This is a genomic window from Bacillus cereus (assembly GCF_002567495.1).
In the GTDB taxonomy this organism is placed as follows: domain Bacteria; phylum Bacillota; class Bacilli; order Bacillales; family Bacillaceae_G; genus Bacillus_A; species Bacillus_A cereus_AQ.
In genome coordinates, this window is sequence record NZ_NVAP01000018.1 from 1 (window position 1) to 51,983 (window position 51,983).

The following is a 51,983-nucleotide window of genomic DNA, read 5'->3' on the forward strand; positions in this document are numbered from 1 at the left end:
AAAGTTTCGGGCAAGAAAGTCCCTTATAAGATCACAGAGCGTCGCCCAGGTGATGTGGCAGTATGTTTTGCTGATGCATCGAAAGCAAAGCGTGAATTAGGCTGGGAGGCAACACGAGGGTTAGAAGAGATGTGTACAGATTCTTGGAGATGGCAGTCTGAAAATAAGACTGGTTATCAAAAAGTTAGTAACTAGAGAATTGGTTATAGGTTGCTAAACCTTCCATTGAGTTATCAATATAATTTGGCTTAAAAATAGAATTACATGTATAATATATTTTATATTTTGTAGTTATAATAATTTGATAGCGGTACCTGAAGAAAGAAGGTTAAAAGCATGAAAAAGAAAATCCTATTTTGGATATTAGGAATCATAGGAGTACTAATTATAGGTGGAGGAGTTTACGCTTATAATATATATTCTTCTGTTTCAAAAACATTAGATGAAGTTCATAAACCATTAAAACGCGATCAAGGTAATAAACAAGAAGAAAAAATCAATAAATCTGAACCGGTTTCAATTTTACTATTAGGTGCAGATGAGCGTGGTGGAGATAAAGGACGTTCAGATTCTTTAATGGTCATTACATTAAACCCTAAAAATAATTCAATGAAAACAGTAAGTATCCCTCGTGATACATATACAGAAATTGTTGGAAAAGGTAAAAGTGATAAAATCAATCATGCGTATGCATTCGGTGGCGTAGATATGTCTGTCGCAACTGTAGAAAAGTTCTTAAATGTTCCTATTAATTATTATATTGAAGTGAACATGGAAGGATTTAAAGATATCGTAGATGCAGTCGGTGGTGTAGATGTAAATAATGATTTAGAATTTACGCAAGATAAGCATCATTTTACTAAAGGGAATATTCATTTAACAGGTGACCAAGCCCTAGCATTCACACGTATGCGTAAAGAAGATCCACGAGGTGACTTCGGTCGTCAAATGCGTCAACGCCAAGTAATGCAGGCTGTTATTAAGAAGGGTGCAAGCTTCTCTTCTTTATCAAGCTATGGTGATGTATTAACAGCAATTCAAAAGAACGTGAAAACAAACTTAACGCAGGATCAAATGTTTGATATGCAAAAGAATTATAAAGATTGTCTGCAGAATAGTGAAGATATCCAAATCTCAGGTGACGGTCACATAGCAGCTGATGGTATTTGGTACTACTATGTTCCAGAGGCAGCAAAACAAGATTTAACGAATAAGTTAAGAGCGCATCTTGAAGTGACTAAATAATATGTATTAACCCAACTCCCTTGGAAGGAGTTGGGTTTATTTTTGCATGAATTTATATTAGTATTATATATTGTGAGATTAATAGATGAGGTGAATCGATGAATAAGAAAGCGGTACTTGTTCTTGTTATTTTTGTATTGTTTGTCGCTTCGATTGTGAGCGGTAAATTGTACTGGAATAAGAAGATTGCGAATGCAACAGGGCAAACGAGTGAAGTAACGAAAACAAAGGCTGAAGTGAAAGATAGCGGGGCAAAGAAAGAAGAGAAAAAGGAAGAGAAAAAACAAGATGCGAAGTCATCTTTTAATGAAGCATACGCGAAGAACTTGCCAGATGCAGTGAAAGAGAAGTTAAAGAAAGCTGCTGAGGATAAAAAGGCAGTAAATCTTGTTATTGTTGGTGATGAAGCTTCTTCATCTGAAAACGGTGCTTGGGCAGCTAAGTTAACGGCTAATTTAGAAACTGCTTACGGTAAAGGTTTATGGAATGTGACTGTAAAGGAATATAAGGGTGAAAGCACAGAAGAGTTAATTACGAATAAACGTGATAAAGAGATTGCGAAAGAAAATCCAGATGTGATTTTATTTGAACCACCATTTATTACTGATAACGGTAAAACTGGTAATGGAAACTCTGTAGTAAATACACAGAAGTTCGTTCAAGCACTTTCTACTAGTGCAAAGGGCGCTACGATTATGATTCAACCATCAAATCCAGTGTATGGTGCGAAAAATTATCCGAAAGCGATTGAAGCATTAAAACAATTTGCGACGCAAAATAATTATACATATATTGATCATTGGGGAGCATGGCCGGATGCAACAACAAAGGCTATCCTACCATACTTAAAAGAAGAGTTTGGTTTCCCAACTGCTAAAGGTCATGAAGTTTGGGCACAATATGTAACGGATTATTTTGTAGCTAAATAATAAAAGAGAAGAGGGTATCGTCGACAAAATATGTTCGACAATACCCTCTCTTTTTTTATAGGATTTTTGCTATACTAAACTGTACTATAATACAGGATGGAAGGAGGAGAATGATGAAAATACTTGTGGTTGATGATGAATCGAGTATTCGTAATTTGATTCGGATGCAGTTGGAGATGGAAGGTTATGAAGTATTAGCAGCGGCTGATGGGAGAGAAGCTTTAGAGCGATGGAATGAAGGGCCGGATGTATTGATTTTGGATGTTATGCTTCCGGATACAGATGGGTATGAGTTGCTTCGTTTGTTCCGTGAGAGGGATAGGGATATTCCGGTGCTTATGTTAACGGCAAAGAGTCAGATGAATGATAAGTTGCTTGGCTTGCAGCTTGGTGCTGATGATTATGTGACGAAGCCGTTTAATTATGCGGAGCTTATTCTTCGGGTTAAGAATATGGCGCGGCGTGTAAAGAAGACGGAGGCTGCTGTAAGTCATGAGGTAATTGAGGCTGGAGAGATAGTGATTTGTCCTAAGGAAAGAAAGGTACATGTGAGTGGACAAGAGATTCAGTTAACGTACCGAGAGTTTAATTTATGTCAGTTGTTTGTTTCAAATCCACAGCGTGTGTTTATGAGGGATGAGTTGCTTGAGAAAGTATGGGGGTTTGAGTATATCGGAAATACGAGAGCAGTTGATATTATGGTGCAGAGACTTCGAAAGAAGCTTGGTACGAGCGGAGAATATATTAAGACAATTTATGGCGTTGGCTATAAACTGGATTGTTAAGTGGTGATGGTATGTCTTTAAAGCGAAATATGGTGTTTGGAATAGTTGGGCTGTTGATTCCGATTTTTGTTCTTTTATATGCAGTTGTTTATATTACGTTAGAGAAGAATATGTATCATAACGCAGCAGATTCTTTAGAAAAGTTAAGTGTAGAAGCACAAATTTATACGATGAATTATTTAGAGAAGGAAGCAGAAGTGGATACGCTTGATCCTAATTCACTTTTAATTGCGTCGTATTTAGCGAAGCGTATGGATGTCCGTGTGCAGATGATTGGGAAGAATGGCGATGTTGTTGCAGATACACAAAAAGGGGCATTGCTTCACCGTAATATCGACATTGAGAGTTCCTTGAAGGGAAAGAAGTCTTATGTTTTCGAGGAGGGGGATCCCGCTCCTATTCTTTTGTTTTCAAGCCCAGTTTATTATGGAAACGATGTCATTGGAAGTATTCGTTTTATAAATGAGTTAACGGGTGAGAAGGAAGTTTTAACAAATGTGAGCTGGACGTTCTTAATGACATCTCTTTGTTTAGTAGCTGCGGGTATTTTCTTTGCGATTCGTTTGGCGAAGTCTCTTCATAAACCAATTGATCAGTTGAGACAAATGGCACAGCGGCTCGCGAATGGTGATTATAAGAGTAAGATTGAGTTAAATGAGTACGTGGAAATTGCTCAGCTTTCAGCATCTTTTAACGCGATGGCTGATGGAATTGAACTGCATATTAAGCAATTGCAGGAGGAGAAAGAGAAGCAGAAAGATTTCTTAGATCGCATTACGCATGAGCTAAAAACACCGCTAACGGCGATTATCGGGTATGTTGATTTAATTCCGAAGTTACAATCGAAAGAAGATGTACAGGAAAGTCTTCGTTATGTGACGGTGGAAAGTGAGCGTTTATTATCACTTGTAGAAGAGTTGCTTAAGTCTTCGAAATATGGGAAGAGTACGTTTGAAGTGTCTCCTACAGTTGTGAACATAAAGGAATTGGCAGAAGAAGCCGTTTCAATTGTGAAACCTCGCCTAAATCAATTTGAAATTGAAGTGATAAATGAGTTAACGGATGTGCATGTTGTTGCGGATTTCGATAAGACGAAGCAAATTTTCTTAAATGTACTTGATAATGCAATTAAGTATAGTGATGCTTCGCACATTCGTATGAATGTAATTGTGAATGAGTATGAGGCGAAGGTTTTTGTTCATGATGATGGTATCGGTATAGATGAAGGGGTACTTGCAGAGTGGAGTGAGTCTCCGAAAGGAAAGGCACTTCCTTCTAGCTACGGGAATGGTTATGGTTTGTATATTTGTCAGGAGATTATGAATAAGCAGGGCGGAAGTATGCGGATTGAGAGTAGTGAAGAAATAGGTACGACAATATTCATTACATTTTTGCTTCCGAGAAGGATGGAAGATATAAAAAACTTGAAAGCGGTTAAATGATACATTTATGAAACAATTATGCGGTATTTTCGAAACAACGTTTTTTTATCTTGGAGGTAGGCAGAAATGAAAAGGCTATCATTTCAAATTCTTATGTTTATCAGTTGTATGATTGTTTCTCTTGTTTTGTTTTATGTTATGGAGAAGCAAATATATAATCGAATCACTATTGTAAATGACAAACAAGCCGTTTTACAAAGGGTGAATGAATCTCTTCCAATTGAATTGAAAGTAAGACATGAAAAGTGGGGAGAAATTGTTGTAACGGATGAAGTTCGTTTGCATACGATTGTTTCATTCTTTGACCGAATTCGAATAGAGCCAGGGGACGTTAAGAGCCAAGAACAAGTATTTACTGGAGAAGTAACGTACTTGAATGGACATAAGCGTACTTTTGCAGTAGGTGACTTGTTCCAGTATGGGGAAAATGTATACGGAAAGAATGGCATGGATCCGATGATTTCAGCACTTCAAACGTATTTATTAAGCCTGTATTACACGCCAGAGCGTATTAGTGATTTCTTTGCTTCAGCAAAGGATGTCGTAGTACGTCAAGGTGATGTGGTACGTACTATCAATCTTACGCACATACTTGATTCTATTCGATACGCAAAGCAAATTACAGATTACGGAGAAATTCAGAAGTTATTACAATCGCAGAATGAACCGATTGCTTATATTACAGCTTATAAAACAGGTAAGCGTGTAAAGAATAATCGTGAAGATATTCTTACGATTTCTGTGTATCCATCGTACTTTGTTGTGCAATATCTCGGTGATAATAACGGGAATGTCATGTATATGAAAAGCTCTCTAGCAGAGTTATTCGTAAAGGAGAATGCGTCATGAGAAAGATAGCCTTTTTCTTCTTTTTGCTAGTAATTGGAGGAGCGATGTCTAGTTGCTCTCGAGATACAACCTCTATTAAATATAGTAAAAATGGTCTCCCTATTTTGGATGATCGTCATATCGTTGCGTATGTAGCGGCTCGTGAGGAAGTTGGTGAAGCGTTACTTTCATCATTTTGTAAACCGCGCGGATGTACGTATGAATTTATTCGTCTTTCAACAGAAGAACTTCTTCGGAGAGTGGAAGAAGAAGCTGGAAATCCGAAGGCGGATATTATTATTGGCGGTACAGTAGATGCGCATCAAATGATGAAGCAAAAAAATCTTTCTATTCCTGTGATAAGCCAACATGCGAATCGTATTTCAAAGACTGTTAAAGATAAAGACGGCTACTGGTACGGTTATGAAGTGGAGAAGCTGGCAATTGCGATTAATAAAGAGCGGTGGAGCGAGGAAATAGCGCCGCTCGGTCTCTCGTATCCATTAAGGTGGAAAGATTTATTGAATCCAGTATATAAGGGAAAGATTGTCATGCCCGATCCAAATGTTTCAGGTACAGCATATACGTTTTTTCAATCACTTATTGAGACGTTAGGTGAAGAGGAAGCGAAGGAATATGTAAAGAATCTTGCAGGACAAGTTGGGGAAGTAACAGTGAACGGTTATATGCCAGCAGAACTTGTTGCGAGCGGTGAATATATGATAGGCATCAACTTTATGGGAGATCAGAGAATGCTTCAAAAACAAGGCTTTCCTATTTTAAGTAACGAACCTGAGCAAACAGGGTTATCTGTTAATGCGATTTCGAAACTAAAACGTGCACCGAGTGGTATTATTGCGGATTTATTTATTGATTATTGTTTATCAGAAGAATCAGGTCACATTTTAGAAAAAGTGTCGTTTGGCGTACCGACGATGTTTGCAAAGAATGAGAAGGAAATAGAAGGACAGCCGGTTAGAAGGACGAATCAAAATATATCAAATAGCGGAATAATCGAGATATGGAATAGACAGCGTCTCTCTCTGAAGTGAGAAAAGGAGACGGAAATATATGTTTAAATGGCTCAAGCCAGCACCTGCAATTGAGAGATTGCCAGCGGATATGATCGACCGTGTATATCGATTACTACGTATTCGTGTGTTAATCGGGATTTCAGTTGGATATGCTGCTTATTATTTAGTTCGTAGTAACTTTAATTTATCTACTACGTATTTAGTAGATGAGTTCGGATTTAGCACTACACAAATCGGATTATTAGGTGCAGTAATGGCTGTTGTTTACGGACTTAGTAAATTCTTTATGGGTAATTTATCGGATAAGGCATTTGCTCAACGATTTATTGCAGTAGGTTTATTTTTATCTGGGCTTGTTAATATTTGTTTCGGTTATGCATCTTCCTTTGGGATGATTTTAACATTACTTGTTCTAAACGGTATTGTACAAGGTATGGGAGCACCACCTTGTAGTATTGTTATGACGAAATGGTTTTCAAAGAAAGAACGTGGGACGAAAACAGGTCTTTGGAATATTTCACATAACGTCGGTGGATTACTTGTTCCACCATTCATTGGAATTGGTGTAGGTATCTTCGGTGAAAGTCATTGGCAAGGTGGCGTATTTATTTTCCCAGCGATTATCGCAATGGTAATTGCAGTTCTTGTTTGGATTAATGCGAAAGATACGCCAGAATCTGAAGGTCTTCCGCCAATTGATGAGTATCGTAATGACTATGAAAATCTTGAAAAAGCAGATAATGCTAACAAGATGTCTCCAAAAGAAATTTTAATGAAATATGTAGTGAAAAATAAATTTGTTTGGTTCTTATGTATTGCAAATGCATTTGTTTATTTAATTCGTTTCGGTGTTATTAACTGGGTACCGATTTACTTAACCACAGTTAAAGGTTTTACGAAAACAGAAGCACATGCAGCATATTCAATATTTGAAGCAGCAGCGATTCCAAGTTCTTTAATTGTCGGTTTTTTAAGTGATAAATTATTCAAAGGAAAACGTATGCCATTATGTGTTATTAGTATGGCTGGAGTTGTTGTTGGTACAATTGTATATTGGCAAGCAACTAGTATACTTGTTGTAAGTATTGCAGTTTCTGTAATTGGTTGTTTAATTTATGTACCACAGTTCTTAATCGGTTTAAGTGCAATGGAATTAGTACCGAAATTTGCAGTAGGTACAACAGTTGGTATGTGTGGTCTGTTCGGTTATGTTGGAGGTAGTTTCGTAGCAAACGCAGCAATTGGTATTATTGTTGATCGTTCTGGCTGGGATGGTTGCTTCATGTTACTGTTAGCAGGCGGCATATTAGCAACGATATTCTTACTGATTGTTCAAATGGGACATGAGAGAAAAGCTTCTAAGGTAGCATAATATTTTATTTGAAAAGGCTATCCAATTGTGCGTGATTGGATAGCTTTTATATTAGAAAAAACAAACAGTATGTAAAATTGCAGTTTAATCTATAAATGATTTTTGTTAATTAATATAATTTTTTTAGATTTAATAAACCAATTACGTACATAGTTAGACCGAAAAATCCGCCAGCGCAACCCCAAAGCACAACATCAAATAAAGAAATAGAGATTTCTTCTGAACCTACATAGGGAAGGATATAATTCATAAAAACAAACATTTGAAAGCCCCAAAGCACACCTGCTTTTAAGCCAGCTTTTCTTAATTTTTTCTTGTGTTGTAAATATTCTTCTTTTGTTGCACATTCAGTATCACTTAAACCTTTTTTCTTGAATTTAAAGGCTAAGTAATTAGCGTAAATCATATTAGATAGAAAAACGAATATTGTCCCTATAGATATTGTGTGATTCATAGTATCAACAAGTAACATAATAAGCATTACCAACATATTTAACCACCACAAACCAATTCCAGCTACAGATAACTCTTTATTGATTTCTTGTTTTTGGTATTCATCTCTCTCACTTAGTGTTCCAACAAAACTATTATAAACTCTTTCTTTCCATTCAATTTTCATCATTTAATCTCCCTCCCAAAATAGACTGTTTAAATCTGTTTTTAGTGCTTTTGCTAATTCGATACATAAGGCTAAAGAGGGATTATATTTATTGTTTTCAATTAAGTTTATTGTCTGTCTTGCCACGTTAACTTTTTTAGCTAATTCTAGCTGTGATAGCCCTTCAGATTTTCGATATTGTTTAACGTTATTCAAATATAACCCTCCCATTGATGGTTGTAGACCTTGTGTACCTAAATGTCATATATATATGACATTTTATAATTGAATAGATGAAATGTCAAATATATATGACAAAATGGCGATGGTGCAATTAGGAAAATGATTTTAATGATTCATTTTGGTAAGAAGTATGTTAATAAAGAATGGCTTCCATTCAATTAAAATTGCTCTTTTTCCTTTCCTTAAATCTATCTTAAAAGACATAATGTCATATTTCTAATCATTGGAATTTTTGTTACAATATAAATGAATGTGTAAAACTTTGTAAAAAGATTGTAATAATATACAATTTGTTTTCAGAAAGTTTTATACAATTATGGTATTTATTAAACTATTAATTTATAAAGGGAGAGAGACTATGTTACCAAATACGGTTCGTACTCCAAACAAGAAGAAGAAATGGATTATTATTGGGGTTATTGCACTAATTGTTATTGTAGCAGCAGTTAATATTTTTGTTATGCAAGGGAAGAAGAAGGGTGCATCAACAAATGCTGATGCTGTAAGTTTTGAGAAAGTAACAGAGCGTAAGCTGAATAATACGAAGTTAATTTCTGGTCAGGTGAAGCCTGGTAATATTGAAAGCTTTTATGCAGATCCTGCCAAAGGGAAAGTGAAAGATATTGAGGTAAAAGAAGGGCAAGAGGTAGAGAAAGGCACGAAGTTATTCTCTTATGATAATGAAGAGATTAATCTTCAAATGAAGCAAGCTGAACTTGATCAGAAGATGGCGGATATGCGTTATGATCAAGGGAAAAAGAAGATTGATTCGTTAAAGAAAGAGATTAAGAAGGCGAAAGATAGCGGAGCTGGGAAAGAAGTAACGGATCCGATGGACGAGCAAGTAAGTGAGTTAGAGATTGCTCAAAAGACAACGGATCTTGAGAAAGAAAAAGGGAAGTTGCAGAAAGAAGAGTTAAGTAAAAAGCAGAAAGAGCTTACGATTTATAGTAATTTCGCTGGTGTTGTTCAAAAGTTAGATAAAGATGCGGCGCAAAGTTCATCTCAAGCGTTAGGTGGTCAAGGAAAAGCGTTTTTACAAGTAGCTTCTAAAGATCCGTTCCAAGTTCAAGGGACGTTAACTGAGCTTCAGAAGTCACAAATTCAAAAGGATCAAACATTCACTGTAACGGCGAAAGCGAATAGCAAGAAGAAGTGGACAGGTAAGGTTACAGAGGTAAGTGAATTCCCAACGAGCGCAGAGATGGCGCAAGCTGGTGGTGTAGGTGAAGCAACTCAAAATATGTCTCAGTATACATATAAAGCAAGTCTTGATAGTCAAGATGGTTTATCTCCAGGTTATCACGTTTCTCTGCAAGTAAACTTAGAGAATAAGACGATGATTGCTGTTCCAAGTAAGAGCATTGTAGAAAAAGGCGAGGATGCATTTGTTTATGTTGAGGATAAAGGGAAGCTTCGTAAACAAAATGTGAAAAAAGGTTCTACTGATGGAGACTGGACAGAGGTTGTAGAAGGCGTAACAGTGGGGCAAAAGGTGGTTAAAAATCCTTCCGACGATGTGTATGACGGAATGGAAGTGAAAGAGAAATGATTACGTTAAATAATATTGCTAAAACGTATTATCAAGGAAAATTGGCGGTGCCGATTTTGCATGGTATTAGTTTAATGATTCAGAGCGGTGAGTTCGTTTCGATTATGGGACCGTCTGGTTCTGGTAAGTCAACGCTTATGAATATCATCGGTTGTTTAGATCGTCCAACAGAAGGTGAATATATGCTGAATGACGTGAATATCTTAACAGCAGACGAGTCAAAGCTTGCTTTAATTCGTAATGAATATATTGGCTTTGTATTCCAGCACTTTAATTTACTGCCTCGTCTTTCCGCAGTGGAAAATGTTGAACTTCCGCTCGTATATGGTGGCGTGAAGAAAGCAGAGCGCCGCAAGCGTGCTCTAGAGGCACTAGGTAAAGTTGGATTAGCAGACCGCGTGCATCATTTACCAAATGAGTTATCAGGGGGACAGAAACAGCGTGTAGCGATTGCAAGAGCGATTGCGAATAACCCAACGTTCATTATGGCCGATGAGCCGACTGGTGCACTTGATACGAAGTCTGGTGAGCAAGTTATGGATATTTTCACGAAGCTTAATGCAGAAGGTACGACGATTGTTATGGTTACGCATGAAGAAGAAGTAGCAGCGTATTCTTCCCGCCGCATTGTACTGCGAGACGGGAAAGTTACAGAAGATAGAAGGTGTGCGGTATGAGTTTACTAGATAGTATAAAAATTGCCCTATCTTCTATTTTAGCTCATAAACTGCGTTCAGCTCTTACGATGCTCGGTATTATTATCGGGGTAGGTTCAATTATTACTGTCGTTGCAATTGGGCAAGGCGGAGAAGCGATGCTGAAGTCGAAATTCGCAGGTTCTGGTGGTAATAACCTTATGCCAATTCAATTTAAACCAGATATTAATGATGAGTTTGCTATAGGTGGATTTGAAATGCCGAAGTTAACGGAAGAGGATATTTTGGAAGTAAAACAAGTGAAAGATGTTTCACATGTTATTACGACAAACCAGAATTCAGAGGTGCTTGATGTAAATGATAAAAAAGCAAATTTGAATGTTATTGGTCTTGATAATGAATATTTTGCGGTTAATAAAGTAAAGGTCGTAAAGGGACGGACTTTAAATGAATCAGATATTTCTCATGCAAATAACGTCGTGATGATTAGTACAAAAACAGAAGAGACGTTATTTAAGGGCGTAAATCCAGTCGGACAAATTATTGAGATGAAAGGACAACCGATGCAAATTGTCGGTGTGTATACATCTGATAATGAATTTATGGGATTTGAAATGGAAGAAGCGTTAATCCCTCTTACGTTATGGCCTGTTTTATACGGAACAGATGAAATTCAAAGTATCGCAATTCAAGCTAAAAATGTAGACGATTTAGAAGCAGCAGGGAAACAAGCTGTTGATGTATTAAATAGTCGTAAGCCAAGTGAAATTCCGGGTAAATATGAACTGGTTAATTTAAAAGAATTCCAAGAAAATGTTTCTAAAGTTACTAACATTATGACGATGATCATCGGTGGTATCGCTGGTATTTCATTAGTCGTTGGTGGTATTGGTGTTATGAACATAATGCTTGTATCTGTAACGGAGCGTACGCGTGAAATTGGTGTACGTAAAGCACTTGGAGCAACGCGTAGTAAAATTTTATTACAGTTTTTAATTGAAGCCGTTATGTTAACACTTCTAGGTGGTTTAATTGGAATTGGTCTTGGGTATGGCGGGGCATATATCGTTTCTACATTCGCAAAATGGCCACCACTCGTTTCATGGGAAGTTGTCGTTGGAGGCGTACTATTCTCGATGACACTCGGTATTATTTTCGGATTAATTCCAGCAAATAAAGCTGCAAAATTAGATCCAATTGAAGCATTGCGTTATGAGTAATTAATAGTGTAGTAGAACTACACATTACCGTTCTAGTGGGCGGTTCGTAGCCTCTTGCGTGGAGGAAGTGAACCGCCCGTTAGAACGGGTTATATAAATAAAAGGAGGCGTTTTAATGGAAGCGAATATTAATACGCAAGATGTAGGTACGAAGAAGCCATCGTTATTAGGAATGATTACTTCTCCAGGTGAGCAGTTTGAGAGAATGAAGACGAAAAGTCCAGTATGGGGGGCATTTTTCCTTTTCATTATATTAACAGCTGCAATTGCAGGGATTGGCATGTATCAAGTAGTAAATCATCCTGGTGTAATGGGTGAGGTGCCTGACGCCGAAGCGGCTAAAGTTGTTGGTTACTTCGGAATAGGAGCAGGTATTGTTGGTGGGCTATTTGGTACTGCGATTTGGTTCTTTATTGCGGCAGCTATTTATAAAGTGATTATGATGTTTATGAGTAATGATACTTCATACATGAAATTATTATCTATTTATGTCTACACATATACGATTTCAATTTTAGGTGCAATTGTGAACTTTATCATTAGAATGATTATTGGTGGAGATATTGAAACTTCTTATACAAGTTTAGCAACTTTATTTGAGCCAGGTACAGTTGCTCATGGTGCTGCTTCATCATTCGAAGTTTTCAATATTTGGGCATTAGTTGTAATGGGATTAGGATTACATATTACGGCTGGATTAAGTAAAAAACAAGCAACGATTTTAATTGTTATTTTCTTTATTCTTTCAGTTGGATTTAGTAGTTTAAGTGGTCTAGCTCCAAAATTTGGTGCATAATTTGTTTTTTTAGAAAAAGGTGACTCTTCAAGGGAGTCACCTTTTTTATTTTTACCCTTACTTCAAATACCACCAACAGAATTTCAAATTCTACATAGTGTAATTTCAAATTCCGTCGGTAGTATTTGAAATTACTCACAGTGAAATCTTTTCTTTATTTTTATATTGTGAAGGTACCGCGGAATACTAGAAAGGTATACCTTTTAGAAACGGGTACTGTGTGAAGCCAGCGACTTTTAAAGAGGCAGTTGTTTTGTATGAAGGGATGATTGTGAATCAAATAAAGAAGCTAGGTATTTATCAAGAGCATGAAGAGTATTATCAATGTGGTTTAATTGGTCTTTGGCATGCGTATGAAAGATTTGATGCGGAGAAGGGGTATTTCCCTGCATATGCACTTGTAACGGTGCGTGGTTATATATTAGAAAGATTGAAGAAAGAATCTACTGTACAAGAAAGATATGTATGTGTAGGTGAGTATGAGGATATTTTTCATTTTGAAGATGTTGAAATAAGAGTGAAAGATTTTATGAGTGTGTTAGATGAGAAGGAGAAGTATATTATTTTTGAACGTTTTTTTGCAGGAAAGACGATGGGGGAAATCGCTTTAGAGATGGAAATGACATATTATCAAGTAAGATGGATGTATCGGCAAGCACTCGAGAAAATGCGAGATAGTGTAAGAGGATAAAAATAGCAAATAGAATGGAAGGTAAGGAAATACTACCTTCCATTCTATTTGTTATTAAGGTGATGAATCTTGCATGTTCATTTGGGATAATACATATCCAGCTTTCCATAATTGCTGACTTAACTTATGGGAACTAATTTGTATCGTTACGGTAGCTCCGTTTGAAAAATGAATTTTAGCTTGTTTAGCTTTTTGGAAAAACTCTATTGTATGAACATGTTTGAAGAAAAGCCAAATACAATTTGGAGAAGCAGGAGATTCTGTTGGGAAAGCACAAATATATTCTCTATGGTTGATCGGAATTGGAACGTTTTGTTTAAATTTAAATTTTGTTTTTACGGCATTACGTCTCCCTTGATAAGTAGAATGAATATTTGTTAGACAAGATTTCTGTATAAGTTGGAGAGCAGTTTGACAAGAGTAAAGATGGTTCCCGCTACTGTCGATAATTTTTGTACGGTAATAAGGGTGTTTACATGGTTCAAGCATCATTGTAGAACTAGAAATAAAAATGTTGTTTTCATTATCCATAATTCTATATCCTCCCTTATAATTTTCATTCTGAATATAATTATATATAAATTAAGTAAATTGATTGTTAATATTCTATTTCATATTGTAAATTTTGGCTATTCGTTTACAATCAATAGGTGATAGTCTTTCTAATTTGCATCGCTTGTACATATATATGAAAATAGAAAAGAGTAGGCGGTGATATAGTATGAAGAAAAAGTATATTATTATGGCTTTAGTTGTCATTCTCCTAGTATATTTAGCAAACAGTAATCCGAGTAAAGGAGAATATACAGACTGGGCAGCGAAGCAGTTTATGAAACGTAATGATGTGAGTAAGAAGCTAGATGAGGTTCAAAAAGAAAATGACGAGGGTCTCCTTGGCGACTTAGCATCGGCTGGTAAGAAGTTAGCGAAAAAGTATGTTGAGCCACAGGTTGGATTATTAATTGATCATTATACGAAGCGAAATGATTATATATTCTTCTCAACATATACGACTGAGTTTGATATAGGCGAAGAGCATTATAAGTATGTATGTGTCGGTTTTTCAAAAATCTTTATTCCGATTGAAATGCCGGAGAAAAAAGACGAATCTGCAAAATGATGCAGATTCGTCTTTTTCATTTATCTCGTAATTTGTGAGGTAATGACCAGTAGGGGAGGAACCCCCCTACTGATTTAAGTTTCACTTTATAGAGTAATTGGAACTTCAGATACACTTTTTTCTACAAGGCGAGCTCCCTTTTTTCGTGTATTTTCATCAATGGATGAAAATACAGATGAGGCAAGGATTGTATCCATTACTTGATTTACGACTTGTGCATCGATCGGTGTGATGGGCGTATCAATAGAAAAAACGACTGTTTTTCCATCTTCTTTCGCAAAAATTAACTCTAGTACTTGCATGTGTTATTTCCTCCTTTTTATTTATCCCGCTATTTAGGGGATTCGGGTCTGCCCGTTAAATTATGGGCTAATAATCAGTGGGGATGAATAAAAGCCCCACTGATTTGGATTTTACTTTATAGTTTAGAAAGATCTGATGTGCTTACAAGTTGTACAGAGTGAAGTGGTGATGCTTGTAAGGAAGCAAGAGCGTGAGCTACATTGTGTACTTGATCTAAGTTCGCATTTGTTTTAACACGTTTAAATTGTTTGTTCTTGAAAACTGTTTTACCGTTCTTATCTAATCCGTTGTTTAATACTAGGCGTAAAGTTAAATCCATTACGATTGTTTCAATTGCCATGTGTATCACCTCCTTTCACTTTATAAATAGGTTGCAAATGTCATGTTTTGGCGTGAAATTTTTTCTTTTTTTTGGTACCCTTAAAAGATTAAGAGAGGAGATTTCTGGATAATGAATCGTAAATTGTTATTTTGGATTCCTGTATTACTTTGGATGGGGCTGATTTTCTACTCTTCGGCACAGCCATATAAAAAGCAGGATATGCGCTCAGATATTGAGCAATATGTAAATGTTGAGTTTGTGAAAGAGCATTTTTCATGGGTATCTATCGATTATGGTGGAGGTACACCTGTTAGTATTGCGAATAAAGGTGTAGGCGGATTTATTGAGTTTTTCCTTCGTAAAGGTGCTCATTTTATGGTGTTCTTTATGCTAGGTTCATTGATTTATTACGCTTTTCATCGATCGGGTTATCCGAGGAAAAGATGTTTTATATATGCCCTTCTTTTCGTTGCGGGTTATGCAACATTTGATGAAATTCACCAATGGTTTACGGGAGACCGTACACCAATGTGGCAAGATTCCTTGCTTGATACGTGCGGCGGATTAACGGGAATTATAATAAGTAATTGGTTTTGGAATAGAAAAAAGCGCTAATCTCATTTCGAGATTAGCGCTTTTTGTTTTATGTTTATACACCAAGTAATTCTTTTAGTTCGTCTGTTGATAGTTCAGTCATCCAACTATCGCTTGTAATGACTGCGTTGTTTAGAGATTGTTTTCTTTCTAGCATTTCATCAATTTTTTCTTCTAATGTTCCTGTTGTAATGAGTTTGTGAACATGAACAAATCGTTTTTGACCGATACGATATGCGCGGTCTGTTGCTTGATTTTCTACAGCTGGATTCCACCAACGATCATAGTGAATGACATGGTTGGCAGCGGTTAAGTTTAACCCTGTTCCACCAGCTTTTAAGGATAAGATGAAAATGTCATACGTTCCGTTTTGGAACTCCTCAATCATCTTGTCACGATCTTTCTTCGGTACGCTACCGTTTAAGAAGAGGACGCGTTGGCCGAATTTTTCTTCTAGCACACGTTTTAGCATGTTCCCCATGCCGATGTATTGAGTGAAGATTAGACAACTTTCATTTTGGTCTTTTATATTTTCGATAAGCTCCATTAACGTTTTTGTTTTCATAGAGCGTTCAACGACATTTTGTGGCTCTTCTTCTTTTAAATAAAGAGCTGGATGATTACAAATTTGTTTTAACTTGTTCAGCATAAGCAATATAAAGCCGCGTCTTTCAATTCCGCTTAATCCTTCTACATTTTGTAATGTATCTTGAACAAGTTGTTCATATAAGGAAGCTTGTTCACCGGAAAGAGGGCAGTAAGCTTTTTGCTCTTGTTTATCTGGTAAATTTAATGCGACTGTTTGATCTTTCTTCGTTCGGCGCAGTAAAAATGGTGAGATAAACCGTTGAACTTGCTGGATTTTTCCTTCATCACGATCTTTCTCAATCGGTGTGACGAAGCGGCGCTGGAATTGTCCTAAGCTTCCGAGATATCCATGATTAATAAAATCGAAAATGGACCAAAGCTCAGCGAGGCGGTTTTCCATCGGTGTACCAGTTAAAGCGATTTTGTGATTTGCTTGCAAGTTGCGTACTGCTTTCGACTGTTTCGTATGTGGGTTCTTAATATTTTGTGCTTCATCCAAAATAACAGCGTCCCAGCATAATGAAGTCAGTTCTTCTTCATCGAGTTGAGCTAGTGCATAAGATGTTAATACAACATCTGCTGATTGAAGGAAACCTTCGAATGAACCGCCCTTATCTCTGTTACTGCCGTAGTGTAATTGAACACGTAAATTCGGTGCGAAACGCTCAAATTCTTTTTGCCAATTTCCAAGAACAGATGTCGGCGCTACGATTAATGCAGGGCCTGTTTTGAGATTGTTTTCTTTTATATATAGTAAGTAAGTGATTGTTTGAATACTTTTCCCGAGTCCCATATCGTCAGCTAGCAATGCCCCAAATCCAAGTTTTCGTAAATATAATAACCATTCAATGCCGTGTTGCTGATACGGACGAAGTGTTGCGTTTAGTGAAGCAGGGACATCTACTTTTGGAATATCTCCAATATGGAGTAACTTTTGGAATAGCTCTTCATAATATCCGTCTAGTTCGATTTCAATATCGGTAAACGGACTATCCTCTTCTACAATTTCTGTTTCAGCAGTGTTTGATAAATGTTGCTGGAGGACATCTTTCATTTCTAGTCCGTATTTATCAGCACGGTTCATTAGTTTTCTTACTTCTTCAATAAATGCTGGATCCAGTCGCATCCATTGACCATTTATATTGAATAATCGTTTGTTTTGTTCAATGAGTTCGAAAAATTCGCTTTCTGATAAATCAATGCCGTTCGTTGAAATGCGCCAATCAAAATTAACGAGCGTATTCATGCCGAAGAAAGATTGTGTTTGTGCTGTACTTTGCTTCAGCTGTACACGTAGCTTCGGTTTTGCTGCCTTTAAATTTTGCCACCATGATGGTAATAAAATTGTAATACCAGCTGCAAGTAACTCGTCACTTGCTTCTGTTAAGAAATTCCACGCTTCCGTTTCAAACAGTTCTTTTCTGAACGTATCCTCTTCTTTTAGCCACGGCACGAGCTTACTAAAGCCTTCTTGCGTTTCTGTAATACGTTCTTCGTAATCGTGCCATCTTTTCGGTAAGGAATCGATGTTTTCATATACATATATGCGATGTGCTCCGCGCTTTGGCGTCACAATCGTTTCAAGCTTCCACATTTCAAATTCTTCTTGTGGTTCTTGCAGTCTCAGTCCAATTGTAAATGGAAGGTCATCTTCAATGTAACCGATTTTTCGAAGCCAATCTTCTTCATGTAGCGCTGTTTCCAGCTGTCTTTTCGTAAAGTCGTAATGTTCGTATAGTCTCTTTGCATCTTCCCATCCGTCATTTGATCGGTTATCTTGCAATATACTTTCATTTACCGAGGTTGAGAAAAGAGTTGCTAATGTGTCATCTTCAATTGGTGTATTTTGAACTTTCCAAGATGGTTGTTTGGGCCAACGTTCCATATCAGGTACGAAGCTACCGCTTACGAAGGCGTCCCATAATTCATTTGCATCTTTCGTAAGTGCTGTAATAGGATCGTTCATTTGAATATGTGCAAAGGAGTTCATCGGTTTGTTTGCGATGTATTCAAATGCTTGTGCGTTTGTTAGCATAACACCTTGTTTCCCTTCGAAGGTTGCTTCTTTTAGAAACGTACCGTAGAAAGAAGTGGAGTGCCATGTGAATGCATTTCGTTTCCAGCTTGTTACGGATAATGGAGTACCGCTGTCATCTTCTCCCCAAAGGAACCAACCTTGACTAACATGCTGGAGCCTAATTGTTACTTCAGTTTGATTGATCATCGATTAATTTTCCTTTCCGTAATTCCTCTTGTAGTGCACGCAGACGTGAATGGAGATTGGCGATGTGAATAATGAAAGCATCCCATTCATCGGTGCGTTTTAATCGTTTATATAATGTACGTAATTTCTTTAAGTAACGAACTGCGCGTTTATATGATTTACGATTGCGTTCTTCAATTGCCTCTACAGCAGCAAGATGGTAAAGAGGAAGTGCCGCTTCTGGCGCTTCTTTTTCAATATCTTTCAGTGGCTCTTTTAACAGTTCAATTGCTTCAAATCCATATAGGAGATGAAGTTCTGCCCATGTGCGATACTGTTTTTTCGCGAGTACGTACTGTTCATAGTTTGTGAAACTATACGGTAATAGTTCTTGTAAGATCATTTCGAAACCAGCTTGTTCATTTGTATGTGTTGCATATGTTTCATACATGATTACAAATAGCCGAACGACATCTTTTATAAAAATCGTATTTTCGTGATCTTGGATCGTTTTCTTTACTTGTTTATACGTAAAGGAAAGCCAGTTTTTCGCACGATCCCACTGCATGGCACTTAATAGTTCTTCTAACCAATAGAAGTATAGACTCACAACAGAAGCAGGCTGTTTTTTTAGTAAGTCCATCGCTAGTAGATCTTCGTCATTCAAAAAGAGAAGATGGGAAGACGCTAACGCTCTGGATAGTGGATTGATTTTCGTATCGATTCGTTTTTCTTCTTCTTGTATTTTCTCTTTATTGTTTAAAAGTTCACTCCATATGTGACGATAAATGAAAAATCGCTCTTGCGTATAAGCGTCGGTAGAGAAGAATACTTCATGAACGAGACGAGCTGTTTCTTGCAAAATTATTTCAGACTCTGAAGGAATCGCTTCTGATTGTAAGTCCCGAACGATGGATTCCACTTTGTCTACAAATAGGCGAATGACATTAACAGGTTGGTGATAAGAATACGTTTTGTTTGCTTCAAATGCCTGAATTTCTTCTAATAATTTTTGAAAGCAGTAAAGTGCTGCGTGTATCCTGAATAATTCATGTATCGCAATGACACGCGGAGCTTTCCGCTCAAGTTTCGTATAGAAATCTGTAAAGATACTCATAAGAAAATACATTTGTTTATAAGTAAGGCGAGCTTGTTCTTTTTTAAATGATTCATATTCTTTTTCAAAATACGATTGCCAACTTTTATAATCAGTTTCTTCAAAAGCTGATGATTGCAATACTTGTCTTGCAGTTCGAATAGGAGGAAGGGAAGGTTTCGTATTGTTTTTAAATAAAGTTAATACATCTCCTACTTGCCCGAAACTAGACGCTGCAGATAGTAATACAGCGAGCATATGCTCACATTGTGTTGGTGCGAAGCAATCACAATAACTTTCAGCGACATTACGAATCGGAATATGAACGCTATATACGTTGCCTTCCGCATCTACAGTTCCTGATAGTGTATAACCATCAAAGTCAACATTGTAGACAACACCACTACGATATAGGTGCCGAGCTGTAGCGACATGTTCCTGATCAGCTGTTTGCTGTGGATCTAGTCCTTGAACGAACTCATTCGCAATCATCATAATTTCATCTTTCGTAATTGAGTGTTGCAGCATAATATTCCTCCGTACACATATTTCTTTCCTTTACCATTATAAACAAAAAATGCTCAAAACAGAAAAAATGAAATTTGGATTACATAATTTGAAAATCATGGTAATATATAAAATGTTAATTTTATATATGAATATATACGTATAGGAGGAGAAATGATTTGTCAGATTTACAGACGAAGTTAGGCAGTGGAATGAATAAGTTACAAGAAGGAATAGAACAAGGGAAAATGAAGTTGCAAGTTGCACAAGAAATTGCTCAATTGAAAAAGGGGATGCAAGTGCAAATGCAGAAAAAAGCAGAGGTTCTATTAGAGGTTGGACAGCAAGTGTACGTTCAATTAAGGGGAAATGGAGTAAATGAAGCTAGCTTAAAAGAAATGATTGCTCCAGTTCAAGAATTTGATGTAGCTATTTATCAAGCAAGAAAGCGTATTGTTGAATTGCAAAAACAACAAGGTGAAAAAGCTACATGTGAATGTGGTGGACCTTTATCAATAAATGATAAGTTTTGTGGTTCGTGTGGAAAGCCTAACCCGATGTTAGCAGTAGAAAATGAAGGTGAAACGGTAAATTGTATTTCATGTAATGAGCACATCGATAAAAACTCTACTTACTGTCCAGTTTGTGGAATTAAGCAAAGTGGGGAGTGAATTAGATGTATTGTCGCACATGTGGAAAACAACATGGTGAAGAAGTAAATTATTGCCCGAATGAAGGTAGTATGGAGATTGCAGGAGCTATAGATGCAGTAACGTTAGAAAAAGATACTGCAAAATACTGCAAAGGTTGTGGCAGTGAAAATGCTCAAAAAAATTTATATTGTCAAAAGTGTGGGCATTCTTTATTTGTTGTGAAGAAAAAAGAACAATCTTTAAAATTACCTGCAATGGATGGCGCTCCTAAAGTTGAATTTAAAGCAGATAAAGCCATTTTACAAAAAGGTTTTATTGGTGGGGCTGTTGCAAGTATTCTCATGTTAATTGCTGGTTGGATTGGTAGTTTATTATTTGCTTCTATAATAAGTGAGATGTTTAGCAAATTTGCGAAAGAATTAGATATGTTGCCAAGTTTTTATTCGAGTGCAACTTCTACGATGTTAAGTTATCATTTACTTGGTTTTACAGCTAATGACGATAGTGGATTGATATTTTCTTTATCTTGGCATACTCCATTTACATTACTACTAATCATTCCATTTATTATTTTCGCTGGTACAGGAATTTGGTTAGGGAAACAGCATGTTGCGAAAACGATTAAAGATCAAATCTTTATGGCATCAACAGTTGGTATTATTTATGGCATCTTTTTATTCATTATAAGTTTTATAGCATCACAATCTTTTGCAATTCCATTCTCAGAAGCAGGTAAGATTACGGTTGGCTATTCAGCGATTAAGAGTTTATTGAGTGGTTTTGTATGTGGGACATTATTTACTTTATTAGGATTCATTGCTCATACAAGCAAAAACAATATGGCAGCAGCATTTCAAGAGTTAATGCCATATGGAGCGTCTGTTTATTACGGTATTTCAGCTATGATAAAAGGACTTTTAGTAACAGCAGTAGCGGTTTGTATTATGGCGTTAGTAAGTAAGGAAGACGGTATTGAACCATTAAAAGAAATAACAACTTTAAAATCTGAAAGTACATTATTAGCATTAGAATTAACACCTCAATTATGGAGTATGGCTCATTTTGCGCCGTTAGAAGTATCAAGTCCAGCACTTAGTAAGGAATTTACTGGAATTGGTAAGAGGTCGGAAATATCTGAGAGCACATTATCGTTTTCATTTATATCAGGTGTCTCTGTAAATGGTGTAGAGCTTAGAGAGATATTGATTTCAAAAGGAGCAAATGAGGAAAGCCTTGCAGAATTTGATAAAGTGAATAATGTATTCCATTACGGTTTATTACTGCTTATTATTCCATTGTTCCTTATGTTTAGAGCGGGAAGAAAGTTAGCTAAATTACCGACTGCCAATATATATATTACATTAGCAGTATGCAGTGGTTCTTACACAATTATGATGATTGTAATGAATATGATTTCTAAGTTCCAAATTAATGTTTCAGGAACTGTAACAAGTTTATTTGGAACAAGTGGAACGGTACTATCTATGCAAAATTCATTTGTATATTTAACTTTGTTTAGTTTTATTGTGACATACGTAGCGGCATTTGCTGGAATGAAATTAGCTAAAAAATAGGAGGAGAGCACGTTGAAGTTTTGTGGAACATGTAAAAAGAACGTTGCAGACCATTTGAACTTTTGTCCTGAGTGTGGGAGTAAAGTAGAGGTAATCATTGATAACACTGCTGCTTCATATACAGAATTACAAAGCGAGACAAAACCAGTGACAAGTAAGAAAAATTTATTTTTAATCATTGGTTTTGCCATTATTGCTGCATTATTATTTGGGGCATATAAATTTGGAGCATATAAGTTTTCAAAAGAAAAGCAAATAAATGTAATGATTGAAGCACTCCAAAAGAAAGATATTGATGCAATTGATGAGTTCGTGAAAGCAAATGATTCAAGCTTAAAGATTAAGACAGAGGATATGAAAGCGTACATGCGTTATTTAAAAGAGAACCCTTCTTACAACAAACAATTGTTGTCTTATTTACAGAAAGAGACAGTAGATCAAAAGTTAACAAAAGATAAATCTTCATTTAAAGACGGGGAAATAGTAGAAGAGGGAAAAGAGTGGTTCTTATATCCAAAGTATAAGTTCAGCATGAAATCTTATTATATGAGCATTAGTACAACTGCAAAGAATGCAGAAGTATATGTGAATGATAAAAAAGAAGCAGAACTTTCTAGTGATAAAACTTCGAAAGAGTTGGGGCCATACTTCCCAGGTACATATGTTGTAAAGGCAACGGCGAAGACAGAACTTACTGAATTAGAAACAGAGAAAGAAGTAGAGTTAGCGGATGAACAGAGCGAGAAAGTGAAAGTGGATTTATCGCTTGAAGGCAAGTATGTAAGTATTTCTTCTGATGAAAGTGATGCAACTGTATTTGTGAACGGAAAAAAACGCGGAAAATTAAGTTATGGAAGTTATAAGCTTGGTCCTGTATCCACAGATGAAACGGTAGAAGTACATTTAGAGAAAACTACTGATTTTGGTGTGATGAAATCTGAAAGTGTTAAAATTGGAGACCAAAGCACGTATTACTTAAAATTCCCGAAAGAAACATCAAATTCAGCAGTGGGCGACTTTGTAAAAAATCATATTTATGATAATGTACGTGCAATTTCATTAAATGATTTTAGTTTAATTGAAAATAATTATGATAAGAGCGGGAAATCGTATAAGGAAGACCGTGATTATATACAGTATTTACACAAAAAAGGAATTACAGAAGACTTATTAACGATGGAAGTTCGTAATGTAGAGCGTCAAAGTGATACGAAATATAAAGTAACGGCATATGAAGAGTACCATATTCGTTACGGTGATGGATCTGTGAAGTTCAAAAGTTTTAATAACGAACATATTGTAACTGTGAATGGAAATGGAAAGATGCTGTATCATTCTCTTGGTGCAAATAATACGTTGAAATCAGAAGATGTATCTAGTCCAACTCGTTAATATGAGAGAGGCTGTTCATTTAGAACAGTCTCTTTTTTAGATAGTATATCATCGATATTCTGTGTCAATTCATTGGTCTAGTTTTCATTCACTAAGGAGAATTAGAAAAGGATGTCACCTAGTCAAATTTTTTTACTAGGTGACATCCTTTTTAGTAATTAGAAGCGAGATTCTTTTAATATCGCTTGTACATATGGATCATGTAATATTTGTTCTATAATTGGCAACATATTTTGTTCAAATGGAATGTCGATAGGGAATGGCTTTTGAGAGCCTGGTTTGATTCCATATTGCACAATTTTGTAATGTGTATTATTTTCGGACTTGAGCACAATTAACTTATAGCGATTGTCATCATTTGTGAGTGAAAAATCAATAGAAGTAGCGTCATATGTTACTTCATCTTTATATATGTACGGTTTTGGTGTACCAATCCAGTCTACTTTTGCTTGTACATTCATGGGCATAGCCTCCTTATATGTATTATAAATAAATAAAAGCCAGCTCTCAATAAAGAGAACCGGCTTGTAATTTAGCAGTCATTGGTTATTTTAAAATTTTCACTTTAACAGTTTTGCGTCCCCATTTTTGGGCAGCACTGTCTGATCCAAGTAAGATATCGATACGGTTACCTTTAATTGCACCACCAGTATCTCCAGCGATAGCTTCTCCGTAACCTTCTACCCATACTTTAGATCCTAATGGGATTACTTTCGGGTCAACAGCGATCATTTTCATGTTTGGATTCGCAGTTAAATCATGACCCATTGCAGTTAATACACGGCCGCCATATGTGCCACCGTTTTCGCTCGGGTGAGCTGTATATGCTGTAGCTACAACTGTTAACTCACGACCACCAGATGGTTCGCTAGTTTCAGCAGCTTTCACAGCAGGCTTAGCAGCTGGTTTTGCTTGTGCTGCAGTTGTTTGAGCCTTAGCTGGTGCTTCAGCTTTAGCAGGAGCAACTGTTTCTTGTTTCTCAATTACAGGTGCTGTACCTGTTAAGAAAGGAACGTGAACATAAGCTGTTTTCCCGTTATATTCAAATTGTAACCACTCATTCTGTACTTGGTTTGTTGTTTCGATTACATCGTCTTTCTTTAACTTTCCAAGAACTTCTGAGTTTGTGTTCGCTTCAGCACGTACGTTTAATACGTTAGCTGTTACGTAGTAGATGCTTTTTGTGAACTCTGCACTTACGAATGCGTCTTTACCATCTAAAGTGATTTTTGACCATCCGTTCTCTGTATTAAGAACATCTATTTTATTACTGTTTAGTAATTTACCGACAACTTTTGATTCCGTAGTAGGGTTTTCGCGTACGTTTAGTACGTCTGTTGTTACAACAGTTTCTGCATTAGCAGATGATGTGAAAATCCCAAGACCAAAAACTGCTGCTGTTGCTATACCAATTAATTTTTTCATGATAGCCTCCATTGCGTTTGTTTTCGTGTCCTCATTATAGCAACAGATTTTTTCGGATTTGGGGAAAACACACAATTACAAACCATTCGTAATGAGTCGTTAACATCCTGTAATATAACAAAAAATATAGGAAAGCGTTTTTCATTCTATATGACTCAAAGGTTTCTAGTTATATTCAAAATATTTAATACAACATGTTTTTTTCGGCGTAAATAAGAATGTTACAGGAATGTTACATGATGTTTACTAAACGATTACATTCCTTGAGTATTTTACCGTTTTATGGGTAATATAGTTATATAAACATAAACATTTTGTTTGTGAAGCTATAAACACGTGCAATATACTAGCAAAAAAACCGCATAATTGTTACAAAACGAAAGGGTTGCAAGGAAGAAATTTGCCCTTTTTTACATATGTAACACATCCTTTTTTGGGAAAATACATTCCCATCCGCATTTTTCTCACACAATTTGACAGCAGTATTTCTAACTTGTAGCTCTTGCAGAGTGAAAAGGTTATACGGAAGGTAAGGCTGTCCATAAGAATTCTAATTGGTGAAAGTGAAAGTAAGAAAATCACCGCAAAATTATAGTTTTCTATCCGATTTTACATATCGGAATTTATGTTATTTACAAAAGTGAAACCTACGAAGGGGGATTTGATGAGGAAACTAACAAAAACATTCATCGTTTCATTAACATTATGTATTGCATTTACACTTTGGGGGATTATTCCCGAATCTATTATTGGAAAAGGTAGCCTAGGAAATGTAACAACTGCAATTCAAACTGCATTAGTTAGTAAGTTTGGATGGTTTTATATTATTTCCGTTTCTATTGTTTTAGGTGTGTCTATCTTTTTAATTGTTTCGAAATACGGTTCTATTCGTTTAGGTAAAGATGATGACGAACCTGATTATAGTTATATGACATGGTTTGCTATGCTATTTAGTGCTGGTATGGGTATTGGTCTAGTTTTCTGGGGCGTTGCAGAACCATTAAACCATTTATACGCACCTCCGTTTGGAGATGGTGCAACTGAGGAAAGTGCACGCCTTGCACTGCGTTTTTCATTTTTCCATTGGGGATTACATCCTTGGGGACTATATGCGTTTGTAGCGTTATGTATTGCTTATTTCACCTTTAGAAAAGGAAAGGCAAGTACGATTAGTGCGACAGTAGGTCCGTTATTTAAGGGCGGGGAACACGGGCGTATTGCTCATTCATTTGATGTGTTAGCTGTTTTCGCGACTGTGTTTGGTGTTGCAACGTCACTAGGTCTTGGCGCAAAACAAATTGCAGGTGGTGTTAGCTATTTAACATCTATCCCGAATTCATTAACGACACAGTTGGTTATTATTGCAATCGTAACAGTTCTTTTCATGTTATCTGCTCAAACAGGTCTTGATAAAGGAATTAAATATTTAAGTAATGCGAACATTATTTTGGCATTTGCACTTATGATTATTGTATTATTTGCAGGTCCAACAAACTTTATTATGAATTACTTCACTTCAACAATTGGTTCTTATATTCAAGAATTGCCAAGCATGAGTTTCCGATTAAGTCCTTTAGACGAAGGCGGAAATCAATGGATTCAGTCATGGACAATTTTCTATTGGGCATGGTGGATTGCATGGTCACCATTCGTAGGTACGTTTATTGCTCGTGTTTCACGAGGCCGTACAATTCGTGAGTTTGTTATTGGTGTGTTACTTGTACCGACCGTAATTGGTGCACTTTGGTTCTCAGTTTTCGGCGGAACAGGTATTCATATGGAGCTGTTTGGTGATGCACATATCTTCGACAAAGTGAAAGAAATGGGAACAGAAGTAGGATTATTCGCTATGTTCGATCAGATGGGTAGCTTTGGATCAGCTTTATCAGTTTTAGGTATTTTACTTATTGCAACATTCTTTATTACATCTGCAGATTCTGCGACATTTGTTTTAGGAATGTTAACGACACATGGTAGTTTAAACCCACCAAATCGTATTAAAATGATTTGGGGGATTGTTCTAGCTGCGATAGCTTCTACTCTATTATATATTGGCGGATTAGAAGCCTTGCAAACAGCTGCTATTATTGCGGCATTCCCGTTCGTATTTGTTATTTTCTTTATGATGGCAGCATTATTTAAAGAGTTACAAAAAGAAGGGCGTATGAAGCGTCATTAATAATAGAAGGAAAAGAGCTGATTTCATATCAGCTCTTTTTTATCTCTCTATTTACCGGGCAGTAAGACCCACACCTCAAAATTCAGTGATAGGTAGGGGACGGGCTGCATGTAAAAGCCCGATTGGTGAGGGCTGATTAAAATTTCATTTTATATAGAAGGAATTTGAAATGCGGGTAAGGGAAATAAAATACTTTACTATATAAGTAGTATGCCTTTTATACGAAGAAAAAACGATAGGTTTCGACAATATTCGATATTTTACGAATTCTATTCGTATTTTTGTCAAAAATATGTCGGAAATGTGTTGTCACTTTTATGTATATGTGCTATATTATTTCCTGTAAGCGATTTCAAATAGTTTTAAAGCGCATTCAAGGGGGACATCTAGAATAATGAAACGTTACGAAAGAAAGTGGAAGCATATTTGTTTGAAACGTGTGGCACATCGTAGTGTCCAAGAAAGCACGGAACCTAAGACTGAAACGCGCAAAGAACAGCAAGAGAAGCAATTGGTTCTACAAAAATAGCAATCACTTTTTCGTATATAAATGAAGGTCGATCGTTCGTTGGGGGATGGACGTGAAATTACTTTCAGCTAAGGGGTATTGTCTGATATATAATTTATACGGCAATAAATAAGCACAGAGCATACGGCGCTCTGTGCTTATTTTTATTATTTATCTTTTTTGAATCGAACTGTTTTATCCCAGCCAATGACTTGTTTTTTGCTCTTTGCACGTAAGTATAAAATTAAGCTACGAATGAATAAGTACGTAAAGAGCTGTGCGTACGTAAAGTACATGATAACACTAATGAAAATATTAGTCGGTGTAAAGGTTCGTTCGACACTCTGGGCACTAAATAATTGTGAAACATATGTAATGTATGCGACGTACCACATAAATAATAGTGGGATACTATATTGAATCTGGAATATCCCAAGTAACCCAATTACAAACCAAACGTTTGAAATGATTAGGAAAAGCCAAAATACGACATACACTAACACTTGCTGTAAGGAATGGGCGAGAAGTTTTCCTTTAAAGAAACTTAATGAAGAGAACATTTTTTCTAAAATGTATAAATTCCCTTGAAGCCAACGTGTACGCTGTTTAATAAGAATCTTTAAATGCTCTGGTTCTTGCTCCCAAGTAACCGATTCTGGAACGATTGGCAGGAGATAACCTTTTTGCGTAATTCGTAATGTTAATTCAGCATCCTCTGCAATTGCGTAAGGGTCATAGCCACCAAGCTCTTCTAGTGCTGAGCGACGAAGAAGCATGTTTGTTCCTGTTAGTGAACCCGTTTGGAATAGTAACCAGCGTCCAGATTGCATAAGGAGCTGGAAGATTTGAAATTCTAGCGAAATCATTCGCGTCAGCCAGTTTCTTTTTTCATTTACAGTACGAACGTGTCCAACTGCCCCAACCGCATCTTCAGTTGTTTCAGCGTGTTCTACAAGCATTCGCAGTGCGTGTGGTTCAGGTTGGTTATCTGCATCATAAACACAGAAGTATTCACCATCTGAAATACTAAGGCCGTAGTTTAATACGCGTGATTTACCCTTCGGTTCACCGGACGGAACACGAATGTGACGAATGTGGGCATAAGCTTTGTCGAAATCATCGCCGATTTCAGGCGTTTCATCTTGAGAGTTATCATTTAATAAATAAATGGTTAGCTTTCCTGGATATTCAATCTTCGCCATTGCCTCTAAAGTATCTTTAATAACGACCCCTTCATTATGAGCAGGTATGAAAATATCGACGCTCGGATAATGTTCTAGCGTACGATCTTTTCGTTTAGTATTTCGATGAATTAAGCCCGCGATTGTTAAGAAAGAGTAGTAAACGAGTAAGCCAGAGAATAGAAAGGCCGTAAAAATAAGTACATATTTAATTGAAAATGTGATACTGATCCAAAAAACAAGTACGCAAAACAGAAGGAATAAAAGAAGTATAACGAGAGTCATCATAATAATGCCTGTCCTTTATTTCCAATTTGCTCGCGTGAAATTTTTATATCACGGATTGCTTCAGCTGCAAGCCATTTTTCTAATTTTGGCTGTAGACGGTTCATTACTATATCTGCACCAGCCTCATTTGTGTTCTGTAATAAAATAACTAATGTATTCTCATCATATTCAGCAGCAAGGTCAAAATCATTCCTTACTGTTTCAACTAATAATGAAGATACGCGGTCCATAACACTTTCTTTTGTATATTTACTAAAGGAAGTGAAGTCAAAATAAATCATGATGCCTGTTTCGTTACGACGATTCATTGCAGTTATTAATAATGCTTGGCGTCTTTCAAATTCTTGTCTTGTTAGTAATTTTGATTCTCCAATATATTGTTCCAACGTTCTCACACGCTCAGTTAAAGTTTTATTTTCATGAATAACTTTTTTCAATAGGTGAGTTGTTATGTATACAATGAAGAAGTTGGCTACCATCAGGAAGTGGGTAATCATATATTGCCATTGATCTGATGTACTCCATAAATGAAGCCATGCTTGATAAAATAAATAAAATACGGAAATAATGGTTCCTAGTATGAAGAAAATAAATGCTGTTTTGTCAGCTAAAAATAAGAATAGTACATTTACGATTACGTATATTATTGTAAAAATGAGCGCATGCTCATAATTCGTCACATGTACAGTAGTAAAATAAAATACAATTTGTAGAATCCACATAGAGAGGATTTTATAGAACTTATCTTTCACAAAACTTTCCTCCTTAAAGCTATTTCATCCATAGATACTTGTAGTATGCGCAATTATTAAGAAATTGACTATGTCGTTACATTCTTTTGAAGGGCAACACCAAGTAGTATCTCTATTTTCATAAGAAAAATAAAAAGACTTGAATATTATTGTATCATAATGTTCTTATATTTGGGATAAAGTGCTTGATAGATATATAAAATACGTTTGGATTGCATGAAAAAAGTCTTCTCTTGGAGAAAGAGAAGACTCTATATAAGTTTATAGGAACATCATACCTGCAACTGCTGCGTTTAAGAAGTTCGCTAATGTACCAGCGATAACTGCTTTAATCCCTAATTGTGCAATTTGTTTACGGCGAGTAGGAGCTAACGTTCCTGTTACACCTAGTTGAATTGCGATAGAAGAGAAGTTTGCGAATCCACAGATTGCGAATGTTAAAATCAGATTTGTTTTGTCAGAGAACTCTGCCATGTGTGGTCCTAAGTTTGCGTATGCAACGAATTCGTTGATTGCAAGTTTTTGACCGATAAAGCTTGCTGCTTGTACAGCTTCACCTGGAGAAACACCGATTAAGATTGCAAATGGTGATAGTAAGTAACCGAAGATTAAATCAAGGCTAAGTTTAATATCGAACCAAGAACCAACCCATCCTAATAATCCATTTAATAAAGCGATTAATGCGATGAAAGCCATTAACATTGCTGCTACGTTAATAACAAGTTGTATACCTTCAGATGCACCGCGTGCAGCTGCATCGATAACGTTTGCGTCTTCACGTTCTGTAGAAAGTTCAACGTTATTATCTACTTTTTCTGTCTCTGGCATGATTAGTTTTGCAATTAATAAGCTTGATGGAGCTGCCATAATTGCAGCTGCTAATAAGTGCTCTAACGGAATACCCATTGCTGCATAGCCGACAAGAACGGATCCAGCAACAGCTGTCATACCGCTTACCATAATAGCGAAGAATTCACTATTTGTTAAGCGTGCTAAGTAAGGTTTAATTAAGATTGGAGCTTCAGTTTGTCCTAAAAATACAGTCGTTACTGAGTTTAAGCTTTCTGCTTTAGAAGTGCCAAGAAGTTTACTTAATGCACCACCAACGACGCTAACAAATTTCTGCATAATACCAAAATGATATAAGATTGCTACTAATGAACTAATAAATACGATTGGAAGTAGTGCTTGAATAACGAAGATAAATCCCCAAGGGCCTTTTGCGTTGACTAAATCCCCAGCAACGAACCTAATTCCCTCGTAAGAAAAGTTAATTAATCCTTGAACACCATCAGCAGCGTGTTTTAAACCTGCTTTACCAGCATCCCATCGTAATACGATAAATGAAAATGACATTTGTAATGCTAGCGCGATTAAAATTGTGCGCCAATTAATAGCTTTGCGGTTGGAAGATAGTAAGAAAGCAATTGCTAATACTCCAATCACGCCGCCAATTCCCCATAAAAGATTCATGCAGTGTATGCTCCTTCCTCATAGTAAAAACAGTGTATAAACCAGTTGTCTATACGTTTACGAATATAACATCTTAAGTAACTTATCATAATGGACATCGGAGGTCAAACGTCTAATGAAAAGTTTAAATAAAAAGAAAATTCTTTAAAAAAACACATATAAAATAAATAGACATGAAATAGGTTATGTTTTTTATGTAAATATATACATTATGATAACGTTATGGATTATTTTTGCAGAATAAAGTGTATGAAATGGAAGAATGGATATATTATTTTTGTAGAGAGAGGGTAGGGGAACGGGAGTAATATGTTGAACTCATAGCAAAAAAGCCCTCTAGTAAACTAGAAGGCTTTGAAACTACTAATTAAGGTGCTTTCGTGTATCCTAAGAAGTGACTCTTCCAATAAGAGTTACTTAATGAAGCGATTGCGACACCTTTATCTCCAGCTTGGATAAATGATCCGCCCCCAAGGTAGATACCCATGTGAGAAGGACCTGATTTATAAGTATTTTGGAAATAAATTAAGTCGCCAGGTTGTGGATTTGAAGTTTGTGGTAGGCTACTCCAATATCCAGCAACACTTTGGCGGCTAATGTTATGACCAAATTTCTTAAATACGTGGTAGATGTAACCACTGCAGTCAACACCGTTAGCAGAAGTTCCGCCCCAAACGTACGGTACACCTTGCATTGATTTTGCATATGCAAGTACGGAAGAACTGTCGCCGCTATTATTGCCAGTATTATTATTATTGTTGTTGTTTTGATTGTTATTTTGGTTGTTGTTAGGCTTATTATCTACTGCACCACCAACTGGTGTTTTAGACAGGTAACGTGTTCCGATATAACCATTTTGTCCGTTGTAGTTAATTTTGCTCCATCCAGAGTTTTCAGAGATTACTTGAACCTTCTGACCTTGTGGAAGTGCGCCTATGATTCTATAATTTGTACCTTCGCCGCTACGTACATTTAGTGCAGAAGCATTAATGTAGTAGTCGCCAATTGCACCTTGGTTAGGTTGTTTTGGTTGTTCAGGTTGTTTTGGCTGCTCAGGAGTAGTAGTGCCACCTTTAACGAATTTTACAAATTCGCTACTAACGAAGCCTGTTTTTCCTTGGTAATTTACTTTAAACCAACCATTTTCAGATCCAACTACGTTTAATGTTGTACCGTTTAAAACGCCACCAATTACACTATGGTAAGCAGCAGGGCCTGTACGAACACGTAAAGATGTAGCGTTAACCACGTAAGAACCGCCAGTTTGAATAGCTCCGTTATTGTTTTGCTCTTGTTTGTTATCTTGTTTGTTGCCTTCTGTAACGTTTTCGTTAGAACCGCCTTTTGTTACGTAGTCTTTGCTTATATAAGCAGTTTGTCCTGCGTAATTGATTTTGAACCAATCTTGAACTTCTCCAACAACTTGTACTACTTGTCCTTTTGTAACAGAACCTACAGTTGTATGAGAAGTGCTAGGGCCTGTGCGAACACGAAGAGAAGATACATTTACTGTATAGTTTCCATTGGCTGGTTTTACTTCTTGGTTGTTATTATTCGTATTGTTGTTTGAAGAACCTGAATTTGAAGAAACTCCAGATACGAATTCGCCACTTACATAACCTACTTGTCCATTATGGTTAATTTTCACCCAACCATTTTCTTGACCAATTACGTTTAATGTTTGTCCTGCATATACACGTCCAGAAACAGAACTAGATGTGTTAGGAGCTGTACGTACACGTAATACATCAGCAGTAACTTTATTGTTTCCACCTGTACTTACATTGTTGTTTGCTGCGCCATTTTTTGATACGAATTCGCTACTAACAAAGCCTGTTTTTCCATTAATGTTAATTTTGAACCAACCATTTTCTTCGCCAATCACGTTTAGTGATTGACCGTTATAAACGCGTGAGATGATGTCGTGAGAAGTGCTTGATCCTGCACGAACATGTAATACGCTCGCGTTTACCTTATAAGATGAGTCGTTTGATGCAGAAGCTTGGACAGTTGTAGCAGCTTTTTGTGTATTTTGTTCAGGTGCAGCTTGAACACTATCAAGTGTAGGTGCTGCTCCTCCTGCTACAGACACTGCCGCAAGACCGGCAAGATACTTTTTCATAATTTGTCGATTCCTTTCTGTCTGTAATGTAGTGAAGAAATATTTACCAACTGTTAAAAATTCTAAAGAGCATGTCGATTACTGTCAAGGCTTATGTGGGAATCTGAATATGACAAAAAGATTACAAGAAAAAATCAAGGCATAAATTCATACCTTGATTTTCATGTAAATGCATATATTGAATAGGAATGGACAGAAAATATTCGTGTTTAAGAAGATGCCATATTGGATTGTAACAAAATTTGATTAAAAGATTTTTGCAGTTTTTTGGTGATAGGACCAACTTGACCATCTTGGATCGCAGTTCCATCAAGGTGGGTCATCGGTAATATCTCAATCGTCGTTCCTGTAAAAAAGCATTCATCTGCTTGATAAACGTCACGAACACTGAAAAGTTCTTCCTGTACAGGAATGTTAAGAGTATTCGCTAAAGAAAGGACATATTGACGAATAATGCCATTTAAAATAAGGTGGTTGGCTGGATGTGTATAAATAGTCCCGTTTTTAATTAAAAAGAAATTAGAACAGCTTCCCTCAGTGACTATACCATTTCGTATGAAAAGTGCTTCTTTACAGCCTTTGCGTTCAGCTTTCGTAACAGCTAGTACGTTTGGTAATAAATTTAACGATTTAATGTCACAGCGTAGCCATCGAGTATCGGGTTCTGATATAGCACGTATACCATATTCAATCCATAATGCTGGTCTTTCTTTTTTTGTAATATAGGCATAAATTGTCGGAGGGTTGTCATATGAAAATACATGTGTGCGAGCTTGTACACCGCGAGATACTTGCAAATAAATTGTGCCATCTTCATAGAAATGATTTCGTTCAATTAATTTGTAAAGTAAAGTGATGAGTTCAGCTTTTGAGAAAGGGAGCGATAATTCTACTTCTTCCATGGATCGATATAACCTAGTTATGTGCGGATCTAATAAGTGAAAGTTCCCTTTATATAGGCGAATGACCTCGTAGACACCATCTCCAAACTGTAAACCTCTTTCTTCAAGTTCTATGTACGTTTTTTGTTTTGTTGTATCAATAACTTCATCATTCCAAAGTACAAATTTTTCGTATGCCAATTTCCGTCCCATCCTTTCGTAAGTACGTAAGTAAAGTGAAACTTTCATTCATGCGGGATAAAAATCACTATAGTAATTTTTATGTAAGTAATTCTCTACATATGACCGTATATGTATTTGTAAATCATAGAGAAGGAAGGATGATTTAACCCGCATTAACGGGCAGTAAAACTCCCACTGATTAAAGTTTCACTTTACAGCATTTTGTATATACAAATTCGAAAATAAGAAATGAGAATCCTGCTTCTTAATAAAAAAAAGCAACATTCGTATGGAATGTCGCACAAGGAGGGTAGCTATCTTTCATAGGGACATCGTCTTATTGAATGTTTTGTGTATGAACACAAAACATGTTGAAAGACAATTATAAGAAAGTAGAAACAAAAGATTTACACATTTCTTTAAGGGATCTTACGAAAGATGAGAGATAAGAAATATGTAGAACTTTGTTTACATATTTTATTATAGAGATGGTTCATTAATGCTATGTGAATATTTGGTAAAGGTTATGTAATTTTAAAGTTAATGAATATAAGAAGTTGTATGGAAGAAAATAAAAAAAGAGGCTGAGATTACTCAGCGCTCTTCTTTTCTTCTTTAATAGCTGTTTTTACTTCACCAGTTTTGATCTTATTACTTTCAGAGAAGCGAAGTAAGTCACCTTCAATGATTTTATCAGACATGTGCAATTCATTTTGAGCACGATCAATTAGTGGTTGAGATTCTTCTTTCGGTAATTGTACAACTTCGCCAGTAGCACGGTCGTAGAATGTACTGTTTGTGTACATGTACTTATCTGTAACGAAGCTACCGTCACGAAGAACAACAAATCCTTTATTATCAGGTGAGAATACATCATGACCGAATCGAACGTCATTCGTAGAATCTACACCAAGTAAGTTTAGAATAGTTGGTTTTATGTCAATTTCACCAGTTGGTTTCGAAATTGTTTTACCTTCTTTTTGACCTGGAACGTGAATAAACATCGGTGTTTTTTGTAAGTTCATATGGTCAAATGAAGTGATTTCTTCTTTTCCTAAGAACTGTGCCATTGCACGGTTATGGTTTTCAGAAATACCGTAATGGTCACCGTAGAATACGATTACTGAGTTGTCGTAAATACCTTCTGCTTTTAGACGCTCAATAAAGTGTTTCATTGCCTCGTCTAAGTAACGAGCAGTTACCATGTAACGGTCAAATACGCCATCACCAGAATTGTATTCGTCGATTAATTTCGTATTGTCATCGTAAGTGAATGGGTAATGATTCGTTAAAGTAAGGAAGCGAGTATAGAATGGTTGCTTCACTTGTTTTAACATATCAACAGATTGATCGAAGTACTCGATATCTTTTAATCCCCAGTTTAATTTTGTTTCCGGTGTAATCTTGTAGTCAAGCTCGTTGTAGTAACGATCATAACCAAGTGCCGGATACATAATGTTACGGTTCCAGAATGTTGCGTTGTTTGCGTGGAATACTGCAGTGTAGTATCCTTGCTGACGTAAAATTTCTGGAGTTGCTGTGTATTCGTTGTTACCGTGTGTGAAGAACACAGCACCGCGGTCTAGTGGATATAAAGAAGTATCTACTAGGAATTCAGCATCAGATGTTTTACCTTGCCCAGTTTGATGGAAGAAGTTATCAAAGTAATAACTTTCTTTCGTAAATTGGTTTAAGAATGGTGTAACTTCTTGTCCGTTAACTGTTGCACCAATTAAGAATGTTTGTAATGACTCAAGAGAGACAACAATTACGTTTTTCCCTTTTGCAGTACCGAACATATTTGGATCTGGTTTACTTTGTGTTGTTTTCACATAGTTTTCTGTTTCTTGTAATTTACTACCGTCGGCAAATGCTTTTTGTGAACTTGATTTCGCTTGTAAGCCAAGATCGTATGCTTGGTGTACATATAATCCTAAATTTTTAACAAGCATAACGCGGTCGAATGAACGTGTTAATAGTTCTGGACGTTCAGCTTCTGCAAAGCCTAGGTTTACAAAGAAAATAGCAATTGTTGACACGAAATATAGGGAACGCATCGGACGTGCTACACGCTCTGTAGGTGCAAAGTTTTTCATCTTCTTCAATAGAACGAAGAATACGATAATGTCTGCAAATGCAAGGATAATTTTGTAGTTAAATAATTCTTTCACACTAGAACCTAAGCTTCCAAAGTTAGAAGTTTGCCCTAGTACTGGTAAAGTAACGAAGTCATTGTAGAATCCGTAGAACATTACGTTACCAACCAGAATGATCGTTAAAACAAAATTAATTCCAAGTGCTATATAGTTACGTTTTTTTCCTTTTGCAAATAATGCAAGTCCCACAAACAGTAACGATGCTGCTAATGGACTAATGAATAAAATGAATTCTTGCATGAAGGATTCAAGTTTTAAATCAAAGCTTGTGCGTGTAATAATGTAAGTTTTCAGCCATAAGGCTAAAGCTATGAATAAAGTGAAACGCACATTTTGAAATTGTGATTTCAAGGTTTCTTTCATTCATTTCCACCCTTTCTCTATCAGGCTTGGTCGATTTTGGAGCGAAAAATGTTAAAATAAAAAATACATAGTTTTCTTGGCCATAATTAAAGGTTCTATATTCACCCATATACGACTATAACTATGCATACCCTTTTGGTTTCTTTTGTTGCTCATAAGTATAACGTCATTCCTGTATTATACAACAAAATTCATTTCTGAGAAACACTATAACATTTTACATTTTTTGTATGTGATTTGTCACTACCAGAGAAAACTTTAACATTCGTTTATAGGTCCGTCAACTAGAAAATATAACAAAGATAGAGTGGAATGTTAAGTGAAGGTGAAAATTTTCTTGGTTGAGAAATAAGAAATGAAGATGGGCAAGGGTTATCTAGAAATCTATTATATGAAGGAAATTATATAAAAATTAACGAACACTTGTTCTTTTTTAGTTTGTTTGTTACAATGAAAGTTCATTGATAGGTTTTGTGTAATTTTGATGAACTTTTACTGATAACATATTGTAGCTTATTTCTTTTTAAAAATAGGGAGGCTTTTACATGAAACAAAAATTTTCAGTTGAAGCGTTTTGGAAAAAAGTAAAACACGTTGCAAAGCAAGCAGGGCAGTCAGTCATTTATGCAAGTTTGTTACTGTTTTACGTTTTGCAAAGACCCGACGTTCCAAAACGAGTGAAAATTATTGTAATTGGAGCACTTGCTTATTTTATTGCACCGATTGATGCGATTCCAGATTTCATTGCTGGAGTTGGTTATACGGATGATTTAGGGGCGTTAACGGCCGCGCTAATACAGGTATCGCTATACGTCAATGAAGATGTGAAAGATAAGGCACGAGTGAAGTTGGCAGAATGGTTTGGTTCGGATATAGACACAGCATTTATCGATCAGAAATTAGGTCAATAGGTGAAACCTGTCGTAAGGTGACAGGACGAACGTAAGCGAGGAAGTGCATTATGCCATCAGGAAGAACGCATACGAAAATAAACTTAATATCCCTTCCGGTTGTTTTGTTTTTGCTCTTTTCGTATGGATTAACAAATTTTGATTTTTTATTAACTTTTGCAATTGGTTTTTTAGTAGGTACTTCATTTTTAACACCGGATTTAGATACGTACAGTAATGCTTATAATAAATGGGGTTTCTTACGTATATTTTGGTATCCTTATAAGCAAGTAATGCCGCATCGATCTTTCTTTACACACACGATTATACTTGGTGATGTAATTCGTATTGCGTACATGTTAATCGTCTTTTTTCCATTTTTATTCCTATTAAATGTAATCGCATTGGATGGTAATTTAATAGAAATTGCGAAGAAACATGAGGTTGAGATTGTAACGTTCGTAATGGGAATTGTTGTGGCAAGTACGCTCCACATTATAGCGGATAAAGTGAATACGCGCCGAAAGAAAATGATGAGAAAAAAGAAGAAACGAAGAAGATAAAGTGAAACTTTAATCAGTGGGAGGCATCCCTGCTGATTATTAGCTCACAATAATCGGGAAAAGGACACTTGCAATTTGCAAGTGTCCTTTTTTAAACAAACGTTTGTTTAAAATTAAGCTTTCAGCACTTTAATCCCTTTTACGATGTTCCAGATGAAGTAGTATAAGCTGATGATTCCGCAAATAGCTAAGACAATCATTGAACCAATTCCGAATGTTACATCTGGTTGGTCCGATCCGATACCCATAATTCCTAAAATGGCTACGCCGATAAATGTAGCGATACTTGGAATGATGTGAGTCCATAGAGCACGTTTTGCATGTGGTTTTGTTTCAGCGTCTCCCACAATCCAAACGATAATAGGGAATAAGATAGGGGCAAATAGTACACTAAAGTACGATAAAGCAGCTAATATTTTGTTTCCATTCATATATATCACCTCATAAATAATGTCCGTTGTTATACTATTATTATGCACTAATTTTTGCAAGCCTTCTATCGATGAACATTACAGGAACATGACGATTTTGTAAGATTTTCTGTTAAATAATAAAATTTTCAAAAAAATCTTTTTTAATGAAAATTGTTATGGTACAGTATAAATGAAAGTTATTGAAAACGTTTTCTTGAACGTTTTTTTATTTTAGGCTTAAAGGTATGATGACCTGATAGTCTATTGATGAGGTTATTCTATTTAAAAGGGGATTCTTTAGGGGGAGAGAACAATGAACACATGGACACAAGTTTATGATCCGTTCGGTAATATTTGGATTTCAGCAGCAGTCGCACTTATTCCAATCATCTTTTTTTTCTTAGCTTTAGCAGTTTTTCGCATGAAGGGGTATGTAGCAGGATTTATTACAGTTGTACTTACAATTTTAGTTGCGTTATTCGCTTATAAAATGCCGTTCACGATGGCAATGGCAGCAACCGGATATGGTTTTTTGTACGGGTTATGGCCAATTGCTTGGATTATTATTATGTCGGTATTTTTATATAAAATTTCTGTGAAAACAGGTCAATTCGATGTGATTCGTGCATCGGTATTATCGATTACGAACGATCATCGTTTACTCGTTATTTTAATTGGATTTTCATTTGGAGCGTTTTTAGAAGGGGCGGCAGGATTTGGTGCACCAGTAGCGATTACGGCCGCGCTTCTTGCGGGTCTTGGGTTAAATCCTTTATACGCAGCTGGTCTTTGTTTAATTGCAAATACTGCACCAGTGGCATTCGGAGCGATGGGAATTCCGATTACAGTTGCTGGACAAGTAACAGGTATTGATCCACATAAAATTGGACAAATGGCTGGACATCAATTACCGTTCTTATCATTATTTGTTCCGTTCTTTATCGTATTTTTAATGGATGGATTTAAAGGAGTAAGACAAACATGGCCAGCTCTATTTGTAGCGGGTAGCTCATTTGCAATTACGCAGTTCATTACGGCGACGTTCTTAGGACCAGAACTTCCGGATATTACGTCAGCGCTTGTAAGTTTAGTGAGTTTATCGCTATTCTTAAAAGTTTGGCAGCCGAAAGAAATCTATCAATCGGGGCAAGCAAATAGTGAAGTAGCTGCGGCAACGACGGCGACATCTATGCCGAAACTAACGGTAGGAAAAGTCGTAAAAGCGTGGTCTCCATTCATTATTTTAACTGTAATGGTAGTCATTTGGAGCCAAAGTTTCTTTAAAGCGTTATTTGTTCCAGGTGGCGCATTGGAAAGCCTTGTGTTTAAGTTTGAGGTTCCAGGCTTACACAATCTAGTAATGAAAGCAGAGCCAATTGTAAATAAACCGACGCCTTATGAAGCAATCTTGAAATTAGATATTTTATCAGCGACTGGAACAGCAATTTTAATTGCTTGTATCATTTCTATCTTTATTTTGAAAATGAGTGCAAAAGATGCAGTAGCAACATTTAAAGCAACGTTAAATGAACTAAAAATGCCAATTCTATCTATTGGATTCGTATTAGGATTCGCATTTATCGCAAACTATTCTGGTCTATCTTCTACATTAGCGTTAGCACTTGCAGGAACTGGCGGATTATTCCCGTTCTTCTCACCATTCTTAGGCTGGATTGGTGTATTCTTAACAGGATCTGATACGTCTGCGAATGCACTGTTCTCGAATTTACAAGCCATTACAGCACAACAAGTTGGCGTATCTGAAGTGCTTCTCGTTGCAGCGAATACAACAGGCGGTGTAACAGGTAAAATGATTTCCCCGCAGTCGATTGCGATTGCTTGTGCGGCAGTTGGTCTTGCTGGAAAAGAGTCGGATTTGTTCCGTTTTACGGTGAAGCATAGTTTGTTCTTCGTTATCATTGTAGGGATTATGACTTATGTGCAGGCTTATTATTTAACTTGGATGATACCGTAAGTGAAAAAGAAATAACGTTTGCATTTTTCTGATAATCGTGTATGATGGAAAAGTATTGAAAATTAAATCAGTGATAAACTAGGGGTGCCTAACGTATGCGTAGGCTGAGAGAGAAGCGCGTGAACTTCTTAACCCTTTGGACCTGATCTGGCTCGTACCAGCGTAGGGAAGTTAACGGCTTTACATAATGATGTCTTTATGAGCCAGGTCCTTATTTTTTATGGACCTGGCTCTTTTTATTTTGGCATGCGCTGGCCATATCTCGTCCTTGTCACGAACAGGGGGGGCAACAAAGGTTATGAAACAATCTGTTTCAGCTGAGCAAATTGAATTGAAATCGAGTTTACCAGGGAGTAAGAAAGTATATGTGGATGGACCGTGCGCGGGTATGAAAGTGCCGATGCGTGAGATTGAACAAAGCGAAACGAATGGCGTTCCAAATCCACCAATCCGTGTGTATGATACGAGTGGTCCTTATACGGATCCTGCGTATAAAGTGGAGCTGGAAAAGGGGTTGCAGGCGCCGCGCCACTCTTGGATTGTGGGACGTGGTGATGTAGAAGCATATGAAGGGCGTGAAGTGAAACCAGAGGATGACGGTGTGAAAGTGGCTTCGAAACATACACCTGTTTTCCCGCAAATGGATCGCCAGCCACTTAGAGCGAAGCAAGGTGCAAACGTTACGCAAATGCATTATGCGCGCAATGGCATCATTACATCTGAGATGGAATATGTTGCGATTCGTGAAGGGGTAGATCCTGAGTTTGTTCGTAAGGAAATCGCAGAAGGCCGCGCTATTTTACCAGCGAATATTAACCATCCAGAGGCTGAACCGATGATTATCGGACGTAACTTCCACGTGAAGGTAAATGCGAATATCGGAAACTCAGCTGTATCTTCTTCCATTGCAGAAGAAGTAGAGAAGATGACGTGGGCAACGCGCTGGGGTGCAGATACGATTATGGATTTATCTACAGGAAAAAATATTCATACGACGCGTGAGTGGATTATTCGTAACGCACCGGTACCAGTTGGAACAGTACCGATTTATCAAGCGCTTGAAAAAGTAAACGGAATCGCAGAAGATTTAACGTGGGAAGTATATCGCGATACGTTAATTGAGCAGGCGGAGCAAGGCGTTGATTACTTTACGATTCACGCTGGTGTATTGCTTCGTTACATTCCAATTACGGCAAAACGTACGACAGGGATCGTTTCACGCGGTGGTTCAATTATGGCGCAGTGGTGTTTATTCCATCATAAAGAAAACTTCCTATATACTCATTTTGAAGAGATTTGCGAAATTATGAAGCAGTACGATGTTTCGTTCTCTCTTGGAGATGGATTACGTCCAGGGTCTATTGCGGATGCAAATGACGAAGCGCAGTTTTCTGAGCTTGAAACACTTGGTGAATTAACAAAAATTGCTTGGAAACATGATGTGCAAGTTATGATCGAAGGACCTGGACATGTACCGATGCACTTAATTAAAGAGAATATGGAGAAAGAGCTTGATATTTGTCAGGGCGCGCCGTTTTACACACTTGGGCCGTTAACGACAGATATCGCACCAGGTTACGACCATATTACCTCTGCAATTGGGGCTGCGATGATTGGCTGGTTTGGAACTGCAATGCTTTGTTATGTAACACCTAAAGAACATTTAGGTTTGCCAAACAAAGATGATGTACGCACAGGTGTTATTACGTACAAAATTGCAGCGCATGCGGCCGATCTTGCGAAAGGACATAAAACGGCTCATCAGCGTGATGATGCACTTTCAAAAGCACGCTTCGAATTCCGTTGGCGCGATCAATTCAATTTATCTTTAGATCCTGAACGCGCGATGGAATATCATGATGAAACGTTGCCTGCAGAAGGGGCAAAAACAGCTCACTTCTGCTCAATGTGTGGACCGAAGTTTTGTAGTATGAGAATTTCACATGATATTCGTGAATATGCAAAAGAAAATGATTTAGAAACGACAGAAGCAATTGAAAAAGGAATGAAAGAGAAAGCGAAAGAATTTAAAGAAACTGGTAGTCATTTGTACCAATAATACGTTACACCTCTTTACTCGATTGATCACACTGTAGTACCTAACTTAATTATAGAAGAAGCCCCTTTTGCTAAGACGGTAGCAAAAGGGGCTTCTGTTTTCTTTATAAGGCAAAGAAGAGGTGTACCCAGTAGTATAAGAGGAATAATGTGACGACTGTTGTGAGAGGAATAACGATGAGAGATACACTTAAATAATCTTTCCATTTTACTTTAATTTTGTTTTGTTTCAGAATATACATCCAGATGAGGGAAGCTAGCGTACCGATTGGTAATAATAGTGAACCGATGTCACTACCAATAATGTTTGCGAGATAGATCGTTTTTAATGTGACTGGGTCTAGTCCCATTTCTGTTAATGTGATTGTACCAATCATAAGTGCGGGGTGGTTATTAAAGACGTTAGAGAGGATGGATACAAGTCCACCCATTGCAAAGCTAGCATAGAGTAAATGCTGGCTTACAACTGGCTCGAGCCAGTGCACAAGTGCGGCTGTTAACCCTGCGTTGTGTAGTCCGTAAATAATGACGTACATAGAGAAGGCGAAAATTAAAATATGCCACGGTGTTTTTTTCAAAATATCGATAGGGTTTGTCCGTAAGTAGTACCATCTCCAGATGAGGAGAACGAGGGAACCAAGCACTGCAACAATTTCGATTGGGATAGATAAGAAGGATGCAACGAAAAGAAGACAGCGCATAAGGAAGACGAAACCTAATACTTTTAACATGAATCTTGTACGTTTTTGTTTCGTATCAACAGAGTTTTTTCCTTTTAACGGATGGAAGTTTTTCGTGAAGAAAATTTCTTCAATATCATATGAAGAAACAGGTAATTTTTTCGGAAGTTTTTTCTTTAAAACTGTATACATGAGCCATGACATAAACAATAACCCTAATGTTGCAGGTACAAACATCATAGCAGTATGCATATAAAGAGTCATATGGACGATGTTTAATGCAATTAAGTTTACGATATTACTTACACCGATTGGTGCACTAGATGCAGTAGCGATTAAAGCGCCACTTAATAAATAGGGAATTTGTTGATGAGGTTTTAATTGAAGATTTCTTAGAAGTAGAATTAAGATTGGAGTTGTAATTAAAATACTACCATCATTATTAAATAAAAGAGTCATAAGGAAACATAGTAATTGAATGTACCAGTATAGGCGGTGTCCGGAACCTTTCGCTAAATTTGCGAGTTTTGCTGCAGCCCAATGGAAGAAGCCGAAGCTTTCTAATATAACCGCCATAACGATGGTTGCTAATATTGTTATGGAGGCACCGCCAATTTTACTTATAATGTCCATGACGTCTGGTTTTGATACAAGTCCAGTAATTAGAATGATACCAGCTCCGATTGCTGCTGGCCAAGCCTCATTTAAGCCACGAGGACGCCAAAAGATAACAATCATCGTTAAGAAGAATACAATAATAGTAATCCATATTTCAATGCTCATATTTTGCCTACCTTTCTATTTTCCCTTGAACAGATGTAGCTTGTCTCAAGTTTATATTGGTAGTATATTCAGCAAAAAATAAGACGAACTAGACGTATAACGGAGTAACTTGAATATGTGTTTTTCAAGTTACGGGACAAGTATCCCTATTAGTGAAATAACTATTGTGAGAGGAGTCTACAAATTTATGAGGCAGTAGGATAGTAAATGAAATTTATAGCAGCGATTTTTAAAATATATCGGTTACCGAAAAAACGTGATGAAAAATAAGAGAAGCCTACCCAAAAATGAATTTTCGGATAGACCCCATTACATTATTTTTCCTTCAAAAAAGTTCGATCCTTCAAGAATAAATTCCAGAAGAAAATGAATCCTGGGAGTAAAATTGCGATTCCAATTGCGTATAGAACAAGCAATGCATAGAACGTTTCCGTCGTTGTAAAGCTTGTAAATACAGTTACGTCAGGATAAATAATATATGGTAAATGCGCGACCCCGTAAGCATAGCTTGCAAATGCATATTGAGCGACGACAGCTAAAACGGCAATGCGAGGGTATCCTAGTGTGTTGTACTTTTTGTTTGTCCACCAAAGGGACGAGTATCCAATAACGAATAAAACGATAGAAACGGTAAACCACGGGAATTGCTTTATTAATCCTTGCATTAACCAGTGTGTTTGTGGGTCCATTACAACGAGGGCTATAATTGCCGTAACGAGCGTTGCAGGACCAAGTATGATAGCGTTTCTTCTATAAATTCTATATGCATCTTCTGAACCTTGCTCTCTCGCAAAATCAGCGAGAAAGAGAGAAGATAGAAATAGTTCTGAAGTTAGTCCGAAGAGCATATAACAATAAATAACAGGACTAGAAAGAAGTTTTCCGTAAAGGAGTACTTCTTTTCCTTCAGCCATTGTAATGTAGGCACCTTCTGTAACAGGTAAAACGGTAATTAATAGGGCTGGAATTAAGAGCCCTGTAATACCTGAAATAATCCGGAGAAGATGTTGGTACTTCGGCAGAGAGTAAGCAAATACCATAAATGTACTACGAATTGCAACGAGTACTAGAATTAGCATGACTGGTACGAACATAACGGTTGCAAGGGTAAAGGCTGCTTTCGGGAAGAAACCAAGGAAAGCGACAACGACAAAGACAAGAAACGTATTTGTTACTTCCCAAGTTGGTGATAAGTATCGATTGGCAAGCTTGGCAGCGAGCGTTGGATGTTTTGCGTATACCATGCCCCAAAAACCAGCTCCAAAATCGATGGATCCTAATATGCTGTATACGAAAATAAGAGCCCATAAGATGATGATTGCAATACTTTCCTCATGCACGAGAATCGCCTCCTTGGTGATGCAAATCATTCTTTAACGGATGTCGCTTAAAGAATGTTCGTAGTACAAAGACTGTTAAAATACCGAGTCCAATATATAAAATGATAAATAGAATAAATAAAGGACCGACGAAATCAGCACGTGTAGAAGCATCGACTGTACGTTGCATACCATAAATTGTCCACGGCTGACGACCGCTACAACTGAAAATCCATCCGAATTCAATACCGAGCATCATAATTGGTCCGCATGCGGCAGCACCCCAAAGAAGCCACTTCGGTAGCTCTGTCCCCTTTTTTCGGTAAACGAAGTACCAATATAAGAGAGCAATTGCTGCAACTGCAAAGGTAAACGCAGCAGTGCCGACCATTAAGTTGAACAGTGTATGTGTATAAAATGGTGGCCACGTTTCTTGTGGGAATTCCTTTAGACCTTTTACGACCGTACTAGGGTCTAGTCCCACTAATAAGCTAAGCATGTTTGGAATTTCAAGTGCATAGTTTAGTTCAAGTGTATTAGGATCCACAACTCCGCCAATGGATAGCGGTGCGTGTGATGTCGTTTCAAATAAAGCCTCAGCAGATGCAAGTTTTTCAGGCGAGTGCTTATGTAGGGCGATCGCCGATTCATGTCCTGAAAGCCACATCGTAGCACCTGTAATAAATGTCACGACAAGCCCTAATAGTAGACCTTTTTTATGATAAGCAACTTCACGTGCACTTAAATTTTTCTTCAACAATTTAAATCCAGCGATAGAGGCAATGACAGCTGCTCCAGTTGCATAAGCCGTAATAACGACGTGGAATGCACTTGTGCCAAAACTCGGATTAAAGAAAGCTTTCCACGGATCAACGTTAAAAACAGATCCATCTGGATTCATTGAAAAGCCTGCTGGTGTATTCATCCATGTATTTGCTGATGTAATAAGCACGGCGGATGCCGTGGCACCAATCATGACGAAAAATAGCGAGATTAATCTCATAAATGGAGGAAGTTTATCGGCTGCATATACGTAAATCGACATAAATAAAGCCTCCAAAAAGAAGGCGAAAATCTCAATTTGGAAGGGGACAGAAATAACTTGTCCAACAATTTTGGCGAAACCAGGCCAAAGAAGTGAGATTTGTACACCAACAATTGTTCCAGTTGGAATTGCTACACCAAGAAGAATGGCAAAGGCCTTTGTCCACCTTTTTGCCATAATGGCATAGTCGGAATCTTTCTTCCAGTGATAGAGTATTTCGCTTATAAAAATCATCAACGAAAGCCCGACACCAAGTGTTGCAAAGATAATGTGAAATGCTAATGAAGAACCAAAAAACGCCCTTGCTAATGTTACGGTATCCATATGTAAACTCCTCTTCTTTTTTGCCATTATTTTCTGATTGAATTGGAAGATTTATTCAAAAAAACTACCAAAAATATATATGTATTTAAAAAGCGAATATGATAATATGATGTTGTAACATTCTGAAAAGAAAGAAATTAATATTTGCTAATGTTTTGTTTGTTTTTTAAGCAAGAATCTTTTATAATCTTTTATGCGAACATAAGTTCTGTTTTGGAGTGGAGAAGTTTATGTGAAATGGAGAGGGTGTTTTATGTATCCTGAAGTCATTAAAAAGATGGCATTTTCAAAAGAGCATAGAGATTTATTGTTGAAGCTATATAATAAAGAGATTACGCGTCGTGAATATGATCGACTTGTAGAATCGCTATATAAACCTTCTAAAGAGGTTTGCGGGGGATAGAAACATGGGAGACAATCTAATGATTGTCTTTTTTAAATTTATGTATGTTCTGATAAAATTAAGGTTAGCCTTACTAGGGAGGTGAAAAGATTGCGGAAACGTTTATATATAGGGATTGGGGTTATCTTCTTAATCGCTTTAGGTGGAATTGTATTTTGGTCAGCACTACAAGGAAACCGTACAGAACATTTTATTTTAAGACATATGGTGAATGAAAATGGAACGCTTGCTACGTATCGTTTAATAGATACTAAGGCAGGTAAGGGTGAAGCGAAGGGACGGGAAGCTTTATCAGAATCGGCGGGATTATGGTTACAATATACACTTGATAAAGATGACCAGGCGTTATTTGATGAGCAAGTAAAGGTTATTCAAGATAATTTCGTATATAAAAATCATATCGTTTTATGGAAACTCTCTGAAAAAGGAGAGAAGCAGTCAGCGACAAATGCACTTATAGATGATCTTCGTATTATAGAACAATTATATCGTGCTTATGAAATGTATAAGGAAGAGCGTTATAAAAACCTTGCCGATCAATTAAGTGATGCTGTACTTCGTTATAATAAAAAAGATAATTATTATGTTGATTATTATGATGCAGATGCAGGGAAACAAAATAATTTTGCAACAACATCATACATAAATCCGCATGCATTCTCGTATATGAAAAAGTACGGAAAAGTTTCTGCGGAGCAATATCAGGAAGTGGTTCAATTTTTAGCGAACTATCCAAGGCACGGCTGGGCATTCCCAAAGGAATATAAAGAAGATGGTACATTTACGTACGATAAAGAAGTAAATCTTATTGATCAATCATACGTTGCATATCATCGTAGTTTAGGTGGTCTTTCATCAGATGCTTACTTGGAATTTATAAAGAAAAAATTCCAGGAGGACGGAAAGTTATACGGTCGTTACAATTTAGAGACAGGAAAACAAACTGTGAATTATGAATCGCCAGCCGCTTACGGATTAACGATTTTGTACGTATTACAAGCAGGTGATACAAAGTTTGCAAAGGAATTGTATGATCGGATGGTTACATTCCGAAACGATAATGTATTTAGTAGATATTATGGCGGATATGTAACAGGTGAAAATAATAATACGCATATTTTCGATAATGTATTACCAATTTTAGCGGAAATGGAATTGGAGAAGAGTAAGAAATAAAAGGTGTCACCCTTTGGGGATGGCACCTTTTATTTCTTGATAAGTAAAAAGCATCTTACGTCCTAATATTGGAGAAATAATTAATCACAAATTTACGGAATTGCTGAGCTGTTTTTGATAAGTAGCGTTTTTTTGACCAACTTAATCCGATAGTTCGCTTACAAGCGGGTTCAATAATACGCAACTTGTTTGCTGCTAAAGTAGTGTTTTTTAATAAAGTTAAACTTGGAACAAAGGCTATGCCGAGACCTTGCTTAATGAGGTCGCTAATCACGGTCGGTTCATCTACTTCAAAAGCAATATGCGGAGTGAAACCAGCTTCCTTACAAAATTCATCCGTTAAGTGCCGAAATCCATAGCCAGTGTTCATACTAATAAACGGTTCGTCTTTTACTTCATGCAGATGGATACTTTCGCGGTTTGATAACCGATGGCCTGAAGGGACGACTAAGAAAATTTCTTCTGTAATAAGTGGTTCCCAAACAATTTCTTCTCCTTCAACTGGTACAGAGGAAATACAAAAGTCAATTTCCATATTTTCCAGTTGTCGTTTCATAGACGGAGTAGACGCAAGAAATTGCTGGAATCGAACGTTAGGATGTTCTAGTAAAAAAGAGCCAAGTAGTTCTGGTAATATTCTTGGAATAGAAACAGCCATTGTAATAGAGCCTTGTTGTAATTCGGCTAAATCTTTAATTTCTCGTTCCCCTTCACTTAATTCATGAAAAATACGTTCTACTCGTTTTAAAAATACTTTTCCGAAAGAGTTTAAAGTAATCTGTCGACCTTGGCGATCAAATAATGGAACGCCTAAGTCCTTTTCTAGTCTAGCGATTGTTTTGCTAAGTGAAGGCTGTGCGATATGCAATTCTTCAGCTGCCTTTGTCATATGCTCTAGTCGTGCAACCGTCTGAAAATATTTTAATTGGAGAAGTTCCATTTCGAATCCCCTTTCTATAGACCAAAAGGAATGAATTGATAATTAAAGATGTATTATACAGTATGGAAAGTGACGTGTATAGTAAATCTGTTAAACCATTCTAATGGTGTTAAATTCGGAGAAGGAGTATGTTTTATGAAAGGAATTCAACTTATATTTAAAGATTGGAAAGCGATGTGGCACCATAAACATGGACGTATCGCTTTAATTTTTTTATTAATCGTTCCGTTAATTTATTCAGGATTCTTTTTAGCTGGGTATTGGGATCCGTACGGAAAATTAGATAAATTACCTGTTGCGGTTGTGAATTTAGATAAGGGTGCTGTGATGGATGAAAAAACAATTCATGCAGGAGACGATTTTGTTAAGAATTTAAAAGAGAATAAGGAACTGGCTTTTCATTTCGTATCAGAAAAAAATGCTGATGAAGGGTTAAAAGAAGATAAGTATTATATGGTTGTTACGATTCCGAAAGATTTCTCTAAAAAGGTAAGTACACTTATGGATGAGAAACCAGAGCCGGCACAATTGCAGTACAAAGTAAATCCAGGGAAAAACTTTGTAGCGGCTCAAATTGGAACGACAGCTGTTGAAAATATGAAAACAAAAATCTCGAATAGTATTACGAAATCATATACGGAAGGTGTTTTTTCAAAGTTTCAAGATTTGGCACAAGGGTTGAGTGATGCAAGTAACGGTGCTGGGAAGTTACATGAAGGAACGACCGATGCAAAAAATGGAGCAAGTCAGCTTGCAGATGGTATTGATCGTTTAAGTGACGGGACATCGAAATTGAAAGAGGGAAGTGACAAGCTTGCGTCTAGCCAATCTGCCTTAACCGGGGGAGCAAATGAGTTAAGTCAAGGAGCGACATCACTTCATAGCGGTATGGAGTTATTAGCACAAGGTGAAAAAACGTTACAATCCGGAGTTAGTGAATTAAGTGCTGGTACAAATGAATGGGTGAGCGGAAGTGAAAAACTTGCTGAAGGCCAAGTAAAAGCGGATGGTGCAGCTAATAGTGTAAAACAACAACTAGAAGATTATATGAAGAATCATCCAGAGGTACAGCAAGATCCTGCTTTTCAAAAAATAGTTGCGACATCTAATGGATTAGCTAAAGCAACAAATACTTTAAATACTAGTCAACAACAATTGACACAAGGCGCGAAGAAGCTTGCTGACGGTCAGAATAAGGTTGAAGAAGGTATGAATACATTCGGAGTTAAGTTAAATGAAGCTACTGCTGGAACGAAAAAGATAGCAGATGGTACTTCGAATTTGGCTGATGGATTTACGAAGTGGGGAAATGGATTTACCTCATTACAAGAAGGTGTAAATCAGCTTGCGAGTGGTGGAACGGAGCTGAATAACGGTGCTGGAAAGTTAACGAACGGACTTGTTAAACTTGACGATGGTGCGAAAGAACTTTCTACGAAATTAGGGGAGGGCGCAGAGAAGATAGCGGATGTTCGTAATGATGATGCACGCAATACAATGTTCTCAGAGCCAGTTCAGTTAGTGAAGTCAACAGTTTCTGACGTGCCTAACTACGGTTCGGGAATTGCACCATACTTCTTATCACTTGCATTTTATGTTGGTGGAATTATGGCATCAAATATTTTACCGCTTGGTCGTAGACAAAATATGAAGGTAAGTGGAACGGTACATTTTGTTAATAAATTAGGATTGGTATATTTAATTGGACTTATTCAAGCGCTACTTGTAGATGTAGTTGTGCTAGGAGTTATGAAATTAGAAGTTGCAAGTGTACCGCTCTTTGTTTTATCAAGTGTTGTTATTTCCTTTACGTTCATGACATTTATTCTTATGTTAGTAACGGTATTTGGTCTTGTTGGGAAGTTCGCAGCAGTAACGCTTCTCGTCTTACAATTAGCAACGAGTGGGGGGACTTTCCCAGGAGAATTAAACATAGCTGTTCTTAGCAAAGTTGGACAGTTTCTCCCAATGTCTCATTCTCTTAGAGGATTACAAGATGTTATCTCTTTAGGAGATTGGTCACAATTGCAAATGCAAATTTTAATATTGTTATGCTACCTTGTGGTTGCTGGGGGAATTGCTTGGATCACGAGCCATATACAGCATAGAGAAAGAGAGACTAATGCAGAACAAGTCTCTTAAAATAAAAATAAGCTATCC

46 protein-coding genes and 1 riboswitch are annotated in these 51,983 nt (G+C 36.8%); of the genes, 26 read left to right on the forward strand and 20 right to left on the reverse strand.

Translation table 11 applies throughout. The annotated features are described in order from the left end of the window. From COK05_RS08225 to COK05_RS08260, 8 genes are all read left to right on the forward strand, one after another. A partial coding sequence (locus COK05_RS08225; protein WP_176539421.1) for a GDP-mannose 4,6-dehydratase occupies positions 1 to 195 on the forward strand: 195 nt, incomplete at its 5' end. Between the two features lie 141 nt (positions 196 to 336). After that, entirely contained in the window at positions 337 to 1,245 is a 909-nt protein-coding gene (gene tagU / locus COK05_RS08230; RefSeq protein ID WP_098612199.1) for a polyisoprenyl-teichoic acid--peptidoglycan teichoic acid transferase TagU, read from the forward strand. Between the two features lie 98 nt (positions 1,246 to 1,343). Continuing rightward, positions 1,344 to 2,174 (forward strand): SGNH/GDSL hydrolase family protein, encoded by an 831-nt coding sequence (locus COK05_RS08235; RefSeq protein WP_098612200.1) that lies wholly within the window; start codon positions 1,344 to 1,346, stop codon positions 2,172 to 2,174. A 113-nt stretch (positions 2,175 to 2,287) separates the two neighbouring features. After that, entirely contained in the window at positions 2,288 to 2,959 is a 672-nt protein-coding gene (locus tag COK05_RS08240; protein ID WP_000699553.1) for a response regulator transcription factor, read from the forward strand. 11 nt (positions 2,960 to 2,970) lie between these two features. Continuing rightward, positions 2,971 to 4,401: a sensor histidine kinase gene (locus tag COK05_RS08245; protein ID WP_098612201.1), complete on the forward strand. Its 1,431-nt coding sequence runs from the start codon at positions 2,971 to 2,973 to the stop codon at positions 4,399 to 4,401. Between the two features lie 66 nt (positions 4,402 to 4,467). Next, positions 4,468 to 5,250, forward strand: a complete 783-nt coding sequence (locus COK05_RS08250; RefSeq protein WP_098612202.1) for a DUF3919 family protein — start codon at positions 4,468 to 4,470, stop codon at positions 5,248 to 5,250. Next, positions 5,247 to 6,281, forward strand: a complete 1,035-nt coding sequence (locus COK05_RS08255; protein WP_098612203.1) for an ABC transporter substrate-binding protein — start codon at positions 5,247 to 5,249, stop codon at positions 6,279 to 6,281. Before COK05_RS08250 ends, COK05_RS08255 begins: the two co-directional genes overlap by 4 nt. Before the next feature lie 19 nt (positions 6,282 to 6,300). Then, positions 6,301 to 7,635 carry an MFS transporter gene (locus tag COK05_RS08260; RefSeq protein WP_000477584.1) on the forward strand — a complete coding sequence of 445 codons (1,335 nt, stop codon included), beginning with the start codon at positions 6,301 to 6,303 and terminating at the stop codon, positions 7,633 to 7,635. A 109-nt stretch (positions 7,636 to 7,744) separates the two neighbouring features. On the opposite strand, the gene COK05_RS08265 is transcribed toward COK05_RS08260, so the two are convergent. Next, the gene (locus COK05_RS08265; protein WP_098612204.1) at positions 7,745 to 8,257 is read right to left on the reverse strand and encodes a DUF3278 domain-containing protein; all 513 of its coding nucleotides are present in this window, start codon (positions 8,255 to 8,257) and stop codon (positions 7,745 to 7,747) included. Beyond that, complete coding sequence (locus COK05_RS08270) at positions 8,258 to 8,449, reverse strand: helix-turn-helix transcriptional regulator (protein WP_001067016.1); 192 nt, start codon at positions 8,447 to 8,449, stop codon at positions 8,258 to 8,260. Between the two features lie 385 nt (positions 8,450 to 8,834). Between COK05_RS08270 and COK05_RS08275 the strand changes: the two genes are divergently transcribed. The 5 genes from COK05_RS08275 (at position 8,835) to COK05_RS08300 (ending at position 13,391) form a co-directional block, all read left to right on the forward strand. Next, positions 8,835 to 10,028, forward strand: a complete 1,194-nt coding sequence (locus COK05_RS08275; protein WP_098612205.1) for an efflux RND transporter periplasmic adaptor subunit — start codon at positions 8,835 to 8,837, stop codon at positions 10,026 to 10,028. Next, entirely contained in the window at positions 10,025 to 10,705 is a 681-nt protein-coding gene (locus COK05_RS08280) for an ABC transporter ATP-binding protein (RefSeq protein WP_078186853.1), read from the forward strand. The genes COK05_RS08275 and COK05_RS08280 overlap by 4 nt, the downstream gene beginning before the upstream one ends. Continuing rightward, the gene (locus tag COK05_RS08285; protein ID WP_000054363.1) at positions 10,702 to 11,904 is read left to right on the forward strand and encodes an ABC transporter permease; all 1,203 of its coding nucleotides are present in this window, start codon (positions 10,702 to 10,704) and stop codon (positions 11,902 to 11,904) included. The genes COK05_RS08280 and COK05_RS08285 overlap by 4 nt, the downstream gene beginning before the upstream one ends. Before the next feature lie 115 nt (positions 11,905 to 12,019). Further along, positions 12,020 to 12,700: a Yip1 family protein gene (locus tag COK05_RS08290; RefSeq protein WP_098612206.1), complete on the forward strand. Its 681-nt coding sequence runs from the start codon at positions 12,020 to 12,022 to the stop codon at positions 12,698 to 12,700. Positions 12,701 to 12,920: 220 nt separating this feature from the next. Beyond that, complete coding sequence (locus tag COK05_RS08300; protein ID WP_098612208.1) at positions 12,921 to 13,391, forward strand: sigma-70 family RNA polymerase sigma factor; 471 nt, start codon at positions 12,921 to 12,923, stop codon at positions 13,389 to 13,391. 54 nt (positions 13,392 to 13,445) lie between these two features. Here the strand turns inward: COK05_RS08300 and COK05_RS08305 are convergent, their stop codons facing one another. Then, positions 13,446 to 13,922 carry a competence protein ComK gene (locus COK05_RS08305; RefSeq protein WP_029443634.1) on the reverse strand — a complete coding sequence of 159 codons (477 nt, stop codon included), beginning with the start codon at positions 13,920 to 13,922 and terminating at the stop codon, positions 13,446 to 13,448. 190 nt (positions 13,923 to 14,112) lie between these two features. On the opposite strand from COK05_RS08305, the gene COK05_RS08310 reads away from it, so the two are divergent. Further along, the gene (locus tag COK05_RS08310) at positions 14,113 to 14,511 is read left to right on the forward strand and encodes a DUF4359 domain-containing protein (RefSeq protein WP_098612209.1); all 399 of its coding nucleotides are present in this window, start codon (positions 14,113 to 14,115) and stop codon (positions 14,509 to 14,511) included. 86 nt (positions 14,512 to 14,597) lie between these two features. Here COK05_RS08310 and COK05_RS08315 read toward each other — a convergent pair whose 3' ends face one another. Together COK05_RS08315 and COK05_RS08320 are read right to left on the reverse strand one after the other, a co-directional pair. Beyond that, on the reverse strand, positions 14,598 to 14,813 hold the full coding sequence (locus tag COK05_RS08315) for a DUF2922 domain-containing protein (protein WP_098612210.1): 216 nt from the start codon (positions 14,811 to 14,813) through the stop codon (positions 14,598 to 14,600). Between the two features lie 116 nt (positions 14,814 to 14,929). Then, positions 14,930 to 15,154 (reverse strand): DUF1659 domain-containing protein, encoded by a 225-nt coding sequence (locus COK05_RS08320; protein ID WP_065485898.1) that lies wholly within the window; start codon positions 15,152 to 15,154, stop codon positions 14,930 to 14,932. Positions 15,155 to 15,265: 111 nt separating this feature from the next. Here COK05_RS08320 and COK05_RS08325 point away from each other — a divergent pair, with 111 nt between their 5' ends. After that, positions 15,266 to 15,751 carry a VanZ family protein gene (locus COK05_RS08325; RefSeq protein WP_098612211.1) on the forward strand — a complete coding sequence of 162 codons (486 nt, stop codon included), beginning with the start codon at positions 15,266 to 15,268 and terminating at the stop codon, positions 15,749 to 15,751. 34 nt (positions 15,752 to 15,785) lie between these two features. Here COK05_RS08325 and COK05_RS08330 read toward each other — a convergent pair whose 3' ends face one another. Then, positions 15,786 to 18,542, reverse strand: coding sequence for a DEAD/DEAH box helicase (locus COK05_RS08330; protein WP_098612212.1), 2,757 nt, complete (start codon positions 18,540 to 18,542; stop codon positions 15,786 to 15,788). Continuing rightward, complete coding sequence (locus COK05_RS08335) at positions 18,526 to 20,145, reverse strand: SWIM zinc finger family protein (RefSeq protein ID WP_098612213.1); 1,620 nt, start codon at positions 20,143 to 20,145, stop codon at positions 18,526 to 18,528. The genes COK05_RS08330 and COK05_RS08335 overlap by 17 nt, the downstream gene beginning before the upstream one ends. 158 nt (positions 20,146 to 20,303) lie before the next feature. Between COK05_RS08335 and COK05_RS08340 the strand changes: the two genes are divergently transcribed. From COK05_RS08340 to COK05_RS08350, 3 genes are read left to right on the forward strand one after another with little or no spacing between them, the layout of a single operon-like run. Beyond that, positions 20,304 to 20,795 carry a zinc ribbon domain-containing protein gene (locus COK05_RS08340; protein WP_001281749.1) on the forward strand — a complete coding sequence of 164 codons (492 nt, stop codon included), beginning with the start codon at positions 20,304 to 20,306 and terminating at the stop codon, positions 20,793 to 20,795. A gap of 5 nt (positions 20,796 to 20,800) precedes the next feature. Then, positions 20,801 to 22,351, forward strand: a complete 1,551-nt coding sequence (locus COK05_RS08345; RefSeq protein ID WP_098612214.1) for a zinc ribbon domain-containing protein — start codon at positions 20,801 to 20,803, stop codon at positions 22,349 to 22,351. A gap of 12 nt (positions 22,352 to 22,363) precedes the next feature. Next, on the forward strand, positions 22,364 to 23,743 hold the full coding sequence (locus tag COK05_RS08350) for a zinc ribbon domain-containing protein (RefSeq protein ID WP_098612215.1): 1,380 nt from the start codon (positions 22,364 to 22,366) through the stop codon (positions 23,741 to 23,743). 158 nt (positions 23,744 to 23,901) lie between these two features. Here COK05_RS08350 and COK05_RS08355 read toward each other — a convergent pair whose 3' ends face one another. Further along, the gene (locus COK05_RS08355; protein ID WP_098612216.1) at positions 23,902 to 24,204 is read right to left on the reverse strand and encodes a DUF3910 family protein; all 303 of its coding nucleotides are present in this window, start codon (positions 24,202 to 24,204) and stop codon (positions 23,902 to 23,904) included. A gap of 85 nt (positions 24,205 to 24,289) precedes the next feature. Next, a complete protein-coding gene (locus tag COK05_RS08360; RefSeq protein WP_098612217.1) occupies positions 24,290 to 25,168 on the reverse strand; it encodes a cell wall-binding protein EntA in 879 nt (292 codons plus the stop codon). Positions 25,169 to 25,832: 664 nt separating this feature from the next. On the opposite strand from COK05_RS08360, the gene opuD reads away from it, so the two are divergent. Further along, positions 25,833 to 27,347 (forward strand): glycine betaine transporter OpuD, encoded by a 1,515-nt coding sequence (gene opuD, locus COK05_RS08370; protein ID WP_098612219.1) that lies wholly within the window; start codon positions 25,833 to 25,835, stop codon positions 27,345 to 27,347. A 675-nt stretch (positions 27,348 to 28,022) separates the two neighbouring features. Here the strand turns inward: opuD and COK05_RS08380 are convergent. The 6 genes from COK05_RS08380 to COK05_RS08410 all read right to left on the reverse strand — a co-directional run bounded on the left by COK05_RS08380 (position 28,023) and on the right by COK05_RS08410 (position 37,254). Then, complete coding sequence (locus COK05_RS08380) at positions 28,023 to 29,324, reverse strand: glycosyltransferase family 2 protein (protein WP_098612220.1); 1,302 nt, start codon at positions 29,322 to 29,324, stop codon at positions 28,023 to 28,025. Continuing rightward, entirely contained in the window at positions 29,321 to 30,076 is a 756-nt protein-coding gene (locus tag COK05_RS08385) for a dGTP triphosphohydrolase (RefSeq protein ID WP_098612221.1), read from the reverse strand. Before COK05_RS08385 ends, COK05_RS08380 begins: the two co-directional genes overlap by 4 nt. A 261-nt stretch (positions 30,077 to 30,337) precedes the next feature. Then, the gene (locus tag COK05_RS08390; protein ID WP_098612222.1) at positions 30,338 to 31,549 is read right to left on the reverse strand and encodes a NupC/NupG family nucleoside CNT transporter; all 1,212 of its coding nucleotides are present in this window, start codon (positions 31,547 to 31,549) and stop codon (positions 30,338 to 30,340) included. A 367-nt stretch (positions 31,550 to 31,916) separates the two neighbouring features. Further along, positions 31,917 to 33,671, reverse strand: a complete 1,755-nt coding sequence (locus tag COK05_RS08395; protein WP_098612223.1) for a C40 family peptidase — start codon at positions 33,669 to 33,671, stop codon at positions 31,917 to 31,919. Positions 33,672 to 33,880: 209 nt separating this feature from the next. Continuing rightward, entirely contained in the window at positions 33,881 to 34,765 is an 885-nt protein-coding gene (locus tag COK05_RS08400; RefSeq protein ID WP_098612224.1) for a D-amino-acid transaminase, read from the reverse strand. 560 nt (positions 34,766 to 35,325) lie between these two features. Then, a complete protein-coding gene (locus COK05_RS08410) occupies positions 35,326 to 37,254 on the reverse strand; it encodes an LTA synthase family protein (RefSeq protein ID WP_098612225.1) in 1,929 nt (642 codons plus the stop codon). A gap of 545 nt (positions 37,255 to 37,799) precedes the next feature. Between COK05_RS08410 and COK05_RS08420 the strand changes: the two genes are divergently transcribed. Next, positions 37,800 to 38,165: a YkvA family protein gene (locus tag COK05_RS08420; RefSeq protein ID WP_098612227.1), complete on the forward strand. Its 366-nt coding sequence runs from the start codon at positions 37,800 to 37,802 to the stop codon at positions 38,163 to 38,165. A 50-nt stretch (positions 38,166 to 38,215) separates the two neighbouring features. Next, a complete protein-coding gene (locus tag COK05_RS08425) occupies positions 38,216 to 38,707 on the forward strand; it encodes a metal-binding protein (protein WP_098612228.1) in 492 nt (163 codons plus the stop codon). A 113-nt stretch (positions 38,708 to 38,820) separates the two neighbouring features. Here COK05_RS08425 and COK05_RS08430 read toward each other — a convergent pair whose 3' ends face one another. Continuing rightward, positions 38,821 to 39,138 carry a DUF4870 domain-containing protein gene (locus COK05_RS08430; protein ID WP_098612229.1) on the reverse strand — a complete coding sequence of 106 codons (318 nt, stop codon included), beginning with the start codon at positions 39,136 to 39,138 and terminating at the stop codon, positions 38,821 to 38,823. Between the two features lie 295 nt (positions 39,139 to 39,433). On the opposite strand from COK05_RS08430, the gene lldP reads away from it, so the two are divergent. Both lldP and thiC read left to right on the forward strand, forming a co-directional pair. Beyond that, positions 39,434 to 41,095, forward strand: coding sequence for an L-lactate permease (gene lldP / locus COK05_RS08435; RefSeq protein WP_098612230.1), 1,662 nt, complete (start codon positions 39,434 to 39,436; stop codon positions 41,093 to 41,095). Between the two features lie 70 nt (positions 41,096 to 41,165). Continuing rightward, positions 41,166 to 41,281, forward strand: a riboswitch (TPP riboswitch). A gap of 112 nt (positions 41,282 to 41,393) precedes the next feature. Beyond that, the gene (gene thiC, locus COK05_RS08440) at positions 41,394 to 43,154 is read left to right on the forward strand and encodes a phosphomethylpyrimidine synthase ThiC (protein ID WP_098612231.1); all 1,761 of its coding nucleotides are present in this window, start codon (positions 41,394 to 41,396) and stop codon (positions 43,152 to 43,154) included. A 103-nt stretch (positions 43,155 to 43,257) separates the two neighbouring features. On the opposite strand, the gene COK05_RS08445 is transcribed toward thiC, so the two are convergent. The 3 genes from COK05_RS08445 to cydA all read right to left on the reverse strand — a co-directional run bounded on the left by COK05_RS08445 (position 43,258) and on the right by cydA (position 47,304). Next, on the reverse strand, positions 43,258 to 44,616 hold the full coding sequence (locus COK05_RS08445; RefSeq protein WP_098612232.1) for an arsenic transporter: 1,359 nt from the start codon (positions 44,614 to 44,616) through the stop codon (positions 43,258 to 43,260). Positions 44,617 to 44,930: 314 nt separating this feature from the next. After that, positions 44,931 to 45,956 (reverse strand): cytochrome d ubiquinol oxidase subunit II, encoded by a 1,026-nt coding sequence (locus tag COK05_RS08450; protein ID WP_098612233.1) that lies wholly within the window; start codon positions 45,954 to 45,956, stop codon positions 44,931 to 44,933. Then, entirely contained in the window at positions 45,949 to 47,304 is a 1,356-nt protein-coding gene (gene cydA, locus COK05_RS08455) for a cytochrome ubiquinol oxidase subunit I (protein ID WP_098612234.1), read from the reverse strand. Before cydA ends, COK05_RS08450 begins: the two co-directional genes overlap by 8 nt. A gap of 253 nt (positions 47,305 to 47,557) precedes the next feature. On the opposite strand from cydA, the gene COK05_RS31280 reads away from it, so the two are divergent. Together COK05_RS31280 and COK05_RS08465 are read left to right on the forward strand one after the other, a co-directional pair. Then, complete coding sequence (locus COK05_RS31280) at positions 47,558 to 47,707, forward strand: hypothetical protein (RefSeq protein ID WP_098612235.1); 150 nt, start codon at positions 47,558 to 47,560, stop codon at positions 47,705 to 47,707. 90 nt (positions 47,708 to 47,797) lie between these two features. After that, positions 47,798 to 48,883: a transcriptional regulator gene (locus COK05_RS08465; protein WP_141538960.1), complete on the forward strand. Its 1,086-nt coding sequence runs from the start codon at positions 47,798 to 47,800 to the stop codon at positions 48,881 to 48,883. 55 nt (positions 48,884 to 48,938) lie between these two features. On the opposite strand, the gene COK05_RS08470 is transcribed toward COK05_RS08465, so the two are convergent. Next, positions 48,939 to 49,823, reverse strand: coding sequence for a LysR family transcriptional regulator (locus COK05_RS08470; protein ID WP_098612237.1), 885 nt, complete (start codon positions 49,821 to 49,823; stop codon positions 48,939 to 48,941). Between the two features lie 135 nt (positions 49,824 to 49,958). Here COK05_RS08470 and COK05_RS08475 point away from each other — a divergent pair, with 135 nt between their 5' ends. Continuing rightward, positions 49,959 to 51,965, forward strand: a complete 2,007-nt coding sequence (locus tag COK05_RS08475) for a YhgE/Pip domain-containing protein (RefSeq protein ID WP_098612238.1) — start codon at positions 49,959 to 49,961, stop codon at positions 51,963 to 51,965. The last annotated feature ends 18 nt before the right edge of the window (positions 51,966 to 51,983 follow it).

What these genes read in the sequence shown, in the direction of transcription:
- COK05_RS08355 (WP_098612216.1), bottom strand. Translation starts at nt 24,204, where the DNA reads ATGAATGTACAAGCAAAAGTAGACTGGATTGGTACACCAAAACCGTAC.
- COK05_RS08420 (WP_098612227.1), top strand. Translation starts at nt 37,800, where the DNA reads ATGAAACAAAAATTTTCAGTTGAAGCGTTTTGGAAAAAAGTAAAACAC.
- opuD (WP_098612219.1), top strand. Translation starts at nt 25,833, where the DNA reads ATGAGGAAACTAACAAAAACATTCATCGTTTCATTAACATTATGTATT.
- COK05_RS08445 (WP_098612232.1), bottom strand. Translation starts at nt 44,616, where the DNA reads ATGAGCATTGAAATATGGATTACTATTATTGTATTCTTCTTAACGATG.
- COK05_RS08475 (WP_098612238.1), top strand. Translation starts at nt 49,959, where the DNA reads ATGAAAGGAATTCAACTTATATTTAAAGATTGGAAAGCGATGTGGCAC.
- COK05_RS08260 (WP_000477584.1), top strand. Translation starts at nt 6,301, where the DNA reads ATGTTTAAATGGCTCAAGCCAGCACCTGCAATTGAGAGATTGCCAGCG.
- COK05_RS08400 (WP_098612224.1), bottom strand. Translation starts at nt 34,765, where the DNA reads ATGGGACGGAAATTGGCATACGAAAAATTTGTACTTTGGAATGATGAA.
- tagU (WP_098612199.1), top strand. Translation starts at nt 337, where the DNA reads ATGAAAAAGAAAATCCTATTTTGGATATTAGGAATCATAGGAGTACTA.
- cydA (WP_098612234.1), bottom strand. Translation starts at nt 47,304, where the DNA reads ATGGATACCGTAACATTAGCAAGGGCGTTTTTTGGTTCTTCATTAGCA.
- lldP (WP_098612230.1), top strand. Translation starts at nt 39,434, where the DNA reads ATGAACACATGGACACAAGTTTATGATCCGTTCGGTAATATTTGGATT.
- COK05_RS08325 (WP_098612211.1), top strand. Translation starts at nt 15,266, where the DNA reads ATGAATCGTAAATTGTTATTTTGGATTCCTGTATTACTTTGGATGGGG.
- COK05_RS08310 (WP_098612209.1), top strand. Translation starts at nt 14,113, where the DNA reads ATGAAGAAAAAGTATATTATTATGGCTTTAGTTGTCATTCTCCTAGTA.
- COK05_RS08280 (WP_078186853.1), top strand. Translation starts at nt 10,025, where the DNA reads ATGATTACGTTAAATAATATTGCTAAAACGTATTATCAAGGAAAATTG.
- COK05_RS08320 (WP_065485898.1), bottom strand. Translation starts at nt 15,154, where the DNA reads ATGGCAATTGAAACAATCGTAATGGATTTAACTTTACGCCTAGTATTA.
- COK05_RS08345 (WP_098612214.1), top strand. Translation starts at nt 20,801, where the DNA reads ATGTATTGTCGCACATGTGGAAAACAACATGGTGAAGAAGTAAATTAT.
- COK05_RS08410 (WP_098612225.1), bottom strand. Translation starts at nt 37,254, where the DNA reads ATGAAAGAAACCTTGAAATCACAATTTCAAAATGTGCGTTTCACTTTA.
- COK05_RS08305 (WP_029443634.1), bottom strand. Translation starts at nt 13,922, where the DNA reads ATGGATAATGAAAACAACATTTTTATTTCTAGTTCTACAATGATGCTT.
- thiC (WP_098612231.1), top strand. Translation starts at nt 41,394, where the DNA reads ATGAAACAATCTGTTTCAGCTGAGCAAATTGAATTGAAATCGAGTTTA.
- COK05_RS08360 (WP_098612217.1), bottom strand. Translation starts at nt 25,168, where the DNA reads ATGAAAAAATTAATTGGTATAGCAACAGCAGCAGTTTTTGGTCTTGGG.
- COK05_RS08240 (WP_000699553.1), top strand. Translation starts at nt 2,288, where the DNA reads ATGAAAATACTTGTGGTTGATGATGAATCGAGTATTCGTAATTTGATT.
- COK05_RS08380 (WP_098612220.1), bottom strand. Translation starts at nt 29,324, where the DNA reads ATGATGACTCTCGTTATACTTCTTTTATTCCTTCTGTTTTGCGTACTT.
- COK05_RS08390 (WP_098612222.1), bottom strand. Translation starts at nt 31,549, where the DNA reads ATGAATCTTTTATGGGGAATTGGCGGCGTGATTGGAGTATTAGCAATT.
- COK05_RS08315 (WP_098612210.1), bottom strand. Translation starts at nt 14,813, where the DNA reads ATGCAAGTACTAGAGTTAATTTTTGCGAAAGAAGATGGAAAAACAGTC.
- COK05_RS08470 (WP_098612237.1), bottom strand. Translation starts at nt 49,823, where the DNA reads ATGGAACTTCTCCAATTAAAATATTTTCAGACGGTTGCACGACTAGAG.
- COK05_RS31280 (WP_098612235.1), top strand. Translation starts at nt 47,558, where the DNA reads ATGTATCCTGAAGTCATTAAAAAGATGGCATTTTCAAAAGAGCATAGA.
- COK05_RS08285 (WP_000054363.1), top strand. Translation starts at nt 10,702, where the DNA reads ATGAGTTTACTAGATAGTATAAAAATTGCCCTATCTTCTATTTTAGCT.
- COK05_RS08330 (WP_098612212.1), bottom strand. Translation starts at nt 18,542, where the DNA reads ATGATCAATCAAACTGAAGTAACAATTAGGCTCCAGCATGTTAGTCAA.
- COK05_RS08235 (WP_098612200.1), top strand. Translation starts at nt 1,344, where the DNA reads ATGAATAAGAAAGCGGTACTTGTTCTTGTTATTTTTGTATTGTTTGTC.
- COK05_RS08395 (WP_098612223.1), bottom strand. Translation starts at nt 33,671, where the DNA reads ATGAAAAAGTATCTTGCCGGTCTTGCGGCAGTGTCTGTAGCAGGAGGA.
- COK05_RS08275 (WP_098612205.1), top strand. Translation starts at nt 8,835, where the DNA reads ATGTTACCAAATACGGTTCGTACTCCAAACAAGAAGAAGAAATGGATT.
- COK05_RS08245 (WP_098612201.1), top strand. Translation starts at nt 2,971, where the DNA reads ATGTCTTTAAAGCGAAATATGGTGTTTGGAATAGTTGGGCTGTTGATT.
- COK05_RS08425 (WP_098612228.1), top strand. Translation starts at nt 38,216, where the DNA reads ATGCCATCAGGAAGAACGCATACGAAAATAAACTTAATATCCCTTCCG.
- COK05_RS08290 (WP_098612206.1), top strand. Translation starts at nt 12,020, where the DNA reads ATGGAAGCGAATATTAATACGCAAGATGTAGGTACGAAGAAGCCATCG.
- COK05_RS08335 (WP_098612213.1), bottom strand. Translation starts at nt 20,145, where the DNA reads ATGCTGCAACACTCAATTACGAAAGATGAAATTATGATGATTGCGAAT.
- COK05_RS08265 (WP_098612204.1), bottom strand. Translation starts at nt 8,257, where the DNA reads ATGATGAAAATTGAATGGAAAGAAAGAGTTTATAATAGTTTTGTTGGA.
- COK05_RS08430 (WP_098612229.1), bottom strand. Translation starts at nt 39,138, where the DNA reads ATGAATGGAAACAAAATATTAGCTGCTTTATCGTACTTTAGTGTACTA.
- COK05_RS08250 (WP_098612202.1), top strand. Translation starts at nt 4,468, where the DNA reads ATGAAAAGGCTATCATTTCAAATTCTTATGTTTATCAGTTGTATGATT.
- COK05_RS08255 (WP_098612203.1), top strand. Translation starts at nt 5,247, where the DNA reads ATGAGAAAGATAGCCTTTTTCTTCTTTTTGCTAGTAATTGGAGGAGCG.